The following is a 57671-nucleotide window of genomic DNA, read 5'->3' as shown; positions in this document are numbered from 1 at the left end:
TAATATTGTTCAGTTGTACACAAGGATTGTTATGCCAATGCTGAAACCGGGTATTGTTGTAGTAGCTATCTGGACGTTTCTTACATGTTGGAATGAGTTTTTTCTGGCATTATGTACTATGACAAAAGCAACAACAAAAACATTGCCGTTGATTGCGCAGCAGTATAAAGGCGTTTATAATAGTCAGCCTGGTATTTTGTTTGCGATTTTGATTATTATTACAATTCCAATGGTTATTTTCTATTGTGTTGTACAGAAACAGTTTGTAAAAGGTATGACTGCGGGGGCGGTGAAAGGTTAATGAGACTTTGGAATTCCAGAGAAACAGCGCTTAACGAAGCTTTAAATGGAATTAAGAGAGCCTGCCCGGGCAAGTATACAAGGCTGGAAACAGAGTATGGTTATGGATTGTATCGAAATAATATTTCTTCAAACAGAGTAAGAATTATAGTAGACGGCGGTGGTGGATACGGACATATGTGGAGCGCATTTGCAGAAGAAGGACTGGCTGATGCTATGGTTCACGGAAATTTTGACAGTGCACCTAATGCTTATGTACTTTATGAAATGGCCAAGAATATTGACTGTGGAAAAGGAATACTTTTTCTGACAAATCATTATATGGGTGATTATCTGAATAATGACATGGCAGTGGAACTTCTTGCACATGATAATATAAATGCAGCTATGTGCTGTATCTCTGATGATATATTAAGCTGTGAGGGAGAAATTGCTGAAAACAGAGGAGGACTTCATGGAATCGGTCAGGTATGTAAAATATGTGCAGGGGCCGCCAGAGAAGGATATAATCTGGAACAATTGAGTAAACTGGCTTCTAAAAGTAACAGTCGTGTCCGTTCTGTATCCTTAAATGTACGTGAAGGAAAACTGTTTTTTGGAGAAGGTTTTTCGGGTGAACCGGCGGTAAAAGAAAAAGTGTTCGAATCCGTGGATCAGATGTTTTCAGATGCTGTAGATATCTTATTATCGGAACTTGGACTGTGGAAAGATTGTCCGATGTATTTATCTGTAAATAATCATTGCAATGTAGGGTTTACAGAAAGCATGGTTCTCCTCGAATCGGCAGCAAAACAGATTGAAGAAAGAAAAATTAAACTTTGTGGATGTGCAGCAGGAACTTATTTTGATGTATTTGATGGGAAAGGCTGTATACTCAGTCTCATAGCCTGTGATGAGGAGATGCAAAAATATATTGCACCCGTAAATGGATATGGTTATGTGATATAGGAGGAACGATGGAGAAAATAAAAACGGATGTTTTAAAACAAATGTTTTTGGACGGTGCCCGCTTAATCATAGAAAAAGAACCATATCTTACAGAAATTGATTCTGTAATAGGCGATGGAGATCACGGAGAAGGGATGAAAAGAGGCTGTGAAGCTCTGATAAAAATTCTTGAGACAGAAAATTATGTATATGTAGATGAACTTTGTCGTGCGGTGAGTATAGAATTGATAAAGACAATGGGTGGAGCGTCGGGAATTATTTTTGGAACAATGTTTCTTGGCGGTATTTCAAGTTTGGGACATCAGGAATATGCAACAGCACCACAGATTGCAGATTATTTCTGGAATGGGGAACAGGCGATTGAGCGAAGAGGAAAAGCCAGACCAGGGCAGAAAACCATGCTGGATGCATTATATCCGGCGTGTGTGGAAATGAAAAAGGCTGTATTAGAAACCAGTAATATAATAGAAGTTCTGAAAAGAGGATATCAGGCGGCAGTTCAGGGCGTTGCAGATTGCAGAAATTTTCAGTCTGGAATTGGAAGAAGTAGAAATTTTAAAGAAAAAACGCTGGGAATTCCAGATCCGGGAGCTGTTTCTGTAAGTCTTTGGTTTCAGGCTTTCTGTTTATCGGTAGATAAATAATAGGAGAAAACAGATATGTTAGAAAAGGTCAGTACAATATTAAAGATGGCAGATGAAAGTAATACAGCGGTTATTTCTTTTATTTGCACAGATTATAATATGGTGTATTCAGTGGTTACTACTGCTGAAAAAACAAACACTCCTGCATTGGTAATGCTTCTTCCGGAACATTATGAAAAAAATAATACAATGAATGTTCACGGATTTGCGGAAATGGTCAAAGAACTGGCAGAGTCTGTGAAGGTACCTATTGGTCTTCATCTGGACCACAGTTATGATTATGATTCTGTTATTACTTCTATCAAAAAAGGGTTTGATTCTGTTATGATTGATGCTTCGGCATACAGTCTGGATGAAAATATTGCACTTACCAGAAAAGTGACAGAAACCGCTCATATTTTAGGGGCAGATGTAGAAGCAGAAATTGGACATGTAGGTTTGGCACAGGATTGTGATGGGGATAAAACAGATTATTATACGAAAGCAGATGCAGCAGCGAGATTTTACCAGGAAACAAATGTTGATTCTTTGGCTATTGCCATCGGAAATGCTCATGGTGTTTATGTGGAAACGCCTCATCTGGATATTCAGAGGCTTGAAGAAATTAATGCTGCTACAGATGTTCCACTTGTACTTCATGGAGGCAGTGGGATTCCTCATGACCAGTTGGAGATTGCTTTTCGAAAAGGTATCAATAAATTTAATGTAGGTACTGAGTTTTTGGGTGTATATTATGATGCAGTAAAAGAGTATGTTCACATGATGGAAGGTAATGATAAGCCACTAAAAATGCTGGAAGTTCCAGAGTTTGTGCAGACCCGTTTATGTGAATATCTGGAAGAAAAAATGAAATTATCAAAGTTCTGATCTGATAAATATAGAATCTGTAAGATCCGAAAGTATGATAGCTGAAAAGCTGGGTACTTCCGGATTTTTTTGTTAATATGGATGAAATATTTTCCTGCCCCGTGTATTGGTCTTGCGAGAAGAATGGGTTACAATATTTTGAGGGAGTGTGGTATAGTAGGGGGGATGAGTTAGAGATTAGTTAGATATATTTATTATATGCTAAGTAATGATACAGAAGTAGACAGGAGGAGTTAGTTTGGCAGCGAGGAGACGTGGAAAAAAGAAAAGTGGAAGAAGTTATGCGTGGAGATACCGGGGCAGGATTGTGGCTTGTGTGTTTGTTGAGGTGATCATTATCTGTGCGCTGGTTATCATGATCGGATGGAATAAGGGCGTGAAGGAGTGGCTTGAGCAGTTTGAGCAGCCGATTCTGAAGGAAGTGGATATCAGTGGTATCAACAGTCCGAATGCGATCCTGATGCAGGCCAGGGGAGGTAAGATTCTGGGTGAGATTAACGGGGAGGCTCAGATTTATCCGGCTTCTATGACGAAGATTATGACTGTGATACTGGGGATTGAGAATTTTGATGATCTGGATGAGAAGATTACTCTGACGGATGAGATGTTCTCCGGATTGTATGAGCAGGATGCTACACAGGCAGGTTTTCAGCCGGGGGAAGAGGTTCGGGTGATTGATCTTCTCTATGGTGCGATGCTGCCTTCGGGGGCAGAGTGCTGTATTGCGCTGGCAGATACGATCAGTGGTTCAGAGGCGGATTTTGCGGAGCTGATGAATAAGAAAGCAAGGAAGCTTGGAATGGAGAATACCCATTTCTGTGACTCTACAGGACTGCATAACCCGGATCATTACAGTACGGTTAAGGATATTGCGGTGTTGATGAAGTATTGCATTAAGAATGATACGTTTCGTGAGATTGTGGAGACCTCCAGACATTCTACCGGAGTTACAAATATCCACCCAGATGGAATTACTTACTACAGTACAATGTTTAAAAATCTGTCTGATCCGACAGTCACAGGTGGAAAAATCCTCGGTGGCAAGACCGGCTATACCAGTGAGGCAGGACACTGTCTGGTGAGTTTTGCGGAGATTGAGGGCAGGGAATATATCTTTGTTTCCGCAGGTGCTTCAGGAGCAGATGGAAATACGATTCCGCATATTCAGGATGCTGTGACTGTTTATAACAGGGTTGGTGCGGCGATTGAGGCGAAGATGAATGATAATAATAAATAAAATCTCCCACAAATTGTGACGCACATCTTGTGGGGAGCATTTTCGTTACTGTTCACTGGTAATATCCCGCGAGGTGTTTTTTGTGAGCAAAGATCACAGAAAACCCGAGACATACCGCGCGAATTTATGCGATCAGCATAAATTCTGTGCATCGCGAAGCGTGTTACTGTGAACGGAGTGAACAGTAACGCATTTTCCAAATACACTCTAATGTTTATAGATTTTTATAGACATATTTTTATGTATGTGATATAATCAATCACATACAAAAGAACGATACGGGCTACAGAGGAGGTGAAAGTGGTGACAGACAGACAAATACTGGAAGCGGTTTTGACAGAGGTCAGAGGATTTGGGACGCGAATGGATAAATTCGAAAGTCGAATGGATAAATTCGAAAGCCAGATGGACCGAATGGAAGAGCGTCAGAAGTGTTTTGAAGAAGAGACCAGAAATAACTTTGCAGATATCAAACTGCATTTGGAGAACATAACGGATAGGAATATTTCTATCCTTGCAGAGAATCATCTGAATCTTATCAATAAGATGGATGTGTCGGCTACCTGGATGAACAGGATTATGATTAATGAAGTTAAGATGAATGCTCTGACAGATCAGGTTGCCAGACTTCAGGCGAAATCCAGTTAAGCTTCCAATGATGAAAATACGAACGGATAAAAAGGGAGAACCATTGAGGTTCTCCCTTTAAAAGGTTTATTTTATGCGATTTTTCGATAGAATTATTCTCCGAAGTATCTCTTAAGAAGACCAGCGAATGCTTTTCCATGTCTTGCTTCGTCTCTTGCCATTTCATGAACTGTATCATGGATAGCGTCAAGGTTAGCAGCTTTTGCACGTTTAGCAAGGTCTGTTTTACCAGCTGTAGCACCGTTCTCGGCTTCTACACGCATCTGAAGGTTTTTCTTTGTGCTGTCTGTTACAACTTCACCTAATAATTCAGCGAATTTAGCAGCATGTTCTGCTTCTTCATAAGCTGCTTTTTCATAGTATAAACCGATTTCCGGATATCCTTCTCTGTGAGCAACTCTTGCCATTGCAAGATACATACCAACTTCAGAGCATTCACCCTGAAAGTTTGCTCTTAAATCAGCCATGATGTCTTCGCTGGATCCCTGAGCAACACCTACAACGTGTTCAGCAGCCCATGACATTTCGCCATCCTGCTTTACGAATTTATCAGCCGGTGCCTTACATACAGGACAGGCTTCCGGAGCTTTCTCACCTTCATAAACATAACCACATACACTACATACCCATTTTGTCATAATTAAAATCTCCTTTTCTTTTTAATGAATTTATTAGGGATGCCAGAAAATAAATTGATTATCTCAGCATCGTTTAGTTCTTACTGCTTTCCGTCTGTGCGGTAGAAAAAGTAATTTTTTAATAATAGTAATTATTACTGTTTTCTATGATTTTAGATTACCATACTTGATTGAAAAAGTCAAGTTTAATTTTAGCTTTTTTGCAACTTTTTATCATTAGTTGTTATTCCCAATTTGGACACCAATGATGTAAGCAAAAACTACTCTACTTTGAACTATCAGAGTTGCTTTCTGTCTCTTTCAGGCAGTCCTCACACAGGCCGAAGAATCTGGCACTGTAATCAGTAATCTTTCCTTTGAAGTTCTCACCTGCAAGATCCATAATGTGGTGAATTCCCTCGCTCTCAAGGTCGATGATCTGCTCACATCTGATACACATGAAGTGGCAGTGCCTCTCGGTCCGCCCGTCAAAGTGATCCGCTCCGGCGAAAGAGGAAAGCTTCTTGATCTCTCCCAGATCAGCCAGCAGAGATAAGTTGCGATATACCGTACCGAGGCTGATATTCGGATAGATGAGCTTCATATTCTCATATACCACATCGGCAGTAGGATGATCTGTTCTGGTTCTTAGAAACTCTTTAATCGCTTCCCTCTGACGGCTGTATTTCAGTGTCGCCATGGTATTCCTCCCTTCCCTGTTTACTTGCAAATGATTTATCATAACTGTTCAGGATAGTTGCAGTTATAATCTGTTCAATAACGATAATCATTACTGATATTGATACTATACAATATTGGATTGAAATTGTCAAGATATAAAATTATTATTTTATAGAATTGTTATAGTTTGGCTGCGTTACTGAGAACGGAGTGAACAATAACGATGTGGGTTTACAAATCCACCAAAATGTGCTATATTTTCCCTATAACAGGAAATAACTATTTCCTATAGCTAACAGCGTTCCACGATCACAGAGCGGAGTGCTGTCACGAAATAACACAAACTCATTGAAGAAGAGAGTAGATCCGCAGACCGTATTACAGAGAAATCCCCATGGATCACATATCGCAGATTCAAAGGCTGAGAGGGATATGCAAGGAGCAGATTGAAGATGGCTTCCGAGAGGCACTGCTGAGAGCCAACAGCTTTAGGCAGCGACAGGCACGCCTGTTACAGCGTAGAGGTATCACAACGTACCTCCCAAGGTTTCCCCGCGCGAGCCCGGAAACGAACAGAAGTGGTAACACGGGTAATACTCGTCTTCTCAGATAATCTGAGGAGACGTTTTTTATGTTATAGGAAATTACTCTGTAATGTTCCTATAACATAAAAAAGCCCTCCGGGCAGGATCACACTGCGACGGAGAGGAATTATTTCCCCCAACACCAGTTCCTTCCTACCATGAAGAATTTATGTTTTTCTTCCATAAATAAGGAGCAGTTGTTACCATTTTCCGAAGCGTCCACATTCAAAAAAGGAGACAACAAACCATGGAAAAACAGAAATACTACATCACCACCGCCATTGCCTATACATCTGGCAAACCGCACATCGGCAACACCTATGAAGTAGTTTTAGCCGATGCCATCGCCCGCTACAAACGTCAGCAGGGCTATGACGTATTCTTCCAGACAGGAACCGACGAACATGGTCAGAAAATCGAATTAAAAGCCGAAGAAGCCGGAATCACCCCAAAAGAATTCGTAGACAACGTATCCGGCGAGATCAAAAGAATCTGGGATCTGATGAACACATCCTACGACAAATTCATCCGTACCACAGATGAAGACCACGAAAAACAGGTCAAAAAAATCTTCAAAAAAATGTACGCAAAAGGCGACATCTACAAAGGACACTACGAAGGAATGTATTGTACACCATGCGAATCTTTCTTTACAGAATCTCAGCTTGTAGACGGCAAATGTCCGGATTGCGGCCGCCCATGTGTACCTGCAAAAGAAGAAGCATACTTTTTCAAAATGAGCAAATATGCCGACAAACTCATCGACTACATCAATACACACCCGGACTTCATCCAGCCGGAATCCCGTAAAAACGAGATGATGAACAACTTCCTTCTCCCGGGACTTCAGGATCTTTGCGTATCCAGAACTTCCTTCAAATGGGGAATCCCGGTAGACTTTGATCCGAAACACGTAGTATATGTATGGCTTGATGCCCTTACAAACTACATCACAGGAATCGGCTACGACTGCGATGGCGAAAGCACGGACCAGTTTAACAAACTCTGGCCTGCAGACCTGCATCTGATCGGTAAAGACATCATCCGTTTCCATACAATTTACTGGCCGATTTTCCTGATGTCACTGGATCTGCCGCTTCCGAAACAGGTATTCGGACATCCATGGCTTCTTCAGGGTGATGGTAAGATGAGTAAATCCAAAGGAAATGTAATCTATGCAGATGAACTGGTAGACTTCTTCGGTGTAGATGCAGTCCGCTACTTCGTACTTCATGAAATGCCATTCGAGAATGATGGTGTGATCACATGGGAACTGATGGTAGAGCGTCTCAATTCTGAACTCGCTAACACCCTTGGAAACCTTGTAAACCGTACCATTTCCATGTCAAACAAATATTTCGGCGGTGTGGTAGAAAACAAAGGCGTTACAGAACCTGTAGATGATGATCTGAAGAACTTCATTCTCTCCGTACCTGCCAAAGTAAACGAAAAAATGGATAAACTCCGCGTGGCAGATGCAATGACAGAAGTATTCACAATCTTCAAACGCTGCAACAAATACATCGACGAAACAATGCCATGGGCTCTTGCTAAGGATGAAGAGAAAAAAGACCGTCTTGCAACAGTTCTCTACAATCTGGTTGAGGGAATCTGCATTGGTGCGGTTCTGTTGAAATCCTTTATGCCGGAAACAACAGAGAGAATCCTTGCCCAGTTAAATGCACAGGACAGAGAACTGGAAGACCTTAAAACCTTTGGCCTCTATCCGTCAGGAAATAAAGTAACTGAAAAACCGGAGATCCTTTTCGCCCGTCTTGACCTGAAAGAAGTACTTGCAAAGGTGGCAGAGCTTCATCCGCCGAAAGCAGAAGAACCTGCAAAAGAAGAAAAAGAAGACGTAATTGATATCGAAGCAAAACAGGAGATCACATTTGAAGATTTCGGCAAGCTTCAGTTCCAGGTTGGTAAGATCATCAAATGTGAAGAAATAAAGAAATCAAAGAAACTTCTCTGCTCACAGGTACAGATCGGAAGCCAGGTGCGTCAGATCGTATCCGGAATCAAAGCACACTACAGTGCAGAAGAAATGGTAGGTAAGAGGGTTATGGTAGTCACAAACCTGAAACCAGCCAAACTTGCCGGTGTACTCAGTGAAGGAATGATCCTCTGCGCAGAAGATGCAGACGGAAACCTTTCCCTGATGGTACCGGAAAAGGAAATGCCTGCAGGTGCAGAAATCTGCTGATCTTTGTATTACTGAGAACAAAGCGAATGGTAGCGAAAATGTGTGAAAACTTACGAATATTATCTTGACAAATACACTCTCAAAAGCTATATTAATATTTAGATAAAGGGGAGTGACTGACTCATGAGTATTCATGGTGTCGTCAATTTCGGTGGGTAAAGACTCCAACCGTATCGTGATGAACAGGCGAGGCTTTTATTGTATGTTCCCGTACAATAAGAGCCTCGCTTTTTGTAAAAACTTAAACAGGGGGATTTTGATCATGTCACAGGGTTTTAATCATTTTGATGAGAACGGAAACGCAGTTATGGTAGACGTTTCCGGGAAAAATATCACTTACAGAACAGCAGTTGCCACAGGTGAGATTCATGTAGGAGAAGCAATCATGGAGGCTGTGAAAGAGGGTTCTGTGAAAAAGGGAGATGTGCTTGGAGTAGCACGTGTAGCGGGGATTATGGGAGTGAAAAGGACTTCTGAGTTGATTCCCATGTGCCATCCGCTTCCGATCCAGAAATGTTCCGTAGACTATGAACTGGATGAGACAAACGGAATTATCCGCGCTTTCTGTACAGTGAAAACAGAAGGCAAGACCGGTGTGGAAATGGAGGCACTGACAGGGGTTCAGGTGACGCTTCTGACGATTTATGATATGTGTAAGGCAATTGACAAGCATATGGTAATGTCCAATATTCATCTGGTTGAAAAGACGGGTGGTAAGAGTGGAGATTTTCATTTTTGATATCCACAAATTACTTTGCAATTTGCAAAATATTTGTTGGGTAAAATGAAAGAAATGTGTATAATGGAAATACAGAATGGCAGATAACGAAAAAAATTATCTGCCCGACAGGGAGGTTTTTATAAAATGAAAAGAGTAGCGATCATTACATCCAGTGATACGGGATATCGCGGAGAACGTGAGGATTTAAGCGGACCTGCGATCCGAGAGATTGTTGAGAAGAATGGATATGAGGTTGTGTCTGAAGATGTTCTGCCGGATGACAGAAAGATGTTGTCAGAGAGAATGGCGGAAATTGCAGACAGCGGCACAGCGGAATTGATCCTGACAACAGGCGGAACCGGTTTTTCACCCAGAGATATTACACCGGAGGCAACGGAGGATATTATTGACAGACGTGTACCGGGGATTCCGGAGGCAATGCGTGCGTACAGCATGACTATCACGAAACGCGCCATGCTCAGCCGTTCTACGGCAGGTATCCGAAAAAAAACACTGATCATCAATCTGCCGGGAAGTCCGAAAGCTGTAAAAGAGAGCCTGGAGTATATTATTGATGCGCTTAGACATGGCATTGAGATCATGACAGGGGAAGCAGGGAACTGCGCAAGATAACTGATGGCGATAACAGGGATAAGAAAGCAGAGTAGCGTCAGAATGTACTGACGAAAAGAGAAATCAGTGAGCCAAAGCAGAGAAGATAAGCTGACGGCAATAAACGGAAGAGCAGGTACGAAAACAGTATCTGAAACTAAAACAGGAAGGTGAAAGGGATAATCTTATGGGAAAAGTAATTGCGGTTTGTACAAGTGAAAGAAAGGGAATACAGAAGACAAGTGTTCCGGAGATTAAAGTAATTGAGGATTGGGGAATCGAGGGTGATGCCCATGCCGGCAAATGGCACCGTCAGGTAAGTCTGCTCTCTTTTGACAAGATTGAAGATTTTCGCGCCAGAGGTGCAGAGGTGGAAGACGGGGCATTCGGAGAGAACCTGGTGGTTCAGGGAATCGACTTTGCCACACTTCCGATCGGCACGAAATTCCAGTGCAATGATGTAGTCCTGGAGCTGACACAGATTGGAAAAGAATGCCACAGCGGATGTGCGATCTTTAAGAAAATGGGAGAGTGCATTATGCCGAAACAGGGAGTTTTTACGAAGGTTCTCCACGGAGGTGTGATCCACCCGGGGGATGAATTGGTAATTTTGTAACAGATCTTTTAACCGGATTATAGCAATCCTCATAAATAATGTATATTGATCCGGCTTATCAGAGCGCGAAATTCTGCGTCAGCACGCCTGCAGATATCTTCCTTGTCTTTCGCACTCTGCTGAACTGTCTTGATTGCATTATTTTATGGAATTGCTATAAGATTACATGAGGAGATTGGAAAAAATGATTATTGATACACATGCACACTATGATGATGAGGCCTTTGATACAGACAGGGAAGCGCTTCTTACGTCTATGTACGATGGAGGGATTGAGAAGATTGTGAATGTCTGTGCCTCTGTAGGCAGTTTTCAGGATACTGTGGATATGATGGAGAAATATCCTTTTATATATGGAGCAGTGGGAATCCATCCGGATGATGCAGATAAGATAACACAGGAGACTCTGGATGAAATCCGCAGATTATCCCATATGGACAAGATGGTGGCAATCGGTGAGATCGGGCTGGACTATTACTGGCATAAGGAAGAAGAGGAACATCAGATCCAGCAGAAGATGTTTCGCGCTCAGCTTGATATTGCGAGAGAAGAGAAGCTTCCGTTTATGATCCACAGCAGAGAAGCTGCCGAGGATACTCTGAATATTGTCAGAGAATATATGCAGGGTGGTATGTATGGCGGTATCATTCATTGTTTTTCATACAGCAGGGAGATTGCAGCAGAATATCTGAAAATGGGACTGTATCTGGGAATCGGCGGAGTTGTCACTTTTAAGAATGCAAAGAAACTGAAAGAGACGGTTCAGTATGCACCCCTGTCTCAGCTTGTCCTGGAAACAGACTGTCCCTATATGTCTCCGGAGCCAAACAGAGGTAAGAGAAATTCGTCATTAAATCTGCCTTATGTAGCACAGGCAATCGCAGAACTGAAGGGAATTACAGCAGAGGAGGTTATTGATGTGACCAGACAGAATGCAGAGAAACTGCTGGGAATTCATCAATAACCACTGTCATATTCGTTTGAAGAATCATCCGAACTTTCATCTGAACTTTCGTCCGAACTTTCATCTGAACTTTCATCTGAACTTTCGTCCGAACTTTCATCTGAACTTTCGTCCGAACTTTCATCCGAACTTTCATCCGAAGAGCTGTCAGAACTGTCGGAAGAGTCTTCGGTTCCGTCTGATGTGTCTGCCTGATATTCCCAGGAGTGGATGGATTCTGTATCTTCCACTACATTTCCGGTAGTTTTGTCAATCATGTTGCCCTCCCAGTCAAACTTGACGTTCAGCAGGTTTGTATTTGTGGAAGGCTTCACATTCATGGACATGATTTCCTTAAATTTGGCTTTCAGGTTATCGAGAGTAAACTCATCACCGATCACATTTCTTACACTGTGGGAAGAAGCAAGTTCTTCTGTATAATCATCCAGCATATATGGTCCGTATTCTCCGTTATCGTAATCATAATGCATGACCATAGGTTTCACTTCCGGAGAAAGGATCTGGATGGTTGATTTGCCGTTCAGAGTTGATTTCTGTATGGTAAAACTTGCCATTCCTTCCAGAAGTTCCGGGAGTTCCTGCTGAGTGGAAACAAAGTTTCCGAGGGAGTAGAATATGGTGGTATTGTGTCCCTGGTCATCAGAAAGCTGTCCGTAAGGCTGAAGCACATGCGGATGACCGCCAATGATCACATCAACACCCTGCTGCATCAGAAAAGCGGCCCATTGTTTCTCGTATTCATTTGGCATGGTTTCATCTTCTGTTCCCCAGTGAGCCACAAAGATGATGCAGTCGCTGATTTCTTTGGCTTTCTGGATCATTGTGGTGATCTTATCCTTATCAAAGATATCGATCATGTACTCATATCCTTCGCCTGCACCGGAATTATTGGTGCCGTATGTATAGTCAAGAAAAGCAATCTTAATACCATTCACTTCTTTTACTTTGACAGTGTCTGCATCTTCCTGGGTGGCGTGGATGCCAAGTACAGGAATATCCGGATAATTGGTGCTCCAGAAATCCAGAGTACTTTTCAGATAGTCATATCCATAATCATCGGCGTGATTTGTGGCAGATTCCACTACATCAAACCCTGCTTTGATAATGGCATCTCCCACTTCCTGGGGAGTGGCAAAAGAAGGATAAGTGCTGACAGCATCGTGGCTTGGAGCAAAAACCGTTTCCTGGTCGATCATGGCTACCTCTGCAGCCTGGATCTGGTCCAGAACATGAGTGTAGATATGGTCATAATTCCATATGCCGGAGTCATTTTCGCCGGATTCATACAGCTTGCTGTGATAAAGATTATCTCCAACAGCAATTACACTTGCAGTGGAGATGACAGGTGTTTCAGCTTTGATCTTATCCTGCTGTTCCTTGAGAGCCGCTGCTTCTGCTGCTTCTTTCTGCGGTTTACGGATCAGGGTGTAATCCATCTGATGCATCACCAGAACGAGCAGAACCAGAACAATAACAGAACACAGAAGACTGATCCGGGAGTTGATTCTCTCCCGTAAATTAAGTGGCATATTATTTTTTTTCATAGAAAATTCCCTTTAACTAAAATAGTTCTTAACAGTGAGAATGCTGAACAGTTACAGCAATCTGCAGCCTGTATTGCTGTCCTCAGTACCGTATCCCAAATTCATTGCAGACTGCATACGGAAATGAGACAGGAGCGTGTGAACTGTAATTTATCTGTTCATTATAACAAATTTCATGGTTCAAAGAAAGAATTAAGAGAGAAATTCTTTGAAAACCTGCCAGAAATGCTTTGTGAGACAAAGTATTTTAGTGTATAATAGGTAGCAATATAACCATAATGTACAAACATGCTACAGCAATGCTATATGGAATTGCTTAAGCAAAAAGAGGGAGGTAACCGGATGAACCATTATGAGGCAATTAATGATGTACTGGTCAATTTATTTAATGAGATTCTGGACCTGGAAGAACGGGCATTGATTACGGGAGAATATAAGAATATTTCCGTCAATGATATGCACATTATTAATGCAGTAGGTATCCGGGAACAGAAGAATATGTCAACAGTAGCCAGAGAACTGAATGTGACTGTGGGTACATTGACGATCGCTGTGAATAATCTTGTAAAGAAGGGATATATCCAGCGTATGAGAAGTCAGGAGGACCGAAGGGTTGTGCTGATCTCCCTGACAGAACAGGGGAAGAAAGCTTATTACCATCATAAAGATTTCCATGAGAAGATGGTACTGGCTGTACTTAAAGGCCTGAATGTGGAGGAGACAGAGGCATTGACGAAAGCTCTGACCAAGTTGCAGGCATTTTTCAGATCATATCAGTAGAAGGAGTAAAGATGGAATATACTGAGAAGGATTTAGTAAAGATCGCAAAAAGGGAAAATAATACGAAGAGAAACTATCTGGTAGTGGATCCGCTTCAGGGAAAGCATATTCCGGTAGTGCCATCAAAGGCACTGGATTTATTTGCTGCTCTGGCAGATACTTTCAGGGAGAAATACAAAGATGAAAAACTTTTGCTGGTGGGCTTTGCGGAGACAGCAACTGCCATAGGTGCTCAGGCAGCGATTACTGTGGGGGCAGATTATATTCAGACCACCAGAGAAGTTATTCCCGGCGTGAATTATCTGTTTTTTTCCGAGGAACACAGCCATGCCACAGAGCAGAAGCTGGTAAAAGATGATATTGACAGAGCAGCGGCGGAGACGGATCGGATCATATTTATCGAAGATGAAGTAACTACCGGAAAAACAATTCGGAATATCATCAGTATTCTTGACAGGGAATATGACGGAAAATTTAAATATTCAGTAGCATCTCTGTTAAACGGAATGAGCGAGGAGAATCTGGAACGTTATAAGAGACAGGGGATTTCCCTGTATTATCTGGTAAAAACGGATCACAGTACTTACGGAGACAGAGCAGAAACATTTAAGGGAGACGGATTTTATTATAAATGTCCGGATAAGGCCGCAGAGTATACAACGATTTATGTTAAAGACCGGATGGATGCCCGCAGACTGATTGATTCCGGGAAATATGAAGAAGCATGTGAGAATCTGTGGAGAGAAATCCGGGAGAAAACCGGAAACATGGCTGATAATATATCTGGCAAAAGAATACTGGTGATTGGCACTGAGGAGTTTATGTTCCCTGTACTTTATATCGGAAGAAAGATGGAAAAAGAGGGAGCCGAAGTAAGGTGCCATTCGACTACAAGAAGTCCCATTGCTGTGAGTCTGGAAAAAGAGTATCCCCTTCACAGCAGATATGAACTGAAAAGTTTATATGATCCGGACAGGAGAACGTTTATTTACGATATAGGAAAATATGACAAGGTATTGATTGTCACAGATTCCCCGGAAATAAAGGAGAGTCAGGAAACGCTGATAAATGCTGTCCGGATGCAGAACAAGGATATTACAGTTGTAAGGTGGTGCTGATTTGAGAAGTTCCTATTCAGAAGAAGATGTGATTTTATTATTGAAGGATATTACCGGGCTGGTAGAACCTCAGCCTGCCAAAGTGCGGGAGAAACTGATTCAGTCCGGAAAACATTACAGCGAGATGCTGCCTGTTGAATATGTTCCTACAGATCAGTATATGCAGGTATATCATAATGCGCTGAAACATTATGCGAAGCCGGTTGCCAATGCAGTAGGAATGCTGGCAGATAAGATCATAGAGAATAAGGGAAAGAAAATTGTCCTGGTATCCCTTGCCAGAGCGGGAATCCCAATTGGTATCCTTGTGAAGCGATACATCAAATTCAAATATGGTATAAATGTGCCTCATTATTCCATTTCAATTATCAGAGGAAGAGGGATTGACGATAATGCCATGAAGTATCTGCTTGAAAAGTATAGACCGCAGCAGATTTTATTTGTGGACGGATGGATTGGCAAGGGTGCGATCCTGAATGAATTGAAGAAAGATATCTCTGCATATGAAGGGGTTTCTGCTGACATAGCGGTAGTGGCAGATCCGGCAAATGTTACGGAGCTTTGCGGAACACATGAAGATATCCTGATCCCAAGTTCCTGCCTGAACAGTACAGTATCCGGCCTTATCAGCCGTACTTTTCTGAGAGATGACATAATAGGCAGAGATGATTTCCATGGGGCAGTCTATTACGGAGAACTGACAGATTCTGATCTGTCATATGACTTTATTGAAACCATTGAAAAGGAATTTAATATGGAGAATACACCTGATCTGGAAAAAAGAGTGGAAAGTCAGGGTATTGATGAGGTAATAAATATAGGAAAGAATTTCGGTGTTGACGATATTAATCTGATCAAACCGGGGATCGGAGAGACAACAAGAGTATTACTGAGGAGAATTCCCTGGAAGGTGCTGATCGATGAGCGATATAAGGGAAATCCTCAGTTGGAGCATATTGTCAGACTTGCCGAAGAGAAACATACACCTGTAGAATACTATCCACTTACACATTATAAATGCTGTGGAATCATTAAGAAGCTTGCGGATGCGTGAGAAGGGTAATACTTATTCTGTTATTCCGAAAACTTCTGAAAGATAAACTGTTTTCTTAGCCCAGTTCAGATGGGTTTTATATTCATTCATTCTTTCTCTGGTTTTGCTTCCTGCAACAAGGGAAGCAGAATCAGCATTCCAGTTTAAAATCGCCCGTGCGTCAAGGTAGTCATTTCGTGAAACCTGATAAGCTCTGTTTACTACAGGGATCTGTGAAGGGTGGATAACGGTTTTTCCGATGAAACCGCAAAGTCTGTCCTCCCGGATTTCCTGAATCATTCCTTCTTTCCAGCTGTCACCGGCATAATATTCCCATACAGGACCGGAAATCACATAATCCATACCATATACAGTGATAATATCTGAGAAAATATCTGAAACAGGTCTGATGCTGTGAATTGATTCATTGGCATGTCTGCGAAACCCAAACATATGGCACAGATCATTTCCGCCAACACGTATATTCAATATAAGATCTTCAATTCTGGCTAAAGAATCCCTTAACAAGTAGAGAATATCAATTCTGTTTCGCAAATCTATAATGGAAGGACTTTCGTAAATAGGCATCATGTAAAGCTTTTTTGCGACAAGTTCATTGACGAGGATCATCTGCTCAATATAACTTTGTGCGTTATCCGGGCTGAATTTAGGGACGATGAAACCGGTAACAATCTTAATGGATTGCCCAAGAGCTTTTGTTAATCTCTGAATCTGCTGTGGATTCCGAACCCGGATAAATATTTTGGGCAGATAGAATGGCTTTTGTTCATGCTGTATGAATATCTGGCTGAGAGAAGAAATCAGTATCTGCTCGGCTTCTTCAACATGATCGTCGTTTATGGTATCTTCAAGACAGAGAGCAAGAGAAAATCTGTTCCCGAATCTTTCATTTATCAGAGAATCAGTGATGGATATTCTGTTGGCAGGACAATAGAGTAATGGACCTACACTGTAATATAAAACATTATTTTTCATAACACTCCTTCTGACATATCTACAAAAATTCCCGTAAATAGGGTACCTTATAGAAATTCAATAAAATACTGCAGGTAATCCGGCCCATCACAGTGTGAAGGACCGAGTCAGCAACTACATCATAGCACATTTCAGGGGAATAAGCCATGGAAAGAACAGGGGAATTTTCTTGAAATATAAATAGCAATATGATACAATTTTGAGGTAGAATTTATACGAAAATTTGGAGAAAATTATGGTTCCGCATTATTTTATGAAATTGCTGTAGAACTTATCATGAACAGAAATAAGATAAGCAGATATTGAAAGTGAGATACTTATATGTTGGAACACAAAAAAATTCAAAACCTCAGTGATTATTTTGTCGAACTGAACAGCAGGCGGGAGAAAGGTGTTTATTTCTACCGTATCAACGGATATTCTGAAGAAGTCGGCGAATTTATAAAGAAATATTATGATACAGCAAGAAGAGCCGGAGTGGTTATCGAAGGGAAGATACCTAATCCCGATGAGGGGAATCTTGCATATTATAATGAAATAATGGGAATGGATTTTCAGATGAGTATGGATTTTATCCATGTCAGTCTGAGAAAATGGCTGCCAAGGATGAATGAGTTTCAGAGACAGAATGTGGCAGCCTCCATTTATGACTCTCTGGATTCCCTGCGAAAAGCCGGGAAAACCGAGAATATGCTCAGGAACGCATATATCAAGTTCATGTGCTGGCTGTATTATAAATTTGAACGCATTGTAAATCAGCTTGGAGAGAACCATATCCCTAAAATATTATATGAAGGGCAGATAAGCAATTATGAGTTAATGCTCATATCGATTCTTTCCAATGCAGGCTGTGATGTAGTACTGCTTCAGTATGCAGGGGATCAGGGATATCTGAAAACAGATCCGGGTTCCGTTCTTTCAGACAGTTTGCAGATGGAAGGTTTGCAGCCATTTCCGCAGGGATATTGTGTGAAAAAGGTCAGAGATGAGATTCAGAATGAACTTAACAATGAGAGACTGTATGGAATCAGACCTTCGCTTACAAATTGTACAAATGCATGGATAAAGGGAAACGGCCTGGATGATATCCGCGAGAGCATTCTGTTAAGGGGAAATGACAGCCGTTTTTTTTATAACTGTTTCTGCAGGATTAACGGGGCAGAAGATAAGCTTACTTATGCAAATGAGTTATTCAGATTGCAGCAGGAACTGAGAAATTCAAAGAGAAATACGGTGATCGTAAGTAAAGAGATTCCAAGACCAACGCCGCAGGAAATTTCAGAGATAAAGAGGTCAAACTATACATCCGGAGATCAGATGCTCCTGGGACTTGCGTGTAATATACAGTATGGAGCCAATCCGGAGCTTCAGCGGATCCTGCATAAAACATTTGTGGATGTTATGCTAGCTGAATCTCAGAAGGAAGGGGAAAATCTTAACAGACTGACAAACAGGGCAGTGTATCTGCTGTGCTGGATGAGAAGATATCTGCCGAAGCTGTTCATAAACTGGAAATCACCGGAGATTGGATGCTTTATTTATCTGGGGGGCTGCCGGAATGAAAACGAAGCTCTGTTTATGAGTTTCCTTGGACGGCTGCCACTGGATGTGCTGATCTTATGTCCTGATCTGAACATTAGGTGCTGTCTGGAAGATAAACTTCTGTATGAGGTCAACTATCCGGAGAGTCTGGCGATCACAGAATATCCGGAAGAGAGTTCTCAGGTAAAGATTGGAACAGCCGCTTATCATGCGGAAAGAGAACTTGATACTCTGATGTATCAGGACAGTGGGATATACAGAAATCAGCAGTATGTGAAGGCGAATGTTATCAATCTGCAGACCATGTATGAAGAGATAAAACTACTGTGGGATCAGGAATTGAAATACAGACCTAATTTCAGCACAGTTAACGGTGTGGTAAATATTCCGGTTATTTTTTCAAAAATCTCAGGAGTGAAGGATGGAAGTGTTTCTCAGTACTGGGAATCCATAGCAGCACTGATCACAGAAGATACCGTTGTTGTGAAAAGTGCTCCGTACATTGAACCAACTGCCTCCGGTCCAATGAAAGCCTTTGCCGTAGAATTTTATAAAAACGGAAAGCTTCTGCGGAATAAAATAAAGAATCATCCCAGATATCCTTATCATCTTCTTCGGGAGGAAATGCAGGAATTTATACTTGACAAGCTGCAGCTTCTGATCGAGCGGAAACTGATAAAGGGTATTGGGGAAAATGGTACAGAATATACAGTGATCGCGCAGATTCTGGATCTGCCGAAGGAGATTCTGCGTCTGATCCAGAAATTTGATTTTACAAAAAAGAATCCGAAACTGATATATATTAATACAGGGGAGACGATGATTTCACTTCAGGATTCGATTCTTGTAACATTCCTGAACCTGGCAGGATTTGACATTCTGTTTTTTGTCCCTACAGGCTATCAGAGTGTGGAGAACTACTTTGCAGAAAAACTGATGGAAGAGCACCAGATCGGGGAATATAAATACGATATGCAGGTTCCGGATCTGAATAACATTTCGACAAACAGTACCCGCCCCTCATGGCGGAGAAAACTTTTCAGGAGAGGTTAGTAGATTATGGGACTTGATTTCGGTAAATCATCTATGGGAAATCCTGCTCAGGCCGGTAATGGTCTTCAGGAGAAAAATGAGATTGAAGTTGTGGAGAAATATGATATTGTCGCTGACAGGCAGCAGATGAATGCTGAGCTGGTCAATTCAAAAGAAGTGGACGATATTGTCAGCACGATCGAAGTTTACAATATGGATACCATTGTATCTTTTGGTGCGAAAGCAGCAGAGGAGATTTCCAAGGCATCTGATGTGGTCCTCAACAGCATGAATATGTCGCAGCTTAATGAGACAAGCGAGATGCTTAAATCGCTGGCAAAGATCATGGATCAGTTTGACATTAATGAAATTAAGGATAATCCGGGACTTTTCGGAAAGCTTTTCGGAAATTTCAGAAAACAGCTGGATAAGATACTGGCCAAGTATCACACAATGGGCGAAGAAGTTGATAAGATTTATGTTCAGCTTAAAGGATATGAGTCTGAAATCAAACAGTCCAACAAAAAGCTGGATACCATGTTTAAGACCAATGTGGATTATTATCATGAACTGGTGAAATATATCCTTGCAGGAGAACAGGCATGTAAAGAGATTGAAGCCTACATTGCCCAGAGACAGCAGGATATGGAGAATACGGGAGATCAGTCTATTCAGTTTGAACTTACCAGTCTGAATCAGGCACTGATGATGCTGGAACAGAGGACACAGGATCTGAGAACAGCAGAGAATGTGGCAATGCAGTCCATTCCCATGATAAAGACTATGGAGTTCAGCAATTACAATTTGGTGAGAAAGATCAATTCTGCGTTTATCGTTACGCTTCCTGTATTTAAGCAGGCACTTGCGCAGGCAATTCTTCTGAAAAGGCAGAAGATACAGGCAGAATCTATTGCAGAACTGGATAAGAAAACAAATGAGATGCTTCTTAAGAATGCCCAGAATACAGTAGATGTATCGAAGATGACAGCTAAAATGGCATCCGGAAGTTCCATTCAGATTGAGACTCTTGAGAAGACATGGGCAACCATTACCAATGGAATCGAAGAGACAAGAAGGATCCAGGAAGATGCCAGAAAGAAACGCCAGGAGGATCAGGTTCGTCTGGAGGCAATCAAACAGGATTTTAACAAACAATACAATGTGCCACCGGTAAGAAAATAAAAACACAGAAAAAAGGGAGGATGAATGATATGCCTATTAATTTATCAAAAGGACAGAAGGTAGATTTAACAAAGAAGAATCCGGGACTTAAGAAGATCATGGTAGGACTTGGATGGGATGTAAACGCTTTTGATTCAGGTGCGGATTTTGACCTGGATGCAGCAGCATTTATGCTTGGTGCCAACGGAAAATGCCCTACAGAGAAAGAATTCATTTTCTATGGCAATCTGAAGCATGCCAGTGAATCAGTCATCCACATGGGAGATAACCTTACCGGTGAGGGTGAAGGTGATGATGAGCAGATCATGATCGATCTGTCAAAGGTTCCGGCGAATATTGAGAGAATTGCGTTTACAGTTACCATTTATGATGCAGAAGCAAGACGTCAGAACTTCGGACAGGTTTCAAACTCTTATATCCGTCTGGTAGATGAATCCAATGAGATGGAACTGATTCATTATGATCTTGGGGAGGACTTCTCCATTGAAACAGCAGTAGTTGTAGGAGAACTTTACAGACATAACGGAGAGTGGAAGTTTAATGCCATCGGAAGCGGATTCCAAGGTGGACTTGCAGCACTCTGCGGTCATTATGGTATTGAAGTAGCGTAATGTAAGAGACAGTCGGCTGTTTGGTAAAAATACTAAACAGTTATCAGGTATGGAGCTGTATAGCGAAGCGGATAAGACAATATGGGAGGAAAAATATATGCCAGTTAGTTTAAAAAAAGGACAGAAGGTCAGTCTTACAAAAGGTAACCCGGGACTTAAGAATGTAGTTGTAGGTATCGGATGGGATATCAATGCTTTTGACACAGGCGGAGATTTCGATCTGGATGCAGCAGCGTTCTGTCTGACAGATTCCGGAAGGGTTTCTGATTCGAACGATTTTGTATTCTATGGAAATCTTGTACATCCGTCCGGAGCAGTCCAGCATATGGGAGACAATCTTACAGGTGCCGGAGACGGAGATGATGAGCAGATTAAGATCGATCTGTCAAAGATTCCTGCCAATATCACAAAGATTGCATTTACAGTTACCATCTATGATGCAGAGGCAAGACGCCAGAATTTCGGACAGGTTTCCAATGCCTTTGTGAGAATCTTCAATGAAGTGACAGGAGAAGAAATCCTCAGATATGATCTTGGAGAAGATTTCTCTATTGAAACAGCAGTTGTATTTGGTGAACTGTACAAGAATGGTGACGAATGGAAATTTAATGCCATTGGAAGCGGTTATCAGGGTGGTCTGGCTGCTTTGTGCAACAGTTATGGTGTAGACGTAGAATAGTGCCGGAGGGCAACAGGAGGGACGAAAATGTCAGTAAGCTTACAGAAAGGACAGAAGGTAAATCTGTCAAAGGAGCATGCAGGATTAGCAAAGGTGATCGTGGGACTTGGCTGGGATGAGGCAAAGCCATCCGGCGGTGGTGGATTGTTTGGTGCATTATTTGGTTCTTCATCACATCAGGCAATCGACTGCGACGCTTCTGCAATCATGTTGAAAAATGGTAAATTTACAGATAAAACAGACCTGGTATATTTCGGCAATCTGAAACATAAATCCGGGACAGTCAATCATATGGGAGACAATCTTACAGGAGCAGGCGAGGGAGATGATGAGCAGATTGTTATTGATCTGTCAAGAGTTCCGGCTGAATATGATAAGATTGTCATTGTTGTCAATATCTATCAGGCAGTAAAGAGAAAACAGCATTTTGGAATGATCCAGAATGCATTTATCCGTCTGGTTGATGCCAGAAACAATAAAGAAATGTGCAAATATAATTTAACTGAGAATTATTCAGGTATGACTGCGATGATTTTTGGGGAAATATACAGGTATAACGGTGAATGGAAATTCAACGCCGTAGGAAATGGCACAACAGATCCCGGACTTGGGGAACTCTGCCAGAGATTTGTGTGAAAATAAAAAGAGGAGCTGTTATGGTTCCTCTTTTTATATAAAATCCGGTAACTGTCTGTCCATGATTGAACAGTTGCAAAACCCGAAAGAGGAGGTTAATTATTATGAATGAAATAAACAAAGAGGAGCGAATGCAGGGCCTGTCCGGACAGCAGGTCAGCGAGAGCAAGGCGAAGTACGGCACCAATGAGCTAGCGAAGAAAGAGACTGAATCACTCTGGTCCATGTTCATCGGCGCATTTGATGATATCTGGATCAAGGTATTATGTGCGGCTCTGGCTCTTAAAGTTATCCTGGCTGTGTTGGGAATCTTTGTCCCTGCATTATCCGGCGGAAATGATGTTGTGGAGATCATCAGTATTGTGATCGCAATCGCACTTGCTACCGGTTTCAGTACCCTGTCAGAGTACAGAAATACTTCAAGAAGTGAGGCGCTTCAGGAAGAATACAGCAAGACTTATGCCAAAGTCGTAAGAGACGGAAAGCTGGTCAATATTCTTACCAGTGAAATCGTTAAAGGTGATACGATCCTTATCCAGGCAGGAGATAAGGTTCCGGCAGATGGTCTGTTATTTGAAGGTAAGATCAAAGTATCTCAGGCGGCATTAAACGGTGAATCAAGAGATGAGAACAAAGCAGCAGTAACCAATATGGACGAGGCAGAATCTACGGATTACTCCTCACATGGAAAAGTCTTTATGGGTTCTGTTGTGACTTCAGGCGAAGGTTACATGATCGCAACTGTTATCGGAGACAGTTCTGAATTAGGAAAGATAAACAAAGCTCTGACAGATACCTCCGAGGAAGAAGAGCGAAAAGATACTTCCAGCCTGAAGCTGGAGGGTGTGGCAGCAGGTATCGGTAAACTGGGTGTGTCAGCTGCAGCGATCGCAGGTATCCTTCATGTTGTCCTGACTCTGATCAGGGCAGATCAGGCAATCACTGTTGTTTCCGTTCTCCTTGTAATAGCGGAAGCAGTTATGCTTATGGCTTCTATCGTGATCATGGCAGTTCCGGAGGGACTCCCGATGATGAACAGTCTGGTTCAGTCAATGAATACAGAGTCCATGTATAAAAAGAATATCCTTGTCAGCCACAAGGCGGCATTTTCAGATTCTGCTTACATGAACGTGCTGTTCAGTGATAAAACCGGAACGATCACACAGGGTAACCTGTCACTGGTAGAATTTATCACAGGTAACGGTGAGATTGTTGATTCCATTCAGAGCAGTGAGTTTATAGAAGCTATCACCCTGAATAACCTTGCAAAGATTTCCTCAGAGGGAAAGGCAATCGGAAGTAACAACATGGACAGAGCACTGCTCTCTTATGCCATCAATCATGGTTATAATGATTCTGACAATGATCCGGAGAAGGTAGAAGAGATCAGCGGATTTGATTCTGAGAAGAAATGTGCCACTGTAAAACTGAAAAACGGACTTGTTTACTGGAAGGGTGCTACAGAGAATATCATTGATAAAGTAACACATTACATGCTTCCGGACGGGGAAGAAAGAGAGTTTACAAAGGCAGATAAAGATAAAGTAGAAGAACAGATGCATGCACAGGCAAAGAGAACCATGAAGCTTCTCTCTGTAGCGAAAATCAGCGATGGAAAGACTGTTCTTATGGCAGTTCTGTGTCTGCGTGATAATGTCAGAACAGATGCGGTTGAGACTGTTCAGATTCTCAATGATGCAGGAATCCAGGTAGTTATGGTTACCGGTGATGCAGAGGAAACTGCAGTAGCCATTGCAAAAGAGGCAGGTATTCTTGCAGATGAGAAGAAGGATGTGGTTCTTACCCATGAAGAAATGGAGAAATTATCAGATGAAGAGCTGAAGAAAGTTCTCCCGAACCTGAGAGTGGTAAGCCGCGCGAAACCGCTTGATAAGAAAAGACTGGTATCTCTTTCACAGCAGATTGATAATGTCTGTGGTATGACCGGTGACGGTGTGAACGATGCTCCCGCATTAAAACAGGCAGACATTGGTTTTGCAATGGGAGATGGTACAGCAGTTGCACAGGAGGCAGGAGATGTTGTTATCCTTAATAACAGTCTGACTTCCATTAAAGACTGTGTGCTTAACAGCAGGACTATGGCGAAATCTGTCGGAAAATTCCTCATTTTCCAGCTTACTGTAAATATCAGTACTCTGTTAATGAATATCATTGCACCGATCCTGGGATGGACAGAGCCGTTTTCCATTGTCCAGATCCTTTGGATCAACCTGATCATGGATACACTGGCTGCCATGGCGTTTGGTGGAGAACCTATTCTTGACAGATATATGAAAGATCAGCCGGCAAAGAGAACAGATAATATTCTGACTCCGTACATCAAGTCAGCGATCGGAGTAAGTGCAATATTTATTACCCTTGGTTCTATCCTGATACTTGAGAATATCGGCGGCATTACCAGTTGGGTAATCCCTGCGGGCTGTGCAGATCCGGAGCTTTATGAGAAAACATTTATGTTTGCGTTCTTCATTTATGCGATTATCTTTAACAGTCTGAATACCAGATCTGAGAAGTTTAATCTGTTTGAGCATATCGGGGAGAATAAGAACTTCGTACTGGTAATGGGAGCAATCTTTGTTCTTCAGACCATTATCATTGAAATCGGCGGAAAAGTATTTAACACAACTCTGCTTGAGCCAAAGGCATTACTGGTATCCATGGTACTTGCAGTACTTATTATACCGGTGGATCTTATCAGAAAAGCAATCATGAGCAGGTAAACAATACGTATGAAATAATAATTATGGGGCTGTCGCAGGTAATAACAGTGCGGCAGTCCCATTTTTGGAGGAAGCGAATGAATGGCATTTTATGCGCGGACATGGACAATACCATAATATATTCGTATAAGCGCAATATCGGTGAAAATAAATTAAATGTTGAGTTATATAATGGAAGAGAAATCTCGTTTATTTCTGAAAAAACGCATGATCTGTTGAAAAAAGTAAGTGAGAAGATGACTATCATACCAACATCCACAAGGACGGAAGAACAGTATAAACGTATTGATCTGGATATAGGAATCGTACCCTATGCCCTTGTCTGTAATGGAGGAGTACTGCTGGTAAATGGTAAGCGTGACAGAGAGTGGTATCTGGAGTCGCTGCAAATGATCCGGAATAGCAGACCGGAAATGGAAAAAGCGCAGCAGATTCTTGCCGGGGATTCCAGACGAAAGTTTGAGCTGAGATTTCTAGATGAGCTTTTTATTTTTACAAAATGTGAAAAGCCGGAGGAAGTGGTTGAAGATCTGCAGGCAAAACTGACTACGAAGCTGGTGGACGTATTTCATAATGGAGAGAAGGTATATGTTGTTCCTGTAAATCTGAGTAAGGGAATGGCTGTGAGAAGACTTCGAAAGAGACTGCAGCCTGCATATATCATAGCAGCCGGAGACAGCGAATTCGATGTTTCCCTGGTGGAAGAAAGCGACCTGGGATTAGTTCCGGCTGGATTTAAAAAGATTTACGGTAATGGTAGCGACAGATTCAAAGAGACAGTGATGGAAATGGAGGCAGGAAGATTGTTTTCGGAAACATTACTTGAGAAATGTTTGGTTTTATATTTTAAAGAGCCGGACTGACTGCAATTCTATAAAATATTGCAGTCAGTCCGGCTCTTTGTTATATCAGGCTGTTAATCCATACTGACGCGGATTCCGCTCTGACGTTCAGATGGCTGAATGATAACCGTAACATTATCTCCTCCATGCCACTCAAACTGATAAGACTCTCCGGAAGTCTGGCCGATGAAAGTTTTCCAGTAATTCGTTTATTTCATGTATTTTTCCAGAACCGGAAACTGTACAGGTCCGATGTCCAGAATCCGGCGGTGAAATTCTTTCAGGTCGAAATCATCTCCAAGTCTTTTCTGACAGACTGTTTTCAAGTCAAGGAAATTCAGATATCCCCAATAGTATTTCAGATAGTTACCGGGAGTTTCCACAATATACTGATAGATTTCGGCAGCAGTAGAAGCATTGTTGATGCCAAATGCTTTCAGAAAGACAGCAGTGCGGGATGCATCCCAGCCCCTGTAATGAATGCCGATATCGATTAGGGAGTAAATACACAGATTCATACTCCTGTTTAACCAGGCAAGCCGGACGGCATTTTTGACAGAATCCGGATCATTCATAAGGGAGGCGGCATATTCATAGCCGTAGGATTCCACGTAGGTTGCCCAGCCTTCCACATAGCCGGAGGAGGTGACCAGATATCTGATGTCAGAGGGATTGTTTCCGGCAAAAGAAACTGTCTGGTAAAGGTGGCCGGGAAATCCTTCATGTGCCAGTGTGCCGAAAAGTTCCAGAGAAGAGGTGCGCCCGGAATCATTGATGTAGATCACGTTGGGGCTTCGGGTATCCACAGGCGGTGTGAGGTAAAAAGCAGGACTTAAGAATTTCTTCATGGAAGGATGAACGGTGCGGAGTTCGTAAGAGGCATCTTTCAGTTCCGGGAAATCTTTTTTCATCAATTCCGGAAGCTTCTCCAGCATTTGAGTTGGTGTCAGTGTAAGTTCACCGGAACATTGATTCAGCCTGTCGATCAGGGAGGGATCCTGTTTCAGCATAGAAGATATCTCCCGGTAATCGGACAAAAGCTGAGCTGACATCCTTTTCTCGATTTGTCCGACAGGTACATAGGTTCCTGTCTGGCTTTGCAGCAGGTAAAGGTAATATTCACGCCCACCCTCAAAAAATGCCAGGCCCCGGCTGCTTTTGCCTGTACCGCGAAGACTTTCCAGACTGTCTGCCAGTTCCTGATAAGCAGGGATCACTTCGGTTAAGATCAGTTTATGATGATATGTACAGAGTTTTTTCTGATCTTCGCTGCTAAATGCAGGATTGGAGAATGCTTTCAGTTTCTGTGCAAAAATATCATCCATGTAGTTGGAGTCAGGATTTGCGACAAAAGAATGGCATTGTTTCAGGATACGGTCCAGAGTTGTGTCGCTCATGAAAAGCCCTGACTGGGATTTCTGCTTTTCCAGTTTTATAATACTTTGAAAATATGGCCTGACGGTACTCAGAAGTTTCAGATAATCAGAGATATCTTCTTTTGTCCGGAAAGTATATTCCGCCAGAAGAATGGGAAGTTGTGCCTGCACACCCAGGCCTGGTCCCAGCGGCTCATCCAGGGCGCTGTTTTTTCCAAGGGAGGCTCTGGTGTGAAAATAGAGAAGAAGCATATCACAGGTAAGCCGGTTTTCTTCGGAGAGCCTGGAATAGGCAAAGGATTTCAGCTCTTTCTCATATTCCTGACAGAGACTGGTGGTCTTAGCCGGGTCAGAAAGTGCAGTTCCAAGAGTTGCCTCGGGCTTTCTGATACCTTTTTTTTCAGGGTGTGCAAGAGTGTAGTGAAGGGTGAGGTTATTGCTGCATACTTCGGACCGGAATAATTTTTCCGTAAAGGTCTGAAAACGGGAGTTTTCAGAAACAAAGTGGTCGGAGAGAACACCCATGCTGATGCCAATGGCAAAGACCAGACACAGGCTGAGGATTCTTTTGGGGATATTTTTATGAATACGCATATCCACCTCGGAAGCTGCTTTTTACTATTTTATTGAAGGAAGGCATGAAGTATGCTTTCAGTAACCAGTAACGTAACATCCTTTCAAATGCTCGTCACACTTTTTTCATTTGACAAAATTGGGATGTTATGTTAACATACACAAATGTGTAACAAAACGTAATAGAAATGTAATAATTTTGCAGAGATGTATAACAGGAGTTGATTAGTAAAATGAATAATAAAATAAATAATAAAATAAAGACAATTTTGATGGCAGCAATTATGAGTTCTGTGGTTCTGACACAGGGGGTATGCGTAAGCGCAGCACAGTTTGATGATGGTGCGTCAGCGTTTTCTGATGGAACAGGAAGTGTAAGTGCACTGGCAAGTACACTGGCGAAGCAGACAGAGGAACAGACACAGGAGTTTGTTGCGAAGGAAGAGGAAGCTGCACAGATCAGAGAGGAACGCAGAGTGGAGAAAGCGCAGAAAGCTTCCGAAAAAGCAGAGCAGGAGAAAGAAGATGCTCTGCAGTTTATTCAGCAGACAGTAGAAGAAACTAAGAAAAAAGCGGAGGAAGAGGCCAGAAAGAAAGCTGAAGAGGAAGCGAAGAAGGCAGAGGAACAGCGTCTTGAGAAACGTCAGGCGGTTGTGGATTTTGCACTGCAGTTTGAGGGAAATCCGTATGTTTACGGCGGAACAAGCCTGACAAACGGTGCAGACTGTTCAGGATTTGTAATGTCTGTATTTGCTAATTTCGGATACAGTCTTCCACGTGTGGCTGCAGCGCAGTGTGATGCTTCCACAAAGAAAGACATCAGTCAGCTTGAGCCGGGAGATCTGGTATTCTACGGAAGCGGATATGTTGACCATGTGGCACTTTATATCGGTGACGGCAAGATTATCCATGCCAGTGGTGCTGCAACGGGAATCAAGATTTCCAACTATGATTATGAGCAGCCGGCAGCTGTAGGTACGTTTATGGAATAGCTGTAATGCTTAAAATTATATGATTCGACAAATTGCACAAAGAATGTCGAGAGGTGGGAAAAGTGGATAAAGTCATACACACTCTATCCACATACCCGGTTATTGAAAAATCCCGTAAATTAAAGTTATACACAAAGTTATCCACATTATCCACATTTTATATGTGTGGAATACTCGATTTACATAAGTAAAAAAGAAACAGATGTTTTGTGTAAAATGATAAATCGACATTTTTGGACGAAAAAATCCACAAATCTATTGACTTTTTTATATTCTAAAAAACATATAATATTGTACAAAAAAGACAAAATATAATAATATATATATAAATAATCAGAATATTCGAAAAGATATTCTGCTGAAATCTACAACAACAATGAAAAAAAGAATACATTTGACAGAAACAGGAAATTTCCACATAGGAGAGACAGATGTGGATGAGAAATGCACAAAATGAATTCGAATGGGGATAACTTTTCACAGATATTATCCACACAGCATGAAGTCCTGTGTTAGATGCCCTTATCATACGTCAGATAAAAAAGCAGCCGGATGAATAATAAATATTCATTCGGCTGTTTTCAGATATACACTATTTCTGTTTCATTCGTTTGATGACTTTCAGACGGGTAAATTCCTCACGTTCTTTCTCCTCCAGTGCATTCTGGATATCTTTGGTCAGTGCCTCGTACTTCGGAATAGTGATATTCTTCAGAGCATTGGCACGTTTTTGCGTTTTCTTGATATTGGCTGCAAGGCGGATGGCTGCATTTTCCACCATGGACAGGCGGATGGACAGCTCTTTTACCTTTTCAAAGGCAGCCTTGGCTTCGTCCAGAGACATCTTTGTGCTGTAGTAGGCATAGGTGGGAGTGTTAGTGGTTTTGTCATATTCCACCAGAGGAATTTCCGTACCCATAACACTTCGGGTTTTAATGCGTATAGAGTTCTCGACAGGAACCGTACACGCGATCTGCTGGACAAAGGCGATACCAATCTCCATGTTGGCTTTCTGCAGTGCTGTATAGGCAGCGCGGAAAGTCACATCGATCTGTGTCTGGATATCCTTTGCCTGATCGATCAGCTCCATCATTTCACGAATCAGGATGTTACGCTTCTTATCCATCAGCTCATAGCCCTGACGGGAAAGCTTCAGTGAATTCTTTGCAAGTATCAGGTTTCCCTTGGTGGGAAAGGTATTCGGATCCATGTAATCACCTCGCTTCTTTTAGCGTACTGTTTCGTGATAGTACTTGTCGAGGATCTTCGTATCAATTCGGTCGAGCTCTTCTTTCGGAAGAAGTCCCAGAAGCTCCCAGCCCTTATCCAGGGTTTCGGTGATGCTTCGGTTCTCGGTTTCGGACTGGCCGACAAATTCACTCTCAAAGGCTTTACCAAATACCAGATAGCGTTTATCCAGCGGGGAAAGCTCATCCTCACCGATAACGGAAGCAAGGGCTCTGGCATCTCCAACCTTTGCATAGCAGGAGAAAAGCTGATTTGCCACGTCCTGATGGTCTGCTCTTGTATAGCCTTCACCAATACCGTCCTTCATCAGACGGGAAAGAGATGGCAGTACGTTAATAGGCGGATAGATTGCCTGTCCATGAAGCTGTCTGTCCAGAACGATCTGACCTTCGGTGATATAACCGGTAAGGTCAGGGATGGGGTGAGTGATATCATCGTTTGGCATGGTCAGGATCGGGATCTGGGTTACGGAACCCGGTTTGCCTTTTACGATACCTGCACGTTCGTACAGGGTTGCAAGCTCGCTGTACAGATAACCCGGATAACCTTTACGGGACGGAATCTCACCTTTGGAGGAGGAAACCTCTCGCATGGCCTCGCAGAAGGATGTGATGTCTGTCAGGATGACCAGGATGTGCATTCCTTTTTCAAAAGCAAGATACTCTGCGGCAGTGAGGGCAATTTTCGGTGTAAGAAGACGTTCAACAACCGGATCATTTGCAAGATTCAGGAACATAACTACATGGTCTGCAGCACCGCTTTCCTCGAAGGTACGGCGGAAAAATTCCGCTACGTCATATTTGACACCCATTGCCGCGAAAACAATGGCAAAATCTTCATCAGAGTCTTCTCCCAGAGAAGCCTGCTGTACGATCTGTGCAGCCAGCTTGTCGTGTGGAAGACCATTTCCGGAAAAGATCGGAAGCTTCTGTCCTCGGATCAGGGTGGTCAGTCCGTCGATTGCGGAAATACCGGTGTTGATATAGTTTCGGGGATATTCACGTGCTACTGGGTTCAGCGGCAGACCATTGATGTTTAATTTTACCTCCGGGGTGATGTCCCCCAGACCGTCGATGGGCTGTCCGATACCGTTAAAGGTTCGTCCGAGGATTTCCGGGGAAAGCCCGATTTCCATGGGACGTCCGGTCAGCCGGGTATGGGTATTGCCTAAGGACATACCGTCTGTTCCTTCAAAAACCTGGATAACAGCTTTGTCCTCATAAATCTCAATAATACGGCCGATCTTGCGAGTCCCGTCATCCATGTGAAATTCTACGATTTCCTCATAGGAGGCATTCTTGACGCCTTCCAGGACCACCAGAGGTCCGTTTATTTCGCTTAAGCCTAAATATTCAATTGCCATAAACTTCTCCTCTCTGTTACGACTCATAGCCGTTTATGACTATGAATGTAACTGTTCCGGCATCAGCCGTTTTTTTCCATTATGTTATCATAGAAAGTATCAATGTCCTGCTTGTATTGGTCAAATTTATCAAGCTGATTATTTGCCACATCATATTTAATGGAAATAATTTTTTCAAAAATGTTGTTGCCCTCTTTCAGTACGGAAACCGGCATTCCACGGTTGATGAGTGCACGGCATTTTTCATAAAGATAGAGGATCGTTTCCATCATTTTAAACTGTTTTTCCATTGGTACGCAGGTGTCTTCTGCGTGAAAAGCGTTCTGCTGGAGGAAGCCCAGACGGATGACTCTGGCAATTTCCAGCGTCAGTTTCTGGTCATCCGGAAGAACGTCGCTTCCGATCAGCTTGACGATCTCCATCAGGGAGCTCTCCTGATTCAGGATTGCCATGAGCTGATTCCTGTCTGCTACAAATTTCGGGGAAACATGTTCTCTGTACCATGGAGTCAGGTCTTCCAGATATTCACTGTAGCTGGTGAGCCAGTGGATTGCCGGGAAGTGACGGGCATAGGCAAGGGATTTGTCCAGTCCCCAGAAGCAGCGGACGAAACGTTTGGTATTCTGTGTGACAGGCTCTGAGAAGTCACCACCCTGTGGAGAAACTGCTCCGATAATGGAGACAGAGCCTTCGGTTCCGTTTAAGTTCTGCATCATTCCTGCACGTTCATAGAATGCGGACAGCTTGGATGCCAGATATGCAGGGAAACCTTCCTCTGCAGGCATTTCCTCCAGACGGCCGGACAGTTCTCGAAGAGCTTCTGCCCAACGGGAAGTGGAGTCTGCCATGATAGCTACGTCGTAACCCATGTCCCGGTAATATTCCGCAAGAGTTACACCTGTATAAATAGAAGCTTCACGCGCCGCAACCGGCATGTTGGAAGTATTGGCGATCAATGTGGTTCTGTCCATCATCAGGTTTCCGGATTTCGGGTCGATCAGTTTACTGAAATCTTCCAGAACCTGAGTCATCTCGTTTCCACGTTCTCCGCATCCAATGTAGATGATAATGTCTGCATCAGACCATTTTGCAATCTGATGCTGAGTCATGGTCTTACCTGTACCGAAACCTCCCGGAACAGCGGCTGTACCGCCCTTGGCAATCGGGAAAAGAGTGTCCAGGATACGCTGACCTGTGACAAGTGGGACGCTTGCAGGGAAACGTTTGTGGGTTGGTCTCGGGATACGGATCGGCCATTTCTGTGCAAGTGCCAGATCTTTGGTGGTTCCGTCTGCGAACTGAATGGTTACGATCGGTTCCAGAATGGTGTATGCTCCGTCAGATGCCGCGTGGATAACTGTGGCTTCTGTAAGATTCGGAGGAACCATGGATTTATGGAGAATGGAGTCTGTTTCCTGAGTTTCTGCGATAACAGAGCCGGGACCTACAACATCTCCTTCTTTTACTATGATGTGAGTGTTCCATTTCTTTTCTGTGTCAAGAGAATCAACGCTGACACCTCGTGAAATATATTTGCCTGAGGCTTTGGCAATCTCTTCAAGAGGGCGCTGGATACCATCAAAAATATTGTGGATGATTCCAGGTCCCAGAAGTACAGAAATGGCATCTCCGGTTCCTGTAACTGTATCGCCCGGTTTCAGTCCTGTAGTCTCCTCGAAAACCTGTACGGTGGTCATGCCTTTCTTCAGGCCGATGATCTCACCTACCAGATGTTCCGGACCTACATAAACCATCTCGGAAATCTTAAATCCGCTGTCGCCCTTCAGATAAATGACGGGGCCGTTGACACCGTAGATAATACCTGTATTACTCATGTTCTGGTCCTCCGTCAAACTTGAATTCTTTGTATGCTGCCTCAAAATTTCCTGCAAAAGAGTGATCAATCAGGATGTTTTTCTGAGGAATCGTAGCGCGGATACCGCCAAGAAAAGAGTCCTTTGCAAGCTGGATAGCAGTACCTGTTGTATGCTGAAGTTTCTCTGCAAGAGATCTGTCCTCCGGAGAGAGATAGATGGTAATCTCATCATTTCCTGCGAAATCCAGAGCTTCTTTGATCTTAGCAGTTAAATAGTTCTCATACTCCGGAGTTTTGGTAAAGGATTCCAGAAGTCCTTTTACTTCGGAGAAAATTTTCTCTTTTAATTCGTTTTGTTTTCTGGTCCAGTCACGCTTGATCGTGAGCTGTTCTGCGGAGAGAGCCTTGTTTATTTCACGTCGGGCGCTGGCAGTTTCCGCTTTGATCTGTGTCTGGGCGTTTTCTTCACTGAGAGTTTTGTGTTCTTCTGCCATTTTCTCCAGAGTCGCTTTATGCTCATCGAGAATGGCGGCAGCTTTTTCGTGGGCTTCCTCTACAGTGATATCATAAAAATGGCTGAGTTTTTCATCAATTGTCATGTTAACACCTGCCTGTAATATTTAGATTGTAACTGTTCACTCCGTTCACAGTAACGTAGCCAAAATTCATTCCAGATTGCCTGCGGCAATGGGATTTTGGCTTGTATGTCTCGAGATAGTGGTGTGTGAACAGTAACATTAGATTTACTATTGGTAACTGTTTTACAGTTTTAAACCAATAGCTTCATTCACATATGAAGTGATAAAATCCGGTTTGCGGCCAGTACCGTGCCTGTCGGGAATTTCAATGATCAGAGGGGTCTTGTGATGAAGCTTTACATCATCTATAATTTCGGGAAACTCCCGACCGAATTTCTCGGTCAGGAGTATGATTCCGATTTCCTTATTGGAGATGGCTTTCTGCAAAGCATCTTTTAATTCATCATGTGTGTGTACGACCACGCCCTCCACACCTGCCAGTCTCATCCCTGTGTAGGTATCGATATTGTCGCTGATCAAAAACATCTGCATCTTATAACTGTCCCAGGATCATGAAGGAGATGATCAGTCCATAAAGGGCAACACCTTCTGCAAGACCTACGAAAATAAGAGATTTACCAAGGATACTCTGATCCTCGCTGATAGCGCCTAAGGCTGCGCTTGCCGCACTGGCAACGGCAATACCACCACCGATACAGGAAAGTCCGGTTACAAGAGCTGCTGCGATATAACCCATACCTGTTGCAAGTGTGCCTTCAGAGCCTGCAGCGGCCTGTACGGAAGAAGCACCTGTGAACATAACTGCAATGGCGATAAGCATGGTTCCAAAGAAGAAGAATGCGTTTACACCGAGAGCTGTTTTGTAACGTCCGCGGTTTTTTTCACCGATGAGATAGTAGCCAAATGGAAGAATGATGCTGAGTACCAGTGCGATTGCTAAAATGATCTGTGCGATTGTTGTCATAATTAAATCTCCTCTTAGTTTTTGATTTTGCTGTTCATATATATCATATTTATTCGGCTTCGAATATCTGGCTGACCGACAGATATGGGTTTCCCGAGGATGATATATAAATGAAAATAGTATAATTTCTGATGATCTTTCTGTCTATTTTACAGAGCGGAACGGCTCAAATTTACGTCCTGTACCTTTGTAGAAGCGGCTGAACATTTCATAATATTCCAGACGAAGCACCTGGATACCGACGATCAGGCCCTCCATACCACATACAAAAAGGTTTCCCAGAACTACTACTATCCAGTTCAGGTTTCCGCTTTCTGCGCCTGCAAGCATGAGAACGACTTCCATCATCGCTGCATGGCTGACTGCGAAAGCTCCGATACGGACGAAGGAAAGGGTATTGGAGAAGTAGCTTAACAGGACTTCAAACATTTCAAAAAGTCCCTGTACAACGAACATTCCCTTCTCTTTTGGCATAACTTCTGATTTCTTCTCAATGAGGGCTGTAAGTGGCTCTTTCAGGAAGATTAGGATCAATGGTACGCCGAACATGATAAACAGTACGATTCCGCCGGGAAGTGTTTTGCCATTCAGTATAAGTGCAATGGAGACAACTGCAGAGCCGTAGAATACCAGACCAGCCACTGAGTTTGTATCAAACCAGATGTGTTCTACATCTCCGGCTTTCCAGGCGTTCAGAATGTTAAATACCATACATAAAAGGATTAGGCACATACCAAAACCAATGGCAACAATAAATACCGTATTCAGCTTTCCGATAAACGGAACTGACATCATATTGTTCATCGGGCGAAGCCACAGGGCTGGTATCACATCTTCAAATCCGAAGATACTTCCGAACATAAATCCGAAGATTGTGGAGAACACACCTGCACAACTGATAATGCCTGCCAGTGTGATATGTTTGAATTTATAAAGCAGGAAACCACCGATAAAGAGCAGCAATCCCTGCCCCACATCACCGAACATTGCACCGAAAATAAAGGAATAAGTCAGTGCCACAAACCATGTGGGATCCATCTCGTTATAGGCCGGAAGACCATACATTTTGATGTACATTTCAAATGGTTTAAACAGTTTCGGGTTCTTCAGTTTGGTAGGTGGCTGCTGGTGGATGCCTGGCTTCAGATGTTCGTCCTCTTCACCGTCAATAATGCAGAAAATGCGGCTGTCGTCTTTGATATCATTCTGGAAAGAATGGGCATCTTTCTCTGTCATCCATCCACATAAGATATAGAAAACGTCCTTATCCCCATGTGTACATGCTGCAAGTCTGCGCACATCAAAGTTACCGGAAAGTTGTGCGATAGCATTGCGTGATGCAACGATATCTTTCTGATTTCTAAGAAGAAAATCTGCTTTTTTCTGATCGGCAGATGCCAGATCAGCAGCAGCTCTGTTGCGTGTTTCAGTCAGTTGTTCGAAAGCTTCTTTTGCTGTTCCCTCATACGTATCCGGCATATAAATACGCTCGAAGTGCATGGAAGAATAGACGGCTTTTACTTTCTGGGCTTCGTGCTCCGGGACAAAATACAGACCCCAGACATACTGGTCATCTTCATCACATTTAATGAAAATTGTGTCCAGATTTTCGTAAATATACTTTTCAAATTTCTGGTAATATTCCTTCTCAATCCTTCCGAAACGGAAGTGGATGAACTGGAATTTCAGGATTGAGGAAATATTGTAATTAATATTTCTGAACGGGCGGATCACTCGCAGAGATTCATCCAGAGCTGCAAGCTGACTCTCCAGATCAGCACGTTTATTGCTTAGTTCCTGATAATCAGACTGAATCCGGCGGATTGTATTTAAAGCCTGTTCAGTATTCATGGGTTTGGCAGAAATCTTCTCCGGATCTGCCAGTTCATCATAGAAACTGTTGGCAGTAGAGAGTGCTTCCTTATATGGATTGATTTCCATAAACGGAGAAAGACTCTCTACTGCGGTCAGCTCGGAAAGGGCATTTTCCAGATGAATTTCGTACTTGGAAAGATAGGTGTTTACCACTCTGTCAATATCGGTCTTAGGACCGGTAATGCTCAGGAACTTCATTTTCTCAATCATAAATTCACCTCCTGGTTAATGTTCTTTAAACTGCAAAGCAGTTATTCAGTTATGCGCCATATAGAAATCAACTGTTGCAAATATAACGCATGGCTTCATCATGCTGCACACCGTAACGTACGCATTCAATGGCGATAGTCAGGCGGTTTACTTCGTGTTCCTTGTTATACAGATAAGAATAGATCACTGCTACAGAATATGGATTTCTGTGGGATTCCTTTTCAAGGATCGAGCGGTGGATGTGGTTGTAGAATTCTTCCAGATTGGCTACGGTAAGCTGTTCATATTTGTTGCCGTACCATGTTTTCTGGAAAATTCTTCGACCTTCTTCGTATGAAGGCGCTTCCACCAAAGCTGTGATTTCTTCTTTCTTTAACTTATAATTTACAGGAATCAGCAGGGCATAAATACTTGCCGGATCCATGTTGTAATACCTTTTGGAACGCTGGATAAACTGCAGGTTCAGCATATCAAATTTCTCGCCGTAAGTGCAGGTAATCTCTTCCAGATCTTTACCTTTAAACAGCTTCTTACGGATGTTCCAGATCTGGGTAAAATAGTACAGATCCAGTGCCATACCATAGTCGAAGAGAAGTGCTGTTTCATGCTCCTGGATCTTCGAAAGCGGGATATAAAATTCGTTTCCTTTGAGGCTGGAGATCAGTTCCTCCATGGTGGAACAGGTAGTGATCCGGTCTACATCAATATTGGAATGCAGACGGAAAAATTCACGGTACGGAGAAACATCTACAGGATCCGTGTCGCGGTGATCGAAGATATTTGTCATGACTTCCTTCAGTACACGGATTTCATATCGCTTGGAATACAGATCCAGAAATTTACGCTGCTCCGGGTTGGCAAAGTGATAAATTCTGGAGAAATTCTGGAATATGGATTTCTTCAGAAGCTTCTCAATCTGGCCACGGTGCAGGGTATTTTCATCCAGTGCATCCCACCTGGAAGAGTATTCCGGCATTCGCTTCAGATAGGCGGCTACCTGCGTGACATCGGAGAGTTGGAGGATTTCCTCGAACTGATCCATGGTAGTAAGCCTGCTCTGCATTGCGCGGATTTTCGTGGAAAGTCCGCTGTAGGAGAGTACGCCTCCCATTGTTTTTCACTTCCTTTCCTGATGTCATCTAGTACATCGTTTTCGAAATAACTATACCACTCACTTGTCTGCAAATCCGAGTGCACAGGTCTAAAAGCCTCAGCGTAGCCCGCTACGCCTGCGTTTTTAGACCTGCACACTCGAATCCGCATCCTATGCGATTGGTATAGTTATTTACGAAACGATGTACTAGAGTGTGTCTGAAAAATCATTCCCACAAATTGTGACGCACATCTTGCAGAAAGCCTTTTTCAGACACGCTCTAGCGTTTGAGACAGATCTTTACATAGCCAGTATTTTCTCAAACAATTCTCTGGAAAGTTGTGAGTGCTGCTGTTCGTAATGAGCATCCAGTGAAGAAAAGGTAGCGTCTGTATCTGCACGTAACTGTGCTAGGCGGGAATCTTTTTCTTCTTCCAGTTGCTGACGGATCCGTTGAATCTGCTCTGTTGTCCGGGACTCCAGCTGCTCGTCATAATTTTTACATTTCTGTTCTGCCTCTTCAGAAAGCTGTTGCTTTTGCCGGTCGCAGTCTTCCATGATGCGTTGGGCTGTAAGCTCGATTTCAGATAATTTGTTAAGTATCTGCTCCATCTTCAACCTCCTTAGTTGTCAAAATTTTACAAAAAAACCAGATTTACTATGCACAAAATAGTAATATCTGTTAGATATCATACACCTTTTTGTTAAAAAAAACCATCTAAATTTTTTCCAGAAAGAAAAAAATTGTTATTTTTTAGACAAGTTAAAGAAATCTCCTGCGAATATCTGTCCGGGATGTAATTGACGTTAGGAGTATGGTATGGTAGTTTATTGGTGGCAGGAAATTGCACGCACATCTTGCGTAAAGCATTTTTCAAACACGCTCTGGAGATATAAGAAAAGGAACAGGAGATTTTTATGAGATTAAGAAATATTCCGGGAGCTCAGGATGCAATTCTGGAGAGCCCTTATGTGGTGCAGGAACCACAGACAAAGAAAGGACACTGGGGGGAGGTTTTTGTGAAAAAGCAGCCTCTTCATATTGAAGTAGGGATGGGAAAAGGAAGATTTCTTATGGATCTGGCCCGGCTGCATCCGGATATCAATTATATAGGAATCGAGATGTATGACAGCGTTCTTCTTCGCGCATTGCAGAAGAGAGAAGAACTGGAGGAGAATGGAGAGGTTTATTCTAATTTATTTTTTATGAGAGTGGATGCCAGACTTCTGCCGGAAATCTTTGAGAAAGGTGAAGTAGATAAGATTTATCTGAACTTTTCCGATCCATGGCCAAAAGCCCGCCATGCAAAACGTCGCCTGACATCCAGAGAATTCCTGGCACGTTACGACCAGATTCTGGTTCAGGATGGAAAAGTGGAATTTAAGACAGATAATAAGGAACTGTTTGAATTTTCCCTGGAAGAAGTGGAGGAAGCCGGATGGAATCTGGAAGCTTCTACTTTTGATCTGCATCATAATGAAGAGATGGTACAGGGAAATGTTATGACAGAATATGAAGAGAAATTTTCTTCTATGGGAAATCCAATCTGTAAGATGGTGATTTCCAGAGGGTGTCACAGATAAAAAAGCAGAGCAATCATCTGGTTTATAGCAATTCCGTAGTGAAGTGGATTGCGATTATTCATTTGATTATCTATTGTGGCTGGCAGTGCATATTATGGTATAAGAAAATTTCGGGGCGCTTCGCGCCCCGAAGGAGTCAGCCAGTGAAACGAAAAAGTTCTTTCCATAATAAAATGCTACAATTCCGCTATGAACACAAAAACTTTGATAATACCTTCAGCCGCCTGCGGAAATCCGCAGAAGAGGTCAATAAAACACTTAACAAAATGTCCCAAAACGACGAAAAAAAGGAAAAATAAATGAAAAAGAAAAAAATCTGATTTTTTTTGAAAAAACCTATTGACATTTAAACGACTATTATATATAATATCACTTGCGTTGAGGGTGATGCAAAACTTCAACACAAAGAAAAACAAAAGAATATGCGCTTTTAGCTCAGTTGGTAGAGCACCTGACTCTTAATCAGGGTGTCCAGGGTTCGAACCCCTGAAGGCGCACTAAGAACACTGTTTTTGCGGACAAAGCGATTGCCGCGGGGACGGTGTTTTTTATGTTTTACGGGAAAGTGAAAAATAAAGGTATCTGGGAAATAGAGAGAAATGAAATATTTACGCCCTTGCGGAGAAAGTTCCACAAGGGCGTAAAAGTATTTTATGCTGCTGATAGCGCTTGAAGAACACAGGGTCAAGCTGGTAAATATCTTCATGCAGGAGAGAAGACTGCTGTGCAAGATGCAGATAAACTCTCTTTATAACCAGTCATCACACTTTATACAAACCATCCTGATAACATTGAAATCCCTCCCTGTTGGAAAGAGTTGATGACATTGAATTTTTATAAGTCGGAAACATATAAGACATTGCAAGAAAAAGAAAAGGGTTTGTGAAAAGATTGTAACGCTTTTCGTATCAAAAGATGCACTATGGCTTCTGATTATGTTATACTCTATACTCAGTGTATTGTCGAAAGAAGAGGAATAAGTCAAATATCTGGGTTCCGGTCTGGTCAAAGGAGGTTACGGTATCGAATGAAAAAAATACTAAAAAGAACAGGAAAAATATTTTGCCTTTTCCTGCTGATCGTGGTGCTGGTAAATATACTTTCACCTCTTTTTTGCAGGAAACCGGACGAAACATATGTGGAAAGTCTGAGAAAGACAGAATTTACATCAGAGACAGCAGGCGTAGAAAGGATTTGCTGCATTGACGATAATGAAGAGGCACTTTTGTGGAGGCTTCGTATGATTGGCACTGCGAAGGAGAGCATTGTACTGTCTACCTTTGACTTACGCGCGGATGATAATGGCACTAAAATTCTTGCCGCATTGAATTGCGCTGCGGCAAGAGGTGTGAAGATTCAGTTATTGATCGATGGAATTTATCAGCAACTGTTTCTGGCTGGAAGCAGCGATTTCCAGGCTCTGGCATCATATGAGAATGTGGAAGTGGGAGTTTACAATCCGGTGACACCGGTCAATCTGTTTAAGGTGAATTATCGCATGCATGATAAATATCTGATCGTGGATGAGAAAATGTATCTGCTGGGCGGACGCAACAGCAATGATATCTTTCTGGGGGATCAGACAAAAGGCATTAATGAAGACAGAGATATCCTGGTGTATGATACATCAGAAGGACAGGGAGAGTCTCTGAACCAGCTTGAGGATTATTTCCATAAAATATGGAAGGAAAGCTGTGTGAGCATTAAAAACGGCAAACAATCTTCCAGATATACGGATGCATACCGGCACATGGAAGAAATTTACATATCTCTGCTGAAAAGGTACAATGATATAGAAACCTACAGTGCATGGGAAAAGGATACGATAGAAGCAAACAAGATCACTCTGATCAATAATGGAATTGAGGCGGGACGAAAAACACCGCAGGTTCTCCAGACAATTCAGTATCTTACTGAAAATGCAGATCATGTAATAATACAGACTCCTTATGTGATCTGTAATGGTTACATGTATGATGTATTGCAGGGGATTTCAGATCATGCAAAGCTTCAGATCGTGCTGAATGCAGTGGAAAAAGGCTCTAATCCATGGGGCTGTACAGATTATCTTAATCAGAAAAAGAAAATTCTGGAAACAGGGGCAGATGTGTATGAACTGATGAATGATTATCCGGTTCATACAAAAGCTGTGCTGATAAATGACCGTCTGTCAGTAGTAGGTTCCTATAATCTGGATATGCGAAGTACTTATCTGGATACGGAACTGATGCTGGTAATTGACAGCGAAAAACTGAATCAGCAGATTCACGAAACAGAATCAGATTATATGGAAAAAAGCAAAGAGGTACTTGCAAACGGTCAGGAAACCGAAGGCGCAAAGTACCAGGGGAAAGTGTTGAATCGGAAAAAGAAGTTATACTACGGCGTGCTCAGGATTATCATTCGTCCTCTTCGGCAGCTGCTTTAGAGTGTGTTTGGAAAATCATTCCCAAAATCTCCTGCAAATTGTGACGCACATCTTGCGTAAAGCATTTTTCAGACACGTTCTAGAAAATAATATCACAAGTATATGTCATATAAATGTTCAGTAGCTGAAAAAAGGCGTTGTCAATCAGACTGCAGAAGATTAAAATAGACATAAAAGCAGCTGTTACAACTGTTGTTGATGTAAAGGAGGAAAAGCTTTTATGAACTTAAAGAAATTTGTGCTGGAAGGTAATCCTGTATGCAGAAAGGAAGCTGTGATCGTGGGCGATCATTTCAGGATTACAATGCTGACAACTGCCCTGATCCGTTTTGAGTACAGCGAAGACGGAGGATTTGAGGACAGAGCAACACAGATGGTATGCAATCGTGATTTCCCGGTGCCGGAATTCAGGGTGAGCGATGGCGGTGAGGAATTACATATTTACACCAAAGACCTGGAAATTCACTATGACAGACAGAAATTTTCTCCAAGCGGTCTGATGATACGTGTAGCGGGTGGAAAAGCCAGCGAGCGCGTGTGGCATTATGGTGATGAACCAAAAGATCTGCTGGGAACAGCCAGAACCCTGGATGAAGCAGACGGTGAGATTCCGCTGAGTCATGGAATTATGTCCAGAAACGGTTTTTCAGTGCTGGATGATTCCCACACAATGGCTATGGGCGAAGATGGAATGGTAGAGCCACGTCAGGGAAACAGAGCAGATTTCTATTTCTTTGGATATGGTCACAGATATATAGAATGTCTGCAGGATTTTTACAGATTATGTGGAAAAACACCTCTGCTTCCAAGATACACCTTCGGAAACTGGTGGAGCAGATATCACAAATATACAGAGACAGAGTACAAAGAACTGGTAGAACGTTTTGAAAAAGAAGAAGTGCCATTCTCTGTTGCAGTTGTAGATATGGACTGGCATCTGGTAGAGGATGTACCTCCTGTATATGGAAGCGGATGGACAGGATATACCTGGAATAAGAAGTTTTTCCCCAATCCGCCTGAATTTATGGACTGGCTGCACAAACATGGATATAAGATCACACTGAACGTACATCCGGCAGACGGAGTACGTGCTTATGAGGAAGCCTATCCGAGAGTTGCAGAGAAGATGGGAATTGATCCTGCAAGCAAGGAACCGGTGCTTTTTGACATGACAGATCCGAAATTCATTGAGACATATTTTGAGGAACTGCATCATCCGATGGAAGAAGAGGGAGTAGACTTCTGGTGGCTTGACTGGCAGCAGGGAACTGTAACCAAGGTTCCGGGACTGGATCCGCTCTGGATGCTGAACCACTATCACTATCTGGACAGCAAGTGGAAAGGAAAACGTGCGCTGACTTTCTCAAGATATGCAGGACCCGGAAGCCACAGATACCCGGTTGGCTTTTCAGGTGATACGGTCATTACCTGGGAAAGTCTGAAATTCCAGCCATATTTCACGGCAAATGCCAGCAACATCGGTTTTGGATGGTGGAGTCATGATATCGGTGGACATATGTTGGGATACAGAGACGACGAGCTCACTGCAAGATGGGTACAGCTTGGAGTCTTTTCACCAATGAACCGTCTGCACAGCACAGACAACCCGTTCAATGGAAAAGAACCATGGAAATACAACCAGATCGTAGAAACAGTAATGAAGAATTTCCTGAAACTGCGTCATAAGCTGGTTCCGTATCTTTACACTATGAACCGTCGTGCAAGCAGAGCGGGACTGCCGCTGGTACAGCCAATGTATTATCTGGAGCCGGAGCGTGAGGAAACCTATGAAGTGCCGAACAACTATTATTTCGGTACAGAGATGATGGTATCTCCAATCACAGATAAGCTGGATCCGGTAACAGGACTTGCAGGCGCAAAGACATGGATCCCGCAGGGAATCTGGTATGATTTCTTTAACGGAAGAGCATATAAGGGCGGCAGAAAAGTGGATCTCTGGAGAGATATTTATGAGATGCCGGTACTTGTGCGTGAAGGCAGCATCATTCCACTGAAGGACATGGAAGGATATGATAATTCCATTGAGAATCCTGAGAAACTGGAAGTACTTGTATATCCTGGAGAATCAGGAGAATTTGTACTCTGGGAAGACGGTGGGGACACACCGGAAGACCTGGATGAGAACTGGGTATCCACCAGAATGACGAAGACTGCAGATGAGAATGGAACAGTATTTATTGTAGAAGCTGCACAGGGAAATACAGCAGTGATCCCGCAGAAACGTTCCTGGAAGATCCGCTTCTGCAACATTCAGGACAAACCGCAGGAGGTTATTGTAAACGGACAGGCATATAAGGATGCAGAGTTCGCAGAGGATGAGAAGCTTCATGGAACAATAGTGATCTTGAAGGATGTGCCGGCAGATGCGCAGGTGAAGGTTACTTTTGCGGCAGATGCAGCTGTTTATCAGAGAGACTATGCAGAAGAGGTCTATGAGATTCTGGAAAAAGCACAGATTACCTATGCACAGAAGACAGACGTTTATAAAGTAGTGAAAGAGCTGGGTACAGAGGCAGTGCCTGTTCTGGTATCCATGAATTTGAATCCGTCATTGCTTGGGGTACTGATGGAGATTCTTACAATGGGAATTTAACCGAATCAAGCTAGTGTGCCAACAAGTTGATTTCTCGAACAATCTTGCGTCTAAATTTCTTATTTCCGCGTTGTCGTCGGTCGCCGTAGCCACCGCTACGCCTCCTTCCTCCGCCTTGAAATAAGAAAATTTATCCTGCAAGATTGTTTCAAGAATCAACTTGTCGGCACACTAGTTCTCTGCGGTAACACAAAAATCCCGCTCACAGTTGTGTCTTACTGTGAGCGGGATTTCACATTTTAAAAGAAGGAGTGCCGGATCTTGCGATCCGGCAAGTATGAAAAAGAAAAAGTTTTATTATAAATAAAGCGTTTGCTTTATTTGCTTATTAATATACAGGGAAAATGTGTGCAAAATGTGATGGACTGTTGAAGAAATTGTGATTAAATTCTAAAAAACTTATAAAAAAGACCTGAAAAGGTCTGTAAAAAGAAGGAGGGCCGGACCTTACGGTCCGGCATAAGTATGAAAAAGAAAAAAGTTAAAAATCTATGTGAAAAAGCATTTGCAACCTGTTTGTAAAGCATTTGCTTTATTTGCTTATTAATATACAGGGAATTTGTGAGCAAAATGTGATGGACTGTTGAAAAAAATGTGATTAAATTCTAAAAAACTTATAAATTGGAAGTAAGATTACTGTTCACACACCACTATCCCGCGAGGTGTTTTGGCATGAATATGCCAAAATCCCGAGACATACAAGCTAAAATTCCATTGCCGCAGGCAATCTGGAATGAATTTTGGCTACGTTACTGTGAACGGAGTGAACAATAACGTAGGAAGAAAACACAAGGTGGAAAACTGAAAATAAGCATTGTAAAAATCCGAACTGTAATTTATAATAAAATTCAATGGTAACGGTTCAATATCTTTACAGTTACAAATAATGAGAAACAAGGAGGAAAACATGAAAAGAGAAACAGTCGTCGTACTGGATTTCGGTGGTCAGTACAATCAGCTGGTTGCCAGACGTGTAAGAGAATGTAACGTATACTGCGAAATCTATTCATACAAGACCGATCTTGAGAAAATCAAGGCAATGAATCCTAAGGGAATCATCCTTACCGGTGGTCCGAACAGCTGCTATGAGGCAGATTCACCTACATGCAATAAAGAATTATTTGAGCTTGGTATTCCTGTTCTGGGACTCTGCTATGGCGCACAGCTTATGATGCATGTTCTGGGCGGAAAAGTTGAGAAAGCAGATGTGAGCGAATATGGAAAGACAGAGGTTCTGGTAGATAAGACAGATTCTAAAATCTTCAAAGACGTATCTGACAAAACAATCTGCTGGATGAGCCACACAGATTATATTTCTCAGGTTGCACCAGGATTTGAGATTGCTGCTCATACAGCAGACTGTCCGGTAGCAACTGCACAGAATGAGGAGAAGAAGCTGTATGCGATCCAGTTCCATCCGGAAGTGCTTCATACAGTAGAAGGAAAGAAGATGCTTTCCAACTTCGTACTTGGTGTATGCGGATGTGCCGGAGACTGGAAAATGGATGCCTTTGTTGAGCACACTATCAGAGAAATCCGCGAGAAGGTCGGGGATGGAAAAGTTCTTCTTGCCCTGTCAGGTGGTGTTGACTCTTCCGTTGCAGCAGGACTTCTTTCCAGAGCAATCGGAAAGCAACTTACCTGTGTATTTGTAGACCATGGTCTTCTTCGTAAGGATGAGGGAGATGAGGTTGAGGGTGTATTCGGACCAAACGGTCAGTTTGACCTGAACTTTATCCGCGTCAATGCACAGCAGAGATACTATGACAAGCTGGCAGGTGTTACAGAGCCTGAAGCAAAACGCAAAATCATCGGTGAAGAATTTATCCGTATTTTTGAAGAAGAGGCCAAGAAGATTGGTGCAGTAGATTTCCTGGCACAGGGAACTATTTATCCGGACGTTGTAGAGAGTGGTCTGGGCGGAGAGTCCGCAGTGATCAAATCTCACCACAATGTAGGCGGACTTCCGGATTTCGTTGATTTCAAGGAAATCATTGAACCGCTCCGCGACCTTTTTAAGGATGAGGTTCGTAAAGCAGGTCTGGAGCTTGGAATTCCGGAGAGACTGGTATTCCGTCAGCCATTCCCGGGACCGGGACTTGGAATCCGTATTATCGGTGAAGTTACTGCAGAGAAGGTTCGTATTGTACAGGATGCAGATTTCATTTATCGTGAAGAGGTAGACAATGCTGCAGCTGAGTATAAGAAAGAACATGGTGAAGATCCTTCATGGATGCCGAACCAGTACTTTGCAGCACTGACAAATATGCGAAGTGTAGGCGTTATGGGTGACTTCAGAACTTATGATTACGCTGTAGCGCTCCGCGCAGTGAAGACTATCGACTTCATGACAGCCGAATCTGCTGAGATTCCGTATGCAGTACTGAATAAGGTTATGAACCGCATTATTAACGAAGTTAAGGGCGTTAACCGCGTATTCTATGACCTGACCAGCAAGCCGCCGGGTACGATTGAGTTTGAATAAATCGAGTTGCTTAAAAAAGCCAGTGTTTATGCGGGTTTCAGCGATTTCGATTAGTCTTTTGATAACAAATTGATAACAGTCATAGCAAGTGCCATTATTCTTGTTATCCAGTGGTTTATGGGTAACGGAACAATTAACAGGTGGCTTGCAGACTAAAGTTCGGAGCTTGGCTCTGAACAAATTCCATATTATAAACTAAGCCCTTAGCTGTGGTTAATAACCATAGTTAAGGGCTTTTTTGTCGTTGCCAAAGCATCTGTAGGGAGCTGCCAGTGGCAGGTCCTGTAGGTGCTTATTTATCTTTCAAGTGGTCTTTGAATGCTTCCACGAGAGCGTCACTTAATTCCTGTGATGGAACTTTTGCCCAACGCTGTGTGGTGTCGAACTCTGGATAATGGTAACGCCAGTTATCGTATTCTTCTCTGTTGATTTCTTCGGAAGATAGCTTGTCTGCCTGTTCTTTCCAAGCATACAGCATTTTGAGGAGTTCATATGCTTCTCTGCCTTTGTCCTTGTTGACCTTTAAGCATACCTCTCCGTCTGCTTCACTGACAGTAAGACCGTAAATATCTTCAAGGGTAAACAGAGTGTGCATAAGACCGATATAGCTGTCTATGTCAGGAACATCAAGAGCCTGTGGAGAAACATCAAGCACCTGTGCCAATGCATTTGTAAGGTCTGCTTTCGGTTTGCGTGTACCAGTTTCGTACTGTGCCAAACGCACATCAGCACTCTTTTCTGGAAAACCGATTGCTGTACCGAGATACTTTTGTGTCATACCACGCATTAGTCTGAAAAAATGTATTCTTTCGCTGATAGCCATAATGATACGCTCCTTTTATATTTAGTGAAATAAGTATAGCAGAAATGTTTAGTGGAAGTCAAGAAAAACCGAAACAAAAATGTTTAATATTTTCTTTGCAACCACTTGACAATAGCAAATATGTTTAGTAAAATAAATTACGAATTAAACAAATATGCTTAATGCGACAACTGAATGACCGTCCGAAAAGCCAAACCGCCAAGACCTCGTCGGAGCAAGTTCCGTATCGTTCGCTTGTGTGCAAGCACAAAAGCTCATTCGCTGCACTGCTCCTCCTCTTCCCCAAAAGTCTCCGACTTTTCGGGAACCCCTATACGAGCGAGCGCCTGATGTACTGCGGTGCATTGGGACAGCACAGCGCCTGCCGACAAGCAGGAGTGCCTGTTGGAACTTTAACACGGAGAAAGCGGCAAGCAAAAAATTATTTTAAGAAAGGAAGAAAAAGGATATGGAAAACAGATTTATCCGAGCCGAAGATGTGGCTCAGGAACTAAACGTATCAAAACCTTATGCATATAAACTCATCAGACAATTAAATGAGGAATTGAAAGCAAAGGGCTTTATTACGATTGCAGGGCGTGTAAATCGCCAGTATTTTTACGAAAGGCTCTACGGAGCAGGAAAGGGGGAAATGTAAATGCCGGTATTTAAGAATGAAGATAACGGTACTTGGTATGTGATGGCAAGGTATGTGAACTGGAAAGGGGAACGCAAGCAGAAATGCAAGCGTGGCTTTGCTACCAAACGAGAAGCACAGGAATGGGAAAGAATGTTCAAATTGCAGACTTCTTCAGACCTTGATATGAGTTTTGAAGCCTTTACGGAGCTTTATATCAATGATGTGAAGAACCGTTTGAAGGAAAACACGTGGCTTACCAAAGAGCATATCATACGCACAAAGATACTTCCGTATTTCGGGAAACTGAAAATCAGCGAGATTTCCACAAAGGAGATTATTACTTGGCAGAATGAAATGCTTGCCTATCGTGATGAGAAGAAAAAGCCTTATTCACAGACGTATCTGAAAACGCTGCACAATCAGTTGTCCGCCATTTTCAATCACGCTGTCCGCTACTATGAACTGCGTTCCAATCCTGCGGCAAAGGTGGGAAATATGGGACGTGAGGAACACAAGGAAATGCTGTTCTGGACAAAGGAAGAATACAAGAAATTCTCTTTTGAGATGATGGACAAGCCTGTTTCCTTTTATGCGTTTGAAATGCTTTACTGGTGCGGTATCCGAGAGGGCGAGCTGTTAGCTTTGACTCCGGCAGATTTCAACTTTGATAAGGAAACAGTCACAATCAATAAATCCTATCAGCGTTTGAAAGGGCAGGATGTGATTACTTCTCCGAAAACGAAAAAGAGCAACCGCACGATTAAAATGCCGAAGTTTCTGTGTGAGGAAATGAAAGAATATCTCGGTATGCTTTACGGATTGAAGAAGAAAGACCGTATCTTTACGGTGACGAAAAGCTATCTTCATCACGAGATGGACAGAGGGGCAAAGGCGGCAGGCGTGAAGCGTATCCGCATTCACGATCTCCGTCACAGCCACATTTCACTCTTGATTGATATGGGCTTTTCTGCGGTGGCGATTGCTGACCGAGTTGGTCACGAAAGTATTGATATTACTTATCAGTACGCACACCTCTTTCCGTCAAAGCAGATTGAGATGGCAGAAAAATTAGATGATTTAGGGAAAGGAGATTTTGAAAATGTCAGCTAAGAACAGAGATAACAAAAATCGTTGGAGGAATATCACAGTAGGGTTTCGAGTATCGCCCGAAGAAAACGAACTCATTAACAGAGCTGTAGCTCTATCAGGATTGCCAAAACAGGAGTATTGTTACCGCCGTTGCTTAAATCAGGATGTGGTGGTACAGGGCAATCCGAGAGTGTATAAGGCGTTGAAAACGGAATTTGCCACAGTCCTTGCGGAACTGAAAAGGATTGAAGCAGGAAAAGGTGTGGATGATGAACTGCTGAGTGTAATAGAACTGATTTCCATTATTCTCGGCGGTTTGAAAGGAGAGGATGCGAATGGAGAATAAAAAAGAAATGACTATTCCAAATGTATCTGCGGCAACAGATGCGGAACAGTCACTTTCCAAATGTACTGACAATAGTATAGTCAATCAGGATACGGATTTCAAGGGGTACGAGCAATCTTTTGAAGAAATGCAAAGGGAAATACTCAGACAGTTAGACCCTTCCTATCTGAAAACAGTATCAATGACAACGCTGTATGATACGGTGTTTGAGGTTCAGACACCACTTATCGACGGTCTGCTCCAAAGGGGAACTTACCTTTTCGTAGGTTCCCCGAAAGTGGGAAAGAGCTTTATGATGGCACAGCTTGCCTATCATATCAGCACAGGCACACCGCTTTGGGAGTATAAGGTGCGTAAGGCAACGGTGCTTTATTTTGCCCTTGAAGATGATTACCCACGTTTGCAGAAGCGATTGTTTCAGATGTTCGGTGCAAAGGAGACAGGCAATCTGTATTTCGCAACGGAATGTAAAACGGTCAATGGCGGACTGGAAGAACAGATAAGAGGGTTTATGAGGGAACACCCAGACACAGGCTTGATTATCATAGACACCTTAAAGCGTGTGCGTGAAGCAGGCGGAGCAGATTACAGCTACGCAAGTGATTATGATGTTGTGGCAAGGCTGAAAGCGTTGGCAGACAGTTACAAGGTTTCAATGCTTATTGTTCATCATACACGCAAACAAAAATCGGAAGATATATTCGATATGATTTCAGGCACGAATGGTCTGATGGGTGCGGCAGACGGTGCATTTGTTCTCAGTAAGGACAAGCGTACTTCCAACAATGCCACACTTGATGTTGCTGGCAGAGACCAGCAGGATATGAAAATCCATCTTGTAAGGGACAGCGAGCGATTGGTGTGGAACTTTGCAAAATCGGAAACGGAGATGTGGAAAGAACCGCCCGAACCTCTGCTTGAGAAGATAGCGGATACGCTCTTTTCGGAAAGTGACAGATGGGAAGGAACTGCTTCGGAACTTTGCGAAAGGCTTGCGGTGGATATAAAGCCGAATGTACTTTCTTTAAGGCTCAGTATCAACGCAAGCAGGCTGTTTCGTGATTACGGTATCCGTTATCAGAACAGCCGCACACACGACGGAAGAAAGGTTTCACTTTGGAAAGAAACCGAGCAGACGGCGTGACAAACGGTGTCAAAGGTGTCAATGTTTTTGAGAGCAGCACGCTGTGAAAAACATTGTCACCATCGTCACACTTTGACACCGGATAAAGTTTAGGGGAGTGTGCAGAGAGTGCCTTTTCAAAGGCGGCTCTTTGGTCTCGCCTGCTGGCTCGGTCGGTTCGCAGGCGTGTGTGCCACCGGCACACGCTCACCCCTCGGAGAGCCTTCGGAGAACGCAAAACCTGTTTACAGGTCGCATTTTTGATGGGTGTACCCGTCAAAAGTGCTTTTGCGTTACTTTTGACAAAAGTAACAAAACCTGAGAATGTTGAAATTTACAGATGGGAGATGAAAAAATGCAGAGAACGATAAGTGCAATGGTCGGTAAAGGCTCGGTCAATCACAATAGCCGAAAGTTCCGAGCAGAAAATGTAGACGGAACTCGTACTCATCTCAATATCGACTACTGCAATGAAAATATAAAGACAGTTTATCACGAATTGTTTGATGAAGCATTGGAAAGATACAATGCCAAGCAGATAAGGTCAGACCGAAAGATAAAAGATTATTATGAAAAAATCCGAAGTTCCAAGCAGGAAAAACCGTTCCACGAAATCATTTTACAGGTGGGCGGTAAGGGAAATATGAACGCCGATACGGAAAACGGAGAACTGGCAAAGCAGATTTTAGATGAATACTATCAGGGTTTTCAGGAGCGAAATCCACAGCTTCGGGTGTTCTCGGCTCATCTGCATATGGATGAAGCTACACCACATCTGCACATAGATTTTGTACCTTTTACCACAGGCAGCAAGCGTGGACTTGATACAAGAGTGTCACTAAAGCAGGCTCTTGCAACGCAAGGTTTTAAGGGCGGCAGTCGTGGCGATACGGAGTGGTCGCAATGGATACAGTCCGAAAAAGAACAGCTTGCGGCGGTGATGGAACGTTATGGGATTGAGTGGGAACATTTAGGCACACACGAAAAACATCTTTCTGTTTTGGATTATAAAAAGCAGGAAAGAGAAAAAGAAGTGGCGGCATTAGGTGCGAAAATCGAGCAGAAACAGATTGAATTTGATGTGTTGTCGGAACGAGTATTGAACTATGATAAGGCAAAAGACGAGCTGTCAAATCTTGAAATAGAGCTTGATACTGCACCGAAATATCAGTTGCCAGAACCAGAGAAATTTATGACTGCAAAGGCATATAAAACCAAAATGGCAGAGCCGGTTGTAAGGAAATTGAAGCAACTTGTCAAAACGGTGCTTGCCCGCTGCTTTGAGGGGTGGGACAACTATCATAGGCTGAATACAGCGAATGCACAGTTATACCGCACCAATCAGCGTTTGGAGAAAGTCAATGAAAGATTGACCGAAGAAAACAAAATCCTAAAAGCAGAAAATAAAGATTACAGCCTGCTCCGTAAGGTTTTTGGTCGCAAACAGATAGATGATTTGTTGGAGCAGGCAAGAACAGTTAAAGGTCGCAAGCGTGATAATACACGATCACGATAGACAAAAATCACAGGAGGAAAAGGAAAATGACAAAGACAATTTTTGAAGAAATGGGCGGAACTTATAGACAGGTGGGTGATTATTTATTGCCGAACATCACAGTACCAGCCGAAGAAGAAATAGAGCCGATTGGTTTATGGGGGAAACGACATGCAAGGCATTTAAAGGAACACTATAAAGTGTTATATATGAACCTGCTGACAAGCGGAAAGCTGCATAGTTATCTTGCAGAAGTCGATAAGCAAGCAGAGGATATGTTTCTTCGACTGGTAAAGGAATATGCCGACAGACAAGATGTGACGGAACAATTAAAGAAAGATAATCCCTACGAATGGATTGGAAGAATGAATAATATTCAGGCTTGTGTGAGGGAAGTTGTAGGAACGGAGTTGATTTACACATAAGCGTTTTACGGTATGGTGCTCCTGCGTTTGCTGGAGTGCTGTGGTTGTGGTTGTAAAGAGGTTGTGAAAGATTGAATTTCGTAATGGTTGGATGTATAATTAGGAAGTGAAAATTTTAATTTGCACTTCCATAAGGTGAAATGTATTGACACAAAAAATACAGTATGATAGTATTGCCATTAGAAGAAAGAAAGGCACATTTTGTGTAAGGTGAGGAAATGATTAATAGATAATTTGATTTAAGTAAGACACATATAGTTATTGAGCCTGTAGAGAATAGGTTTGTTTTGTGTACGCTTAAGTTGGATTATCGCAAGAGGCATTTCCTTTGTTTTCCTTTTGGAAAAGAAATAAGGGGCTATTTAGCGAGTCTATTTTTGCGTATGCAAAAAAGACTCGTTTTTGTGTGTTCAAAATAATAATTGGCTCAGACTTCGAAAAGGAGAAACTTTAATGTTGCAGATAAAAAAATTAAATTTAACACATAAAAAAGACCTGAGAATAATTCTTAATGATTTCAACCTTGTGCTAAATGATGGAGATAAGGCAGTTATTATTGGAGAAGAGGGAAATGGGAAATCGACATTAATGAAGTGGATATACAATCCGTCGCTTGTAGAAAACTATATAGAAGCAGATGGGGAAAGGATAATGGGACACGAACGTCTTGGTTATCTTCCGCAGGAGATGCTCGATGAAGATAAGGAAAAAACAATATACGAATATTTTTCTGAAGAGGAAATATTCTGGGAGAAAACGCCTAAAGAATTGTCTGTTATTGCGGGAAAATTTGGAATGAAAAATGATTTTTTCTACAGTAACCAGACAATGGGTAGTCTTTCAGGAGGCGAAAAAGTCAAGACACAACTTATGAGGCTTTTCATTCGCGATGTTTCTGTGCTGTTGTTGGACGAACCTTCCAATGACATCGACATTGCGACGCTTACATTACTGGAAAAAATCATAAATGACTGGAAGCACATTGTGCTTTTTATTTCACACGATGAAACGCTGATAGAGCGTACTGCCAACATGGTGATACATATCGAGCAGATTATACGAAAAACAAAGGCGAGATATACCGTGGCAAAGCTTCCCTATAGACGCTATGTGGAAGAACGGCTTCATAAATTTGAAATCCAAAAACAGCGGGCACTGAGTGACCGTAGGGAGAAAAAGATTCGCGATGAAAAATATCAAAGAGTTATGCAGAGTGTACAAGGTGCATTAAGAAGTTGTACCAGACAAGCACCGTCTGTTGCCAAAAACTTAAAGGACAAAATGCATACGGTTAAGGCAATGGAACGAAGATTTGAAAAAGAAGATGAAAATATGACTCAGATGCCGGAACAGGAAGAAGCAATCTTTGTCAAATTAGGGGATGAAAACTCACACATTCCCGCAGGAAAAACGGTCATAGAATATGAACTTTCAAAGCTTGTGACTCCGGATGGCAAAAGAATTTTAGCAGAAGGAATTCATTTAAAAATAAAAGGTTCAGAAAAAATCTGTATGATAGGAGCCAACGGGGCAGGAAAAACGACTCTTCTAAAAAAGATAGCGGAAGAACTCCTAAATCGGAATGACATTAAAGCAGAATATATGCCTCAAACTTATGAAGACCTGCTGGATTTGGATGTTACACCGGTTGATTACCTTGATAAAACAGGAGATAAAGAAGAGCGTACAAGAATTAGAACATACCTTGGTTCACTTAAATACACACCAGATGAAATGGAGCATCCGATTCGGGAGTTATCAGGCGGACAAAAGGCGAAAGTGCTTCTCTTGAGGATGAGCTTAAGTGGTGCAAATGTTCTTATTCTGGATGAACCGACAAGAAATTTTTCACCATTGTCCGGTCCGGTAATAAGAAAAATGCTCCGAGAATTTCCGGGGGCTGTCATTAGCATTTCTCACGATAGAAAGTATATTGAAGAGGTGTGCGATAAAATATATCAGCTAAATCCTAATGGATTACAGCTAATTGGTGATTGATAACAAAAAGGATGAAAGACTGACAAATTTCAGGCTTTTAGTGAGTTGGAAAGCATACAAAGATTTGAATTTGGAGGATAGATTATGGTACGTACAGAAGATGCATGTGAAATTATAAAATATGCTTTGCAAAACGAAATTAAAGTATATTTAGATGGCGGATGGGGTGTTGATGCACTTCTTAAAAGAGAATCAAGAATACACAATGATATTGATTTGTTTGTTGAACTGAAACATTATCATGATTATATTTATGTGATTAAGCAGCATGGATTTGAGGAAGTAAATACTGATTATACAACGGATGGTCATACTGTCTGGAAAGATGATAAACAAAGAATCATTGATTTACATTGTTTTGAATTTACAGATGACGGAATTGTTTATGAGGGAGATATATTTCCATCAAAAACTTTTTCCGGTATTGGAAAAGTTGGAGATATAACTGTTTCTTGTATTGAACCATTGAGTCAGGTAATGCTTCATTTGGGATATGAACACGATAAAAATGATGTGCATGATGTGATGCTGTTGTGTGAAACATTTCAAATAGCAATACCAGATGAATATAAGGAAAAGTAAAATTTCAGTTTTGTGTTGAATCTCTAAGCAAAATAGCTTATAATTTGACATGCTACATATAGTTATTATCCACAGTTATCGAGTAGGTGTTATCAATGCCGATAACAAAATGATAACATTAGCTCGTATAGGCAGGATAATATGGATATATCAAATAATCAAAAGAACGAGAAACATTACAGAGAATAATTCCTAAACAAAAAGCGTTAGTCTTTGTAGAGTTTGAATAGTTGAAGCTGAGCTGTAAAGCCTTTGTTTACAAGGGGTTTACAGCTTTTCCTTTATAGGATTGCATTTTCATTGCATTATTTTTCTTCAACTGTTCTGTGATAGATTGCTGTATGTTGATTGCTGGTATAATTAGCAATGCTTTCAGTAGCAGATTGTACTTGTAATATTCCAGTCAGCTTTTTAGCAACTTCAAGATTCGTATTTGGATACAGATGACCATAAGTGCCGAGTGTTGTCTGTATTTTTTCATGTCCTAAACGTTCCTTGATAAGTAAAGGATTTTCGCCCATGCTGATAAGCAATGAAGCGTGTGAATGTCGCAAGGCATGAATTTTAATACGATGAACACCTGCTAAATTTGACAACTTTTCCAAAGCTCTGGGAAGCGTTGTTTTACTGGTTGGAGTTCCGTTATAACTTAGTACAAGTGGACAATCGGGAAGAACCTGTTGCTGAACACTTTGCTAAGCCTTTAGCTCATTGAGTGTATCTGAATCAATATAAATAGTACGGATACTTGCCTGTGTTTTCGGATCAACGAATTTATAGTCCGTCATTGTTCGGTAATATAATGTTTTGGTAATGCTAAGCAAGCCTGTTTCAAAATCTATGTCTGACCAATGTAATGCTGACGCTTCGCCAATTCGCATACCAGTCATAAATAATAACCAGAACGATATAAACAGATAATGTTCATAATAGTCTTTCTTACAGAGTAAGGAAATAACCTTTTGAAATTCTTCTAATGTCCAGAAATCAACTTTGGTTTTCTTGCTTTTGATATTGCCTATCATACGAGAAGGATTTTTCTTCGCAATTCCAAGAACAATAGCTCTGTCAAATGCGATAGAAAGCATTCCCTGTACGATACGAATGTAATTAGGGCTAAAATCTTTTGCAAGTTTCAACTGCCAGTTTTGAACATGGATAGGTTCGATTTCGTCTGTTTCCATTTTGTAGAAATATGAAAAATGTTTCTTGATGGTAGTGGCACGATTAAGATAAGTGCTTTCTTTTACCTGTGTTTTATACCATGGCAGGTAGGTTTTTTCTATAAATTGTTTAAAAGAAACACCATCTTTTTTACGGACAATGCCTTTCACAACCTTTTTGAGCTTACAGTCAAACTGACATTGTATTGTCTTTTGGAAGTCTGATGGTTTCAAAATCACACCCCCTTTCGCTATGAAGTGAAAAGTATGTATCCCTCTTTCCGCACCATATCTGTACGGCAGGGTGTGATTTGTTGAAGAATTGAAAAAGTTTTTATAAATATGAAAACAGCCTATTTGCACTACTAACAAATAGACTGTTTTCTCTGTTTGTTAGGGCAAAGCCCTGTTTGCCATTGTGGAGTTTTTCGCTGATCCGAAAAACGGAGCTTTGGAAAACAAATAAA

General features: G+C 42.2%; 51 protein-coding genes, 1 tRNA gene and 3 pseudogenes (1 of these 55 running past the window's edge). 37 read left to right on the top strand and 18 right to left on the bottom strand.

The genetic code is table 11. The features are described from left to right. The 7 genes from I4V44_RS08165 to I4V44_RS08140 all read left to right on the top strand — a co-directional run. Positions 1 to 301, top strand: partial view of a carbohydrate ABC transporter permease gene (locus I4V44_RS08165; protein ID WP_055200236.1) — the end only. Its footprint begins 545 nt before the window's first position; the window shows 301 of its 846 coding nt (coding positions 546-846); its start codon lies beyond the left edge, outside the window; it ends in the stop codon at positions 299 to 301. Further along, on the top strand, positions 301 to 1248 hold the full coding sequence (locus I4V44_RS08160; protein ID WP_173744757.1) for a dihydroxyacetone kinase subunit DhaK: 948 nt from the start codon (positions 301 to 303) through the stop codon (positions 1246 to 1248). The genes I4V44_RS08165 and I4V44_RS08160 overlap by 1 nt, the downstream gene beginning before the upstream one ends. Before the next feature lie 8 nt (positions 1249 to 1256). Next, positions 1257 to 1892, top strand: coding sequence for a dihydroxyacetone kinase subunit DhaL (gene dhaL, locus I4V44_RS08155; protein ID WP_055200231.1), 636 nt, complete (start codon positions 1257 to 1259; stop codon positions 1890 to 1892). A 15-nt stretch (positions 1893 to 1907) separates the two neighbouring features. After that, positions 1908 to 2759 (top strand): class II fructose-bisphosphate aldolase, encoded by an 852-nt coding sequence (locus tag I4V44_RS08150; protein ID WP_196002581.1) that lies wholly within the window; start codon positions 1908 to 1910, stop codon positions 2757 to 2759. A gap of 238 nt (positions 2760 to 2997) precedes the next feature. Next, complete coding sequence (locus I4V44_RS08145; protein WP_243280233.1) at positions 2998 to 3996, top strand: D-alanyl-D-alanine carboxypeptidase family protein; 999 nt, start codon at positions 2998 to 3000, stop codon at positions 3994 to 3996. After that, on the top strand, positions 3993 to 4058 hold the full coding sequence (locus I4V44_RS18530) for a DUF6783 domain-containing protein (RefSeq protein WP_349826297.1): 66 nt from the start codon (positions 3993 to 3995) through the stop codon (positions 4056 to 4058). The genes I4V44_RS08145 and I4V44_RS18530 overlap by 4 nt, the downstream gene beginning before the upstream one ends. 241 nt (positions 4059 to 4299) lie before the next feature. After that, positions 4300 to 4644 (top strand): hypothetical protein, encoded by a 345-nt coding sequence (locus I4V44_RS08140; RefSeq protein ID WP_271724896.1) that lies wholly within the window; start codon positions 4300 to 4302, stop codon positions 4642 to 4644. A gap of 92 nt (positions 4645 to 4736) precedes the next feature. Here the strand turns inward: I4V44_RS08140 and I4V44_RS08135 are convergent, their stop codons facing one another. Next, positions 4737 to 5282: an NADH peroxidase gene (locus tag I4V44_RS08135; protein ID WP_008705373.1), complete on the bottom strand. Its 546-nt coding sequence runs from the start codon at positions 5280 to 5282 to the stop codon at positions 4737 to 4739. A 265-nt stretch (positions 5283 to 5547) separates the two neighbouring features. Then, positions 5548 to 5961, bottom strand: coding sequence for a Fur family transcriptional regulator (locus tag I4V44_RS08130; protein WP_196002579.1), 414 nt, complete (start codon positions 5959 to 5961; stop codon positions 5548 to 5550). A 788-nt stretch (positions 5962 to 6749) separates the two neighbouring features. Between I4V44_RS08130 and metG the strand changes: the two genes are divergently transcribed. From metG to I4V44_RS08105, 5 genes are all read left to right on the top strand, one after another. Beyond that, on the top strand, positions 6750 to 8732 hold the full coding sequence (gene metG, locus I4V44_RS08125) for a methionine--tRNA ligase (RefSeq protein ID WP_196002588.1): 1983 nt from the start codon (positions 6750 to 6752) through the stop codon (positions 8730 to 8732). Positions 8733 to 8994: 262 nt separating this feature from the next. Then, the gene (moaC, locus tag I4V44_RS08120) at positions 8995 to 9471 is read left to right on the top strand and encodes a cyclic pyranopterin monophosphate synthase MoaC (RefSeq protein ID WP_020993229.1); all 477 of its coding nucleotides are present in this window, start codon (positions 8995 to 8997) and stop codon (positions 9469 to 9471) included. A gap of 126 nt (positions 9472 to 9597) precedes the next feature. After that, the gene (locus I4V44_RS08115; RefSeq protein WP_196002578.1) at positions 9598 to 10086 is read left to right on the top strand and encodes a MogA/MoaB family molybdenum cofactor biosynthesis protein; all 489 of its coding nucleotides are present in this window, start codon (positions 9598 to 9600) and stop codon (positions 10084 to 10086) included. 166 nt (positions 10087 to 10252) lie between these two features. Continuing rightward, positions 10253 to 10681 (top strand): MOSC domain-containing protein, encoded by a 429-nt coding sequence (locus I4V44_RS08110; protein ID WP_008705366.1) that lies wholly within the window; start codon positions 10253 to 10255, stop codon positions 10679 to 10681. Positions 10682 to 10865: 184 nt separating this feature from the next. Beyond that, entirely contained in the window at positions 10866 to 11645 is a 780-nt protein-coding gene (locus tag I4V44_RS08105; RefSeq protein WP_196002577.1) for a TatD family hydrolase, read from the top strand. On the opposite strand, the gene I4V44_RS08100 is transcribed toward I4V44_RS08105, so the two are convergent. Beyond that, a complete protein-coding gene (locus tag I4V44_RS08100; protein ID WP_196002576.1) occupies positions 11639 to 13189 on the bottom strand; it encodes a CapA family protein in 1551 nt (516 codons plus the stop codon). The genes I4V44_RS08105 and I4V44_RS08100 overlap by 7 nt on opposite strands. A 342-nt stretch (positions 13190 to 13531) precedes the next feature. Between I4V44_RS08100 and I4V44_RS08095 the strand changes: the two genes are divergently transcribed. The 3 genes from I4V44_RS08095 to I4V44_RS08085 are packed head-to-tail and all read left to right on the top strand — an operon-like array spanning position 13532 to position 16141. Continuing rightward, positions 13532 to 13969 carry a MarR family winged helix-turn-helix transcriptional regulator gene (locus tag I4V44_RS08095; protein ID WP_022380519.1) on the top strand — a complete coding sequence of 146 codons (438 nt, stop codon included), beginning with the start codon at positions 13532 to 13534 and terminating at the stop codon, positions 13967 to 13969. Positions 13970 to 13980: 11 nt separating this feature from the next. After that, entirely contained in the window at positions 13981 to 15087 is a 1107-nt protein-coding gene (locus I4V44_RS08090) for a phosphoribosyltransferase domain-containing protein (RefSeq protein WP_196002575.1), read from the top strand. Between the two features lies 1 nt (position 15088). Then, positions 15089 to 16141 carry a cysteine protease StiP family protein gene (locus I4V44_RS08085; RefSeq protein WP_118330471.1) on the top strand — a complete coding sequence of 351 codons (1053 nt, stop codon included), beginning with the start codon at positions 15089 to 15091 and terminating at the stop codon, positions 16139 to 16141. Positions 16142 to 16153: 12 nt separating this feature from the next. Here I4V44_RS08085 and I4V44_RS08080 read toward each other — a convergent pair whose 3' ends face one another. Beyond that, entirely contained in the window at positions 16154 to 17116 is a 963-nt protein-coding gene (locus I4V44_RS08080) for an HpcH/HpaI aldolase/citrate lyase family protein (RefSeq protein ID WP_022380521.1), read from the bottom strand. A gap of 321 nt (positions 17117 to 17437) precedes the next feature. On the opposite strand from I4V44_RS08080, the gene I4V44_RS08075 reads away from it, so the two are divergent. The 7 genes from I4V44_RS08075 (at position 17438) to I4V44_RS08045 (ending at position 26402) form a co-directional block, all read left to right on the top strand. After that, positions 17438 to 19711 (top strand): YceG family protein, encoded by a 2274-nt coding sequence (locus I4V44_RS08075; RefSeq protein WP_196002574.1) that lies wholly within the window; start codon positions 17438 to 17440, stop codon positions 19709 to 19711. Between the two features lie 6 nt (positions 19712 to 19717). Continuing rightward, complete coding sequence (locus I4V44_RS08070; protein WP_020993224.1) at positions 19718 to 20872, top strand: toxic anion resistance protein; 1155 nt, start codon at positions 19718 to 19720, stop codon at positions 20870 to 20872. Between the two features lie 29 nt (positions 20873 to 20901). After that, on the top strand, positions 20902 to 21483 hold the full coding sequence (locus I4V44_RS08065; RefSeq protein WP_119252761.1) for a TerD family protein: 582 nt from the start codon (positions 20902 to 20904) through the stop codon (positions 21481 to 21483). Between the two features lie 97 nt (positions 21484 to 21580). Beyond that, positions 21581 to 22162 carry a TerD family protein gene (locus tag I4V44_RS08060; protein WP_008705353.1) on the top strand — a complete coding sequence of 194 codons (582 nt, stop codon included), beginning with the start codon at positions 21581 to 21583 and terminating at the stop codon, positions 22160 to 22162. Between the two features lie 27 nt (positions 22163 to 22189). Next, positions 22190 to 22798 carry a TerD family protein gene (locus tag I4V44_RS08055; protein ID WP_008705352.1) on the top strand — a complete coding sequence of 203 codons (609 nt, stop codon included), beginning with the start codon at positions 22190 to 22192 and terminating at the stop codon, positions 22796 to 22798. 104 nt (positions 22799 to 22902) lie between these two features. Continuing rightward, positions 22903 to 25539: a cation-translocating P-type ATPase gene (locus I4V44_RS08050; RefSeq protein ID WP_118574203.1), complete on the top strand. Its 2637-nt coding sequence runs from the start codon at positions 22903 to 22905 to the stop codon at positions 25537 to 25539. Between the two features lie 77 nt (positions 25540 to 25616). Beyond that, complete coding sequence (locus I4V44_RS08045) at positions 25617 to 26402, top strand: HAD hydrolase family protein (RefSeq protein WP_118759320.1); 786 nt, start codon at positions 25617 to 25619, stop codon at positions 26400 to 26402. Between the two features lie 53 nt (positions 26403 to 26455). Here I4V44_RS08045 and I4V44_RS18195 read toward each other — a convergent pair. Both I4V44_RS18195 and I4V44_RS08040 read right to left on the bottom strand, forming a co-directional pair. Further along, positions 26456 to 26581, bottom strand: a pseudogene (locus I4V44_RS18195) (AIM24 family protein); the annotation flags it as partial. Between the two features lie 9 nt (positions 26582 to 26590). Further along, positions 26591 to 28351: a DUF885 domain-containing protein gene (locus I4V44_RS08040; protein ID WP_196002573.1), complete on the bottom strand. Its 1761-nt coding sequence runs from the start codon at positions 28349 to 28351 to the stop codon at positions 26591 to 26593. 212 nt (positions 28352 to 28563) lie between these two features. On the opposite strand from I4V44_RS08040, the gene I4V44_RS08035 reads away from it, so the two are divergent. After that, the gene (locus tag I4V44_RS08035) at positions 28564 to 29322 is read left to right on the top strand and encodes a C40 family peptidase (RefSeq protein ID WP_118521510.1); all 759 of its coding nucleotides are present in this window, start codon (positions 28564 to 28566) and stop codon (positions 29320 to 29322) included. Between the two features lie 592 nt (positions 29323 to 29914). Here the strand turns inward: I4V44_RS08035 and I4V44_RS08030 are convergent. From I4V44_RS08030 to I4V44_RS18525, 9 genes and pseudogenes are all read right to left on the bottom strand, one after another. Then, positions 29915 to 30532, bottom strand: coding sequence for a V-type ATP synthase subunit D (locus I4V44_RS08030; protein ID WP_055060336.1), 618 nt, complete (start codon positions 30530 to 30532; stop codon positions 29915 to 29917). Between the two features lie 18 nt (positions 30533 to 30550). Continuing rightward, positions 30551 to 31933 carry a V-type ATP synthase subunit B gene (locus tag I4V44_RS08025; protein WP_026649790.1) on the bottom strand — a complete coding sequence of 461 codons (1383 nt, stop codon included), beginning with the start codon at positions 31931 to 31933 and terminating at the stop codon, positions 30551 to 30553. Positions 31934 to 31995: 62 nt separating this feature from the next. Then, a complete protein-coding gene (locus tag I4V44_RS08020) occupies positions 31996 to 33768 on the bottom strand; it encodes a V-type ATP synthase subunit A (RefSeq protein WP_008705342.1) in 1773 nt (590 codons plus the stop codon). Next, complete coding sequence (locus I4V44_RS08015; protein WP_196002572.1) at positions 33761 to 34348, bottom strand: V-type ATP synthase subunit E; 588 nt, start codon at positions 34346 to 34348, stop codon at positions 33761 to 33763. The genes I4V44_RS08020 and I4V44_RS08015 overlap by 8 nt, the downstream gene beginning before the upstream one ends. Positions 34349 to 34510: 162 nt before the next feature. After that, the gene (locus I4V44_RS08010; protein ID WP_008705340.1) at positions 34511 to 34819 is read right to left on the bottom strand and encodes a V-type ATP synthase subunit F; all 309 of its coding nucleotides are present in this window, start codon (positions 34817 to 34819) and stop codon (positions 34511 to 34513) included. Position 34820: 1 nt separating this feature from the next. Beyond that, complete coding sequence (locus tag I4V44_RS08005) at positions 34821 to 35252, bottom strand: ATP synthase subunit C (protein WP_008705339.1); 432 nt, start codon at positions 35250 to 35252, stop codon at positions 34821 to 34823. A 144-nt stretch (positions 35253 to 35396) separates the two neighbouring features. Next, positions 35397 to 37337, bottom strand: coding sequence for a V-type ATP synthase subunit I (locus I4V44_RS08000; protein WP_118521512.1), 1941 nt, complete (start codon positions 37335 to 37337; stop codon positions 35397 to 35399). Between the two features lie 67 nt (positions 37338 to 37404). Next, positions 37405 to 38448, bottom strand: coding sequence for a V0D/AC39 family V-type ATPase subunit (locus I4V44_RS07995; RefSeq protein WP_196002571.1), 1044 nt, complete (start codon positions 38446 to 38448; stop codon positions 37405 to 37407). Between the two features lie 170 nt (positions 38449 to 38618). After that, positions 38619 to 38687, bottom strand: a pseudogene (locus I4V44_RS18525) (hypothetical protein); the annotation flags it as partial. On the opposite strand from I4V44_RS18525, the gene I4V44_RS18520 reads away from it, so the two are divergent. Continuing rightward, positions 38659 to 38721, top strand: a complete 63-nt coding sequence (locus I4V44_RS18520) for a DUF6783 domain-containing protein (RefSeq protein ID WP_368199339.1) — start codon at positions 38659 to 38661, stop codon at positions 38719 to 38721. The pseudogene I4V44_RS18525 and the gene I4V44_RS18520 overlap by 29 nt on opposite strands. A gap of 9 nt (positions 38722 to 38730) precedes the next feature. On the opposite strand, the gene I4V44_RS07990 is transcribed toward I4V44_RS18520, so the two are convergent. Further along, positions 38731 to 39042, bottom strand: coding sequence for a hypothetical protein (locus I4V44_RS07990; RefSeq protein WP_055057780.1), 312 nt, complete (start codon positions 39040 to 39042; stop codon positions 38731 to 38733). A gap of 306 nt (positions 39043 to 39348) precedes the next feature. On the opposite strand from I4V44_RS07990, the gene trmB reads away from it, so the two are divergent. From trmB to guaA, 5 genes are all read left to right on the top strand, one after another. Then, positions 39349 to 40014, top strand: a complete 666-nt coding sequence (trmB, locus tag I4V44_RS07985; RefSeq protein ID WP_055054321.1) for a tRNA (guanosine(46)-N7)-methyltransferase TrmB — start codon at positions 39349 to 39351, stop codon at positions 40012 to 40014. Positions 40015 to 40438: 424 nt separating this feature from the next. Continuing rightward, positions 40439 to 40511 (top strand) — tRNA-Lys (locus tag I4V44_RS07980). Between the two features lie 530 nt (positions 40512 to 41041). Beyond that, entirely contained in the window at positions 41042 to 42442 is a 1401-nt protein-coding gene (locus I4V44_RS07975) for a phospholipase D-like domain-containing protein (RefSeq protein WP_022379960.1), read from the top strand. Positions 42443 to 42662: 220 nt separating this feature from the next. Then, positions 42663 to 45056 carry a glycoside hydrolase family 31 protein gene (locus I4V44_RS07970; RefSeq protein ID WP_196002570.1) on the top strand — a complete coding sequence of 798 codons (2394 nt, stop codon included), beginning with the start codon at positions 42663 to 42665 and terminating at the stop codon, positions 45054 to 45056. Positions 45057 to 45963: 907 nt separating this feature from the next. Further along, positions 45964 to 47541: a glutamine-hydrolyzing GMP synthase gene (gene guaA / locus I4V44_RS07965; protein WP_008705330.1), complete on the top strand. Its 1578-nt coding sequence runs from the start codon at positions 45964 to 45966 to the stop codon at positions 47539 to 47541. A 292-nt stretch (positions 47542 to 47833) separates the two neighbouring features. On the opposite strand, the gene I4V44_RS07960 is transcribed toward guaA, so the two are convergent. Beyond that, a complete protein-coding gene (locus I4V44_RS07960) occupies positions 47834 to 48364 on the bottom strand; it encodes a helix-turn-helix domain-containing protein (RefSeq protein WP_009247529.1) in 531 nt (176 codons plus the stop codon). 448 nt (positions 48365 to 48812) lie between these two features. Between I4V44_RS07960 and I4V44_RS07955 the strand changes: the two genes are divergently transcribed. The 8 genes from I4V44_RS07955 to I4V44_RS07920 all read left to right on the top strand — a co-directional run bounded on the left by I4V44_RS07955 (position 48813) and on the right by I4V44_RS07920 (position 56041). Next, positions 48813 to 49001, top strand: coding sequence for a transcriptional regulator (locus tag I4V44_RS07955; protein WP_009247528.1), 189 nt, complete (start codon positions 48813 to 48815; stop codon positions 48999 to 49001). Beyond that, on the top strand, positions 49002 to 50093 hold the full coding sequence (locus tag I4V44_RS07950; RefSeq protein WP_009247527.1) for a site-specific integrase: 1092 nt from the start codon (positions 49002 to 49004) through the stop codon (positions 50091 to 50093). It begins immediately after the preceding gene. Continuing rightward, complete coding sequence (locus I4V44_RS07945; protein ID WP_009247526.1) at positions 50083 to 50418, top strand: plasmid mobilization protein; 336 nt, start codon at positions 50083 to 50085, stop codon at positions 50416 to 50418. Before I4V44_RS07950 ends, I4V44_RS07945 begins: the two co-directional genes overlap by 11 nt. Beyond that, entirely contained in the window at positions 50408 to 51562 is a 1155-nt protein-coding gene (locus tag I4V44_RS07940) for an AAA family ATPase (RefSeq protein WP_009247525.1), read from the top strand. Before I4V44_RS07945 ends, I4V44_RS07940 begins: the two co-directional genes overlap by 11 nt. A gap of 355 nt (positions 51563 to 51917) precedes the next feature. Continuing rightward, entirely contained in the window at positions 51918 to 53057 is a 1140-nt protein-coding gene (locus tag I4V44_RS07935) for a plasmid recombination protein (protein ID WP_019190307.1), read from the top strand. A gap of 26 nt (positions 53058 to 53083) precedes the next feature. Next, positions 53084 to 53461: a TnpV protein gene (locus tag I4V44_RS07930; RefSeq protein ID WP_009247523.1), complete on the top strand. Its 378-nt coding sequence runs from the start codon at positions 53084 to 53086 to the stop codon at positions 53459 to 53461. Between the two features lie 453 nt (positions 53462 to 53914). Beyond that, positions 53915 to 55459, top strand: a complete 1545-nt coding sequence (locus I4V44_RS07925; RefSeq protein ID WP_009247522.1) for an ATP-binding cassette domain-containing protein — start codon at positions 53915 to 53917, stop codon at positions 55457 to 55459. Between the two features lie 84 nt (positions 55460 to 55543). Further along, positions 55544 to 56041: a nucleotidyltransferase domain-containing protein gene (locus tag I4V44_RS07920; protein WP_009247521.1), complete on the top strand. Its 498-nt coding sequence runs from the start codon at positions 55544 to 55546 to the stop codon at positions 56039 to 56041. Between the two features lie 305 nt (positions 56042 to 56346). Here I4V44_RS07920 and I4V44_RS07915 read toward each other — a convergent pair. Further along, positions 56347 to 57357, bottom strand: a pseudogene (locus I4V44_RS07915) (tyrosine-type recombinase/integrase); the annotation flags it as partial. Between the last annotated feature and the right edge of the window lie 314 nt (positions 57358 to 57671).

Origin of the sequence: Blautia sp. 1001283B150304_161114_C9, from assembly GCF_015668165.1 — a bacterium.
Taxonomy (GTDB): Bacteria; Bacillota; Clostridia; order Lachnospirales; family Lachnospiraceae; genus Blautia_A; species Blautia_A wexlerae.
Note: the sequence above shows the minus strand (reverse complement) of the source record. Positions and strands in the feature narration are given on the sequence as shown.

Excerpts from the sequence above, each read along its gene's own strand:
- I4V44_RS08070 (WP_020993224.1), top strand. The coding sequence starts at position 19,718 with ATGGGACTTGATTTCGGTAAATCATCTATGGGAAATCCTGCTCAGGCC.
- I4V44_RS08105 (WP_196002577.1), top strand. The coding sequence starts at position 10,866 with ATGATTATTGATACACATGCACACTATGATGATGAGGCCTTTGATACA.
- I4V44_RS07920 (WP_009247521.1), top strand. The coding sequence starts at position 55,544 with ATGGTACGTACAGAAGATGCATGTGAAATTATAAAATATGCTTTGCAA.
- I4V44_RS08080 (WP_022380521.1), bottom strand. The coding sequence starts at position 17,116 with ATGAAAAATAATGTTTTATATTACAGTGTAGGTCCATTACTCTATTGT.
- I4V44_RS08050 (WP_118574203.1), top strand. The coding sequence starts at position 22,903 with ATGAATGAAATAAACAAAGAGGAGCGAATGCAGGGCCTGTCCGGACAG.
- I4V44_RS08035 (WP_118521510.1), top strand. The coding sequence starts at position 28,564 with ATGAATAATAAAATAAATAATAAAATAAAGACAATTTTGATGGCAGCA.
- I4V44_RS08045 (WP_118759320.1), top strand. The coding sequence starts at position 25,617 with ATGAATGGCATTTTATGCGCGGACATGGACAATACCATAATATATTCG.
- I4V44_RS07970 (WP_196002570.1), top strand. The coding sequence starts at position 42,663 with ATGAACTTAAAGAAATTTGTGCTGGAAGGTAATCCTGTATGCAGAAAG.
- I4V44_RS08160 (WP_173744757.1), top strand. The coding sequence starts at position 301 with ATGAGACTTTGGAATTCCAGAGAAACAGCGCTTAACGAAGCTTTAAAT.
- I4V44_RS08115 (WP_196002578.1), top strand. The coding sequence starts at position 9,598 with ATGAAAAGAGTAGCGATCATTACATCCAGTGATACGGGATATCGCGGA.
- moaC (WP_020993229.1), top strand. The coding sequence starts at position 8,995 with ATGTCACAGGGTTTTAATCATTTTGATGAGAACGGAAACGCAGTTATG.
- I4V44_RS07945 (WP_009247526.1), top strand. The coding sequence starts at position 50,083 with ATGTCAGCTAAGAACAGAGATAACAAAAATCGTTGGAGGAATATCACA.
- I4V44_RS08135 (WP_008705373.1), bottom strand. The coding sequence starts at position 5,282 with ATGACAAAATGGGTATGTAGTGTATGTGGTTATGTTTATGAAGGTGAG.
- I4V44_RS07950 (WP_009247527.1), top strand. The coding sequence starts at position 49,002 with ATGCCGGTATTTAAGAATGAAGATAACGGTACTTGGTATGTGATGGCA.
- I4V44_RS07925 (WP_009247522.1), top strand. The coding sequence starts at position 53,915 with ATGTTGCAGATAAAAAAATTAAATTTAACACATAAAAAAGACCTGAGA.
- I4V44_RS08095 (WP_022380519.1), top strand. The coding sequence starts at position 13,532 with ATGAACCATTATGAGGCAATTAATGATGTACTGGTCAATTTATTTAAT.
- I4V44_RS08150 (WP_196002581.1), top strand. The coding sequence starts at position 1,908 with ATGTTAGAAAAGGTCAGTACAATATTAAAGATGGCAGATGAAAGTAAT.
- I4V44_RS08030 (WP_055060336.1), bottom strand. The coding sequence starts at position 30,532 with ATGGATCCGAATACCTTTCCCACCAAGGGAAACCTGATACTTGCAAAG.
- I4V44_RS08090 (WP_196002575.1), top strand. The coding sequence starts at position 13,981 with ATGGAATATACTGAGAAGGATTTAGTAAAGATCGCAAAAAGGGAAAAT.
- I4V44_RS07940 (WP_009247525.1), top strand. The coding sequence starts at position 50,408 with ATGGAGAATAAAAAAGAAATGACTATTCCAAATGTATCTGCGGCAACA.
- trmB (WP_055054321.1), top strand. The coding sequence starts at position 39,349 with ATGAGATTAAGAAATATTCCGGGAGCTCAGGATGCAATTCTGGAGAGC.
- I4V44_RS07990 (WP_055057780.1), bottom strand. The coding sequence starts at position 39,042 with ATGGAGCAGATACTTAACAAATTATCTGAAATCGAGCTTACAGCCCAA.
- I4V44_RS07955 (WP_009247528.1), top strand. The coding sequence starts at position 48,813 with ATGGAAAACAGATTTATCCGAGCCGAAGATGTGGCTCAGGAACTAAAC.
- guaA (WP_008705330.1), top strand. The coding sequence starts at position 45,964 with ATGAAAAGAGAAACAGTCGTCGTACTGGATTTCGGTGGTCAGTACAAT.
- I4V44_RS07935 (WP_019190307.1), top strand. The coding sequence starts at position 51,918 with ATGGTCGGTAAAGGCTCGGTCAATCACAATAGCCGAAAGTTCCGAGCA.
- I4V44_RS08000 (WP_118521512.1), bottom strand. The coding sequence starts at position 37,337 with ATGATTGAGAAAATGAAGTTCCTGAGCATTACCGGTCCTAAGACCGAT.
- I4V44_RS08005 (WP_008705339.1), bottom strand. The coding sequence starts at position 35,252 with ATGACAACAATCGCACAGATCATTTTAGCAATCGCACTGGTACTCAGC.
- I4V44_RS08025 (WP_026649790.1), bottom strand. The coding sequence starts at position 31,933 with ATGGCAATTGAATATTTAGGCTTAAGCGAAATAAACGGACCTCTGGTG.
- I4V44_RS08100 (WP_196002576.1), bottom strand. The coding sequence starts at position 13,189 with ATGAAAAAAAATAATATGCCACTTAATTTACGGGAGAGAATCAACTCC.
- I4V44_RS08075 (WP_196002574.1), top strand. The coding sequence starts at position 17,438 with ATGTTGGAACACAAAAAAATTCAAAACCTCAGTGATTATTTTGTCGAA.
- I4V44_RS08040 (WP_196002573.1), bottom strand. The coding sequence starts at position 28,351 with ATGCGTATTCATAAAAATATCCCCAAAAGAATCCTCAGCCTGTGTCTG.
- I4V44_RS08015 (WP_196002572.1), bottom strand. The coding sequence starts at position 34,348 with ATGACAATTGATGAAAAACTCAGCCATTTTTATGATATCACTGTAGAG.
- I4V44_RS07975 (WP_022379960.1), top strand. The coding sequence starts at position 41,042 with ATGAAAAAAATACTAAAAAGAACAGGAAAAATATTTTGCCTTTTCCTG.
- I4V44_RS08010 (WP_008705340.1), bottom strand. The coding sequence starts at position 34,819 with ATGCAGATGTTTTTGATCAGCGACAATATCGATACCTACACAGGGATG.
- I4V44_RS08130 (WP_196002579.1), bottom strand. The coding sequence starts at position 5,961 with ATGGCGACACTGAAATACAGCCGTCAGAGGGAAGCGATTAAAGAGTTT.
- I4V44_RS08055 (WP_008705352.1), top strand. The coding sequence starts at position 22,190 with ATGTCAGTAAGCTTACAGAAAGGACAGAAGGTAAATCTGTCAAAGGAG.
- I4V44_RS07960 (WP_009247529.1), bottom strand. The coding sequence starts at position 48,364 with ATGGCTATCAGCGAAAGAATACATTTTTTCAGACTAATGCGTGGTATG.
- dhaL (WP_055200231.1), top strand. The coding sequence starts at position 1,257 with ATGGAGAAAATAAAAACGGATGTTTTAAAACAAATGTTTTTGGACGGT.
- I4V44_RS08110 (WP_008705366.1), top strand. The coding sequence starts at position 10,253 with ATGGGAAAAGTAATTGCGGTTTGTACAAGTGAAAGAAAGGGAATACAG.
- I4V44_RS08020 (WP_008705342.1), bottom strand. The coding sequence starts at position 33,768 with ATGAGTAATACAGGTATTATCTACGGTGTCAACGGCCCCGTCATTTAT.
- I4V44_RS08060 (WP_008705353.1), top strand. The coding sequence starts at position 21,581 with ATGCCAGTTAGTTTAAAAAAAGGACAGAAGGTCAGTCTTACAAAAGGT.
- I4V44_RS08065 (WP_119252761.1), top strand. The coding sequence starts at position 20,902 with ATGCCTATTAATTTATCAAAAGGACAGAAGGTAGATTTAACAAAGAAG.
- I4V44_RS07995 (WP_196002571.1), bottom strand. The coding sequence starts at position 38,448 with ATGGGAGGCGTACTCTCCTACAGCGGACTTTCCACGAAAATCCGCGCA.
- I4V44_RS07930 (WP_009247523.1), top strand. The coding sequence starts at position 53,084 with ATGACAAAGACAATTTTTGAAGAAATGGGCGGAACTTATAGACAGGTG.